Annotated in this window: 56 protein-coding genes (1 of these 56 only partly in view); 26 read left to right on the forward strand and 30 right to left on the reverse strand. The window is 72.7% G+C overall.

Annotated features, from left to right (window positions below; all coding sequences use genetic code 11):
* Positions 1-357: 357 nt before the first annotated feature.
* Positions 358-999 (reverse strand): DNA-3-methyladenine glycosylase, encoded by a 642-nt coding sequence (locus ACGF5T_RS28125; protein ID WP_356607595.1) that lies wholly within the window; start codon positions 997-999, stop codon positions 358-360.
* A gap of 102 nt (positions 1,000-1,101) precedes the next feature.
* Here ACGF5T_RS28125 and ACGF5T_RS28130 point away from each other — a divergent pair, with 102 nt between their 5' ends.
* The 3 genes from ACGF5T_RS28130 to ACGF5T_RS28140 all read left to right on the forward strand — a co-directional run bounded on the left by ACGF5T_RS28130 (position 1,102) and on the right by ACGF5T_RS28140 (position 3,181).
* The gene (locus ACGF5T_RS28130; RefSeq protein WP_356607597.1) at positions 1,102-1,884 is read left to right on the forward strand and encodes a sporulation protein; all 783 of its coding nucleotides are present in this window, start codon (positions 1,102-1,104) and stop codon (positions 1,882-1,884) included.
* 49 nt (positions 1,885-1,933) lie between these two features.
* Positions 1,934-2,473: a YbhB/YbcL family Raf kinase inhibitor-like protein gene (locus tag ACGF5T_RS28135; RefSeq protein ID WP_356607599.1), complete on the forward strand. Its 540-nt coding sequence runs from the start codon at positions 1,934-1,936 to the stop codon at positions 2,471-2,473.
* A 201-nt stretch (positions 2,474-2,674) separates the two neighbouring features.
* Complete coding sequence (locus ACGF5T_RS28140; protein ID WP_356607601.1) at positions 2,675-3,181, forward strand: HNH endonuclease; 507 nt, start codon at positions 2,675-2,677, stop codon at positions 3,179-3,181.
* Between the two features lie 100 nt (positions 3,182-3,281).
* Here ACGF5T_RS28140 and ACGF5T_RS28145 read toward each other — a convergent pair whose 3' ends face one another.
* From ACGF5T_RS28145 to ACGF5T_RS28155, 3 genes are all read right to left on the reverse strand, one after another.
* Positions 3,282-4,229: an SPFH domain-containing protein gene (locus tag ACGF5T_RS28145; protein WP_356607603.1), complete on the reverse strand. Its 948-nt coding sequence runs from the start codon at positions 4,227-4,229 to the stop codon at positions 3,282-3,284.
* A 168-nt stretch (positions 4,230-4,397) separates the two neighbouring features.
* Complete coding sequence (locus ACGF5T_RS28150; protein WP_356607605.1) at positions 4,398-4,829, reverse strand: NfeD family protein; 432 nt, start codon at positions 4,827-4,829, stop codon at positions 4,398-4,400.
* A 54-nt stretch (positions 4,830-4,883) separates the two neighbouring features.
* Positions 4,884-5,681: an ABC transporter ATP-binding protein gene (locus ACGF5T_RS28155; protein ID WP_361016232.1), complete on the reverse strand. Its 798-nt coding sequence runs from the start codon at positions 5,679-5,681 to the stop codon at positions 4,884-4,886.
* Between the two features lie 154 nt (positions 5,682-5,835).
* Here ACGF5T_RS28155 and ACGF5T_RS28160 point away from each other — a divergent pair, with 154 nt between their 5' ends.
* Complete coding sequence (locus ACGF5T_RS28160) at positions 5,836-6,624, forward strand: hypothetical protein (RefSeq protein WP_366766287.1); 789 nt, start codon at positions 5,836-5,838, stop codon at positions 6,622-6,624.
* Between the two features lie 436 nt (positions 6,625-7,060).
* Here ACGF5T_RS28160 and chpE read toward each other — a convergent pair whose 3' ends face one another.
* The 3 genes from chpE to ACGF5T_RS28175 all read right to left on the reverse strand — a co-directional run bounded on the left by chpE (position 7,061) and on the right by ACGF5T_RS28175 (position 9,247).
* Entirely contained in the window at positions 7,061-7,306 is a 246-nt protein-coding gene (gene chpE / locus ACGF5T_RS28165; protein ID WP_366766286.1) for a chaplin ChpE, read from the reverse strand.
* Positions 7,307-7,467: 161 nt separating this feature from the next.
* On the reverse strand, positions 7,468-8,109 hold the full coding sequence (locus ACGF5T_RS28170) for a response regulator transcription factor (protein ID WP_356607613.1): 642 nt from the start codon (positions 8,107-8,109) through the stop codon (positions 7,468-7,470).
* The gene (locus ACGF5T_RS28175; RefSeq protein ID WP_356607615.1) at positions 8,102-9,247 is read right to left on the reverse strand and encodes a GAF domain-containing sensor histidine kinase; all 1,146 of its coding nucleotides are present in this window, start codon (positions 9,245-9,247) and stop codon (positions 8,102-8,104) included. The genes ACGF5T_RS28170 and ACGF5T_RS28175 overlap by 8 nt, the downstream gene beginning before the upstream one ends.
* A gap of 218 nt (positions 9,248-9,465) precedes the next feature.
* Here ACGF5T_RS28175 and ACGF5T_RS28180 point away from each other — a divergent pair, with 218 nt between their 5' ends.
* The 3 genes from ACGF5T_RS28180 (at position 9,466) to ACGF5T_RS28190 (ending at position 12,344) form a co-directional block, all read left to right on the forward strand.
* Entirely contained in the window at positions 9,466-10,164 is a 699-nt protein-coding gene (locus ACGF5T_RS28180) for an SDR family oxidoreductase (protein WP_366766292.1), read from the forward strand.
* On the forward strand, positions 10,161-11,267 hold the full coding sequence (locus tag ACGF5T_RS28185; protein WP_361016228.1) for an S-adenosylmethionine:tRNA ribosyltransferase-isomerase: 1,107 nt from the start codon (positions 10,161-10,163) through the stop codon (positions 11,265-11,267). Before ACGF5T_RS28180 ends, ACGF5T_RS28185 begins: the two co-directional genes overlap by 4 nt.
* A gap of 354 nt (positions 11,268-11,621) precedes the next feature.
* Complete coding sequence (locus ACGF5T_RS28190) at positions 11,622-12,344, forward strand: transglycosylase SLT domain-containing protein (protein ID WP_356607619.1); 723 nt, start codon at positions 11,622-11,624, stop codon at positions 12,342-12,344.
* A gap of 117 nt (positions 12,345-12,461) precedes the next feature.
* On the opposite strand, the gene ACGF5T_RS28195 is transcribed toward ACGF5T_RS28190, so the two are convergent.
* The gene (locus ACGF5T_RS28195; RefSeq protein ID WP_366766285.1) at positions 12,462-15,071 is read right to left on the reverse strand and encodes an FHA domain-containing protein; all 2,610 of its coding nucleotides are present in this window, start codon (positions 15,069-15,071) and stop codon (positions 12,462-12,464) included.
* 253 nt (positions 15,072-15,324) lie between these two features.
* Between ACGF5T_RS28195 and ACGF5T_RS28200 the strand changes: the two genes are divergently transcribed.
* Both ACGF5T_RS28200 and serB read left to right on the forward strand, forming a co-directional pair.
* The gene (locus ACGF5T_RS28200; protein ID WP_366766284.1) at positions 15,325-17,118 is read left to right on the forward strand and encodes a streptophobe family protein; all 1,794 of its coding nucleotides are present in this window, start codon (positions 15,325-15,327) and stop codon (positions 17,116-17,118) included.
* A gap of 171 nt (positions 17,119-17,289) precedes the next feature.
* Positions 17,290-18,534: a phosphoserine phosphatase SerB gene (gene serB, locus ACGF5T_RS28205; RefSeq protein ID WP_356607625.1), complete on the forward strand. Its 1,245-nt coding sequence runs from the start codon at positions 17,290-17,292 to the stop codon at positions 18,532-18,534.
* Positions 18,535-18,686: 152 nt separating this feature from the next.
* Here serB and ACGF5T_RS28210 read toward each other — a convergent pair whose 3' ends face one another.
* The 4 genes from ACGF5T_RS28210 to ACGF5T_RS28225 all read right to left on the reverse strand — a co-directional run bounded on the left by ACGF5T_RS28210 (position 18,687) and on the right by ACGF5T_RS28225 (position 21,515).
* The gene (locus ACGF5T_RS28210) at positions 18,687-19,205 is read right to left on the reverse strand and encodes a histidine phosphatase family protein (protein ID WP_356607627.1); all 519 of its coding nucleotides are present in this window, start codon (positions 19,203-19,205) and stop codon (positions 18,687-18,689) included.
* Between the two features lie 100 nt (positions 19,206-19,305).
* Positions 19,306-19,515, reverse strand: coding sequence for a hypothetical protein (locus ACGF5T_RS28215; RefSeq protein ID WP_366766283.1), 210 nt, complete (start codon positions 19,513-19,515; stop codon positions 19,306-19,308).
* Between the two features lie 191 nt (positions 19,516-19,706).
* Positions 19,707-19,823 (reverse strand): SGM_5486 family transporter-associated protein, encoded by a 117-nt coding sequence (locus ACGF5T_RS28220; RefSeq protein ID WP_037922852.1) that lies wholly within the window; start codon positions 19,821-19,823, stop codon positions 19,707-19,709.
* Positions 19,824-20,123: 300 nt separating this feature from the next.
* Positions 20,124-21,515, reverse strand: a complete 1,392-nt coding sequence (locus ACGF5T_RS28225) for a CynX/NimT family MFS transporter (RefSeq protein ID WP_356607631.1) — start codon at positions 21,513-21,515, stop codon at positions 20,124-20,126.
* 46 nt (positions 21,516-21,561) lie between these two features.
* Between ACGF5T_RS28225 and ACGF5T_RS28230 the strand changes: the two genes are divergently transcribed.
* Positions 21,562-22,254, forward strand: coding sequence for a FadR/GntR family transcriptional regulator (locus ACGF5T_RS28230; RefSeq protein ID WP_356607633.1), 693 nt, complete (start codon positions 21,562-21,564; stop codon positions 22,252-22,254).
* Here the strand turns inward: ACGF5T_RS28230 and ACGF5T_RS28235 are convergent.
* From ACGF5T_RS28235 to fabG, 3 genes are all read right to left on the reverse strand, one after another.
* Positions 22,232-22,597, reverse strand: coding sequence for a hypothetical protein (locus ACGF5T_RS28235; RefSeq protein WP_356607635.1), 366 nt, complete (start codon positions 22,595-22,597; stop codon positions 22,232-22,234). The two genes, ACGF5T_RS28230 and ACGF5T_RS28235, sit on opposite strands and share 23 nt — an antisense overlap.
* 183 nt (positions 22,598-22,780) lie before the next feature.
* Positions 22,781-23,548: an enoyl-ACP reductase FabI gene (fabI, locus tag ACGF5T_RS28240; RefSeq protein ID WP_356607637.1), complete on the reverse strand. Its 768-nt coding sequence runs from the start codon at positions 23,546-23,548 to the stop codon at positions 22,781-22,783.
* Between the two features lie 5 nt (positions 23,549-23,553).
* Complete coding sequence (fabG, locus tag ACGF5T_RS28245) at positions 23,554-24,273, reverse strand: 3-oxoacyl-[acyl-carrier-protein] reductase (RefSeq protein ID WP_356607639.1); 720 nt, start codon at positions 24,271-24,273, stop codon at positions 23,554-23,556.
* A gap of 290 nt (positions 24,274-24,563) precedes the next feature.
* On the opposite strand from fabG, the gene ACGF5T_RS28250 reads away from it, so the two are divergent.
* Genes ACGF5T_RS28250 through tyrS form a run of 3 tightly spaced genes read left to right on the forward strand, consistent with a single transcriptional unit; the run spans position 24,564 to position 28,790 of the window.
* Entirely contained in the window at positions 24,564-26,087 is a 1,524-nt protein-coding gene (locus tag ACGF5T_RS28250) for a TldD/PmbA family protein (RefSeq protein ID WP_356607641.1), read from the forward strand.
* A complete protein-coding gene (locus ACGF5T_RS28255) occupies positions 26,084-27,478 on the forward strand; it encodes a metallopeptidase TldD-related protein (RefSeq protein ID WP_366766282.1) in 1,395 nt (464 codons plus the stop codon). Before ACGF5T_RS28250 ends, ACGF5T_RS28255 begins: the two co-directional genes overlap by 4 nt.
* Positions 27,479-27,521: 43 nt before the next feature.
* Positions 27,522-28,790 carry a tyrosine--tRNA ligase gene (gene tyrS, locus ACGF5T_RS28260; RefSeq protein ID WP_356607645.1) on the forward strand — a complete coding sequence of 423 codons (1,269 nt, stop codon included), beginning with the start codon at positions 27,522-27,524 and terminating at the stop codon, positions 28,788-28,790.
* A 95-nt stretch (positions 28,791-28,885) separates the two neighbouring features.
* Here the strand turns inward: tyrS and ACGF5T_RS28265 are convergent, their stop codons facing one another.
* Positions 28,886-29,167, reverse strand: a complete 282-nt coding sequence (locus ACGF5T_RS28265) for a GlsB/YeaQ/YmgE family stress response membrane protein (protein ID WP_356607647.1) — start codon at positions 29,165-29,167, stop codon at positions 28,886-28,888.
* Between the two features lie 260 nt (positions 29,168-29,427).
* Here ACGF5T_RS28265 and ACGF5T_RS28270 point away from each other — a divergent pair, with 260 nt between their 5' ends.
* Together ACGF5T_RS28270 and ACGF5T_RS28275 are read left to right on the forward strand one after the other, a co-directional pair.
* Entirely contained in the window at positions 29,428-29,826 is a 399-nt protein-coding gene (locus ACGF5T_RS28270) for a DUF3099 domain-containing protein (protein ID WP_361016216.1), read from the forward strand.
* Positions 29,827-30,038: 212 nt separating this feature from the next.
* On the forward strand, positions 30,039-30,266 hold the full coding sequence (locus ACGF5T_RS28275) for a hypothetical protein (protein WP_356607651.1): 228 nt from the start codon (positions 30,039-30,041) through the stop codon (positions 30,264-30,266).
* A 46-nt stretch (positions 30,267-30,312) separates the two neighbouring features.
* Here ACGF5T_RS28275 and moaA read toward each other — a convergent pair whose 3' ends face one another.
* The 3 genes from moaA to ACGF5T_RS28290 all read right to left on the reverse strand — a co-directional run bounded on the left by moaA (position 30,313) and on the right by ACGF5T_RS28290 (position 33,468).
* Positions 30,313-31,302 (reverse strand): GTP 3',8-cyclase MoaA, encoded by a 990-nt coding sequence (moaA, locus tag ACGF5T_RS28280; RefSeq protein ID WP_356607653.1) that lies wholly within the window; start codon positions 31,300-31,302, stop codon positions 30,313-30,315.
* Positions 31,303-31,480: 178 nt separating this feature from the next.
* On the reverse strand, positions 31,481-33,115 hold the full coding sequence (locus tag ACGF5T_RS28285) for a cation acetate symporter (RefSeq protein ID WP_361016213.1): 1,635 nt from the start codon (positions 33,113-33,115) through the stop codon (positions 31,481-31,483).
* Positions 33,112-33,468, reverse strand: a complete 357-nt coding sequence (locus ACGF5T_RS28290; RefSeq protein ID WP_356607657.1) for a DUF485 domain-containing protein — start codon at positions 33,466-33,468, stop codon at positions 33,112-33,114. Before ACGF5T_RS28290 ends, ACGF5T_RS28285 begins: the two co-directional genes overlap by 4 nt.
* Before the next feature lie 263 nt (positions 33,469-33,731).
* Between ACGF5T_RS28290 and ACGF5T_RS28295 the strand changes: the two genes are divergently transcribed.
* The 9 genes from ACGF5T_RS28295 (at position 33,732) to ACGF5T_RS28335 (ending at position 44,637) form a co-directional block, all read left to right on the forward strand.
* Positions 33,732-35,306, forward strand: coding sequence for a S8 family serine peptidase (locus ACGF5T_RS28295; RefSeq protein WP_361016211.1), 1,575 nt, complete (start codon positions 33,732-33,734; stop codon positions 35,304-35,306).
* A gap of 52 nt (positions 35,307-35,358) precedes the next feature.
* Entirely contained in the window at positions 35,359-36,879 is a 1,521-nt protein-coding gene (locus ACGF5T_RS28300; protein ID WP_356607661.1) for a S8 family serine peptidase, read from the forward strand.
* 155 nt (positions 36,880-37,034) lie between these two features.
* The gene (locus ACGF5T_RS28305) at positions 37,035-38,531 is read left to right on the forward strand and encodes a CoA transferase (RefSeq protein WP_392889618.1); all 1,497 of its coding nucleotides are present in this window, start codon (positions 37,035-37,037) and stop codon (positions 38,529-38,531) included.
* A 130-nt stretch (positions 38,532-38,661) separates the two neighbouring features.
* Positions 38,662-39,669 (forward strand): CopD family protein, encoded by a 1,008-nt coding sequence (locus tag ACGF5T_RS28310; RefSeq protein WP_366766279.1) that lies wholly within the window; start codon positions 38,662-38,664, stop codon positions 39,667-39,669.
* A 181-nt stretch (positions 39,670-39,850) separates the two neighbouring features.
* The gene (locus ACGF5T_RS28315; protein ID WP_356607665.1) at positions 39,851-40,837 is read left to right on the forward strand and encodes a DEDDh family exonuclease; all 987 of its coding nucleotides are present in this window, start codon (positions 39,851-39,853) and stop codon (positions 40,835-40,837) included.
* 95 nt (positions 40,838-40,932) lie between these two features.
* Positions 40,933-41,166: a hypothetical protein gene (locus tag ACGF5T_RS28320; RefSeq protein WP_071528763.1), complete on the forward strand. Its 234-nt coding sequence runs from the start codon at positions 40,933-40,935 to the stop codon at positions 41,164-41,166.
* Between the two features lie 68 nt (positions 41,167-41,234).
* Positions 41,235-42,026: an SURF1 family protein gene (locus ACGF5T_RS28325; RefSeq protein ID WP_361016203.1), complete on the forward strand. Its 792-nt coding sequence runs from the start codon at positions 41,235-41,237 to the stop codon at positions 42,024-42,026.
* Between the two features lie 63 nt (positions 42,027-42,089).
* Positions 42,090-43,877: a glycoside hydrolase family 15 protein gene (locus ACGF5T_RS28330; RefSeq protein WP_356607669.1), complete on the forward strand. Its 1,788-nt coding sequence runs from the start codon at positions 42,090-42,092 to the stop codon at positions 43,875-43,877.
* 4 nt (positions 43,878-43,881) lie between these two features.
* Positions 43,882-44,637: an SDR family oxidoreductase gene (locus ACGF5T_RS28335; RefSeq protein ID WP_356607671.1), complete on the forward strand. Its 756-nt coding sequence runs from the start codon at positions 43,882-43,884 to the stop codon at positions 44,635-44,637.
* A 36-nt stretch (positions 44,638-44,673) separates the two neighbouring features.
* Here ACGF5T_RS28335 and amaP read toward each other — a convergent pair whose 3' ends face one another.
* From amaP to ACGF5T_RS28360, 5 genes are read right to left on the reverse strand one after another with little or no spacing between them, the layout of a single operon-like run.
* Positions 44,674-45,261 (reverse strand): alkaline shock response membrane anchor protein AmaP, encoded by a 588-nt coding sequence (amaP, locus tag ACGF5T_RS28340; RefSeq protein ID WP_366766278.1) that lies wholly within the window; start codon positions 45,259-45,261, stop codon positions 44,674-44,676.
* Positions 45,258-45,923, reverse strand: a complete 666-nt coding sequence (locus tag ACGF5T_RS28345) for a DUF6286 domain-containing protein (protein WP_356607675.1) — start codon at positions 45,921-45,923, stop codon at positions 45,258-45,260. Before ACGF5T_RS28345 ends, amaP begins: the two co-directional genes overlap by 4 nt.
* Positions 45,920-46,303, reverse strand: a complete 384-nt coding sequence (locus tag ACGF5T_RS28350; protein WP_356607677.1) for a hypothetical protein — start codon at positions 46,301-46,303, stop codon at positions 45,920-45,922. The genes ACGF5T_RS28345 and ACGF5T_RS28350 overlap by 4 nt, the downstream gene beginning before the upstream one ends.
* Entirely contained in the window at positions 46,300-46,485 is a 186-nt protein-coding gene (locus ACGF5T_RS28355; protein WP_356607679.1) for a hypothetical protein, read from the reverse strand. Before ACGF5T_RS28355 ends, ACGF5T_RS28350 begins: the two co-directional genes overlap by 4 nt.
* 31 nt (positions 46,486-46,516) lie before the next feature.
* Entirely contained in the window at positions 46,517-46,999 is a 483-nt protein-coding gene (locus ACGF5T_RS28360; protein WP_366766277.1) for an Asp23/Gls24 family envelope stress response protein, read from the reverse strand.
* An 88-nt stretch (positions 47,000-47,087) separates the two neighbouring features.
* Here ACGF5T_RS28360 and ACGF5T_RS28365 point away from each other — a divergent pair, with 88 nt between their 5' ends.
* Positions 47,088-47,819, forward strand: a complete 732-nt coding sequence (locus ACGF5T_RS28365) for a nucleopolyhedrovirus P10 family protein (protein ID WP_366766276.1) — start codon at positions 47,088-47,090, stop codon at positions 47,817-47,819.
* A 17-nt stretch (positions 47,820-47,836) separates the two neighbouring features.
* Here ACGF5T_RS28365 and ACGF5T_RS28370 read toward each other — a convergent pair whose 3' ends face one another.
* The 3 genes from ACGF5T_RS28370 to ACGF5T_RS28380 form a co-directional block, all read right to left on the reverse strand.
* Positions 47,837-48,640 (reverse strand): enoyl-CoA hydratase/isomerase family protein, encoded by an 804-nt coding sequence (locus ACGF5T_RS28370; RefSeq protein WP_366766275.1) that lies wholly within the window; start codon positions 48,638-48,640, stop codon positions 47,837-47,839.
* A gap of 159 nt (positions 48,641-48,799) precedes the next feature.
* Positions 48,800-49,021 (reverse strand): helix-turn-helix domain-containing protein, encoded by a 222-nt coding sequence (locus ACGF5T_RS28375; protein WP_053128672.1) that lies wholly within the window; start codon positions 49,019-49,021, stop codon positions 48,800-48,802.
* A gap of 334 nt (positions 49,022-49,355) precedes the next feature.
* The gene (locus tag ACGF5T_RS28380) at positions 49,356-50,954 is read right to left on the reverse strand and encodes an ABC-F family ATP-binding cassette domain-containing protein (RefSeq protein ID WP_356607686.1); all 1,599 of its coding nucleotides are present in this window, start codon (positions 50,952-50,954) and stop codon (positions 49,356-49,358) included.
* 303 nt (positions 50,955-51,257) lie between these two features.
* On the opposite strand from ACGF5T_RS28380, the gene ACGF5T_RS28385 reads away from it, so the two are divergent.
* The gene (locus ACGF5T_RS28385) at positions 51,258-51,671 is read left to right on the forward strand and encodes a VOC family protein (RefSeq protein WP_366766274.1); all 414 of its coding nucleotides are present in this window, start codon (positions 51,258-51,260) and stop codon (positions 51,669-51,671) included.
* A gap of 18 nt (positions 51,672-51,689) precedes the next feature.
* Here ACGF5T_RS28385 and ACGF5T_RS28390 read toward each other — a convergent pair whose 3' ends face one another.
* From ACGF5T_RS28390 to ACGF5T_RS28400, 3 genes are all read right to left on the reverse strand, one after another.
* Complete coding sequence (locus ACGF5T_RS28390; RefSeq protein ID WP_384693330.1) at positions 51,690-53,117, reverse strand: hypothetical protein; 1,428 nt, start codon at positions 53,115-53,117, stop codon at positions 51,690-51,692.
* Between the two features lie 166 nt (positions 53,118-53,283).
* A complete protein-coding gene (locus ACGF5T_RS28395) occupies positions 53,284-54,411 on the reverse strand; it encodes an alpha/beta fold hydrolase (RefSeq protein ID WP_356607690.1) in 1,128 nt (375 codons plus the stop codon).
* A 250-nt stretch (positions 54,412-54,661) separates the two neighbouring features.
* Positions 54,662-55,179, reverse strand: the 3' portion of a protein-coding gene (locus ACGF5T_RS28400) for a class II aldolase/adducin family protein (RefSeq protein ID WP_356607692.1). It continues 154 nt past the right edge of the window; only the last 518 of its 672 coding nucleotides appear in the window; the start codon falls outside the window, past its right edge — the gene reads right to left on this strand; the stop codon is at positions 54,662-54,664.

Consider the following 55,179-nt stretch of genomic DNA (forward strand, 5'->3'; position numbering starts at 1 on the left):
GGAACGGACGCTTCCTTTGTACTCACCCGAGAGACTCTCTCAGGCTTTCCTCCGGGCGCTTCCCTTCGGTCTTGCGTTTCCGACTCTATCAGATCCTTTTCGGTCCGATTCCCTGTCGGCGGGATGTGCCGGGGCTTCCTGGCTTTCGCCTGTCGGCCTTTCGACATTCACTACGCTAGCTGATTTCTCCGCGGTCTCATAATCGAGTCCTGCGAATCGAATTCAGGCATGCAGGCACGCCGAAATCGCCCCCGCTGAGGGGAAATCGTAGGTAGTGGGTGGCCGCTTCCGGCTGCAGGCGATTGCCGTACCCGGGTCAAGCGGCTCGGGCTACATTACGCGGCGGCCCGAGGAGAGTCAACTTCGGCGTCGCCGCGGTACGTGCGCCCGGTACGGGCTCACCGTCGGGTCGTCGGCGACCCAGAACCGCCAGGGGTGGACGCCGCCCTCGCCGGACACTCCGGTGCGCGGGCCGTTGCGTACCTGGTCGCGGGGTACGGGGCTGCCGGTCAGGACGCGCAGGGGGGTGTCCTCGGGCGTGCAGGCGTCCGTGCCGTTCAGCTCGCGGCCGACGTCCAGCGCGGTGGCCAGTCGGGCGGGGCCTTTGGCCAGTTCCTTGTCATTGCGGGCCGAGAGTCGGCGGGTACGGGCCAGCTCGGCGCCCTCGATGATCTCGCCGGCGCGGAGCAGGACCGCACTCGACCTGCCCTCGGGACCGCACACGAGGTTCATGCAGAACCACATGCCGTAGGTGAAGTAGACGTACACGTGTCCAGGGGGGCCGAACATCACGTCGTTGCGGGGTGTGCGGCCGCGGTAGGCGTGGGAGCCGGGGTCGTTCTGACCGTCGTAGGCCTCGACCTCCGTGAGGCGGAGGGCGATCGGGCCGTCCGGGGTGTCGCGGACGAGGATGCGGCCCAGGAGGTCGGGGGCCACGTCGAGGACGGGCCGGTCGAAGAAGTCCCTGGGCAGGGGCGTACGGTCGGGGCTCGCGATCATGCCCTCCGAGCGTAACGCAGGTGAGTGGTGCGGAACCGGCCACGGGCGAATCGCGTTGGTAGGGGTCAAGGGTTCACACGCACAGCCTGGAGAGGGAGAGACATGGCGTTCAAGAAGCTGCTCGCGAGCCTGGGGGCCGGCGGGGCTTCGGTCGAGACCGTGCTCAGCGAGGTCAACGTCGTTCCGGGCGGTGTCGTCCAGGGCGAGGTGCGGATCCAGGGCGGTTCGGTCGACCAGCAGATCGAGGCCCTGTCGGTCGGGCTCCAGGCCAAGGTCGAGGTGGAGAGCGGCGACCAGGAGTACAAGCAGGACATCGAGTTCACGAAGAGCCGGCTCGGCGGCGCCTTCGAGCTGAAGGCGAACGCGGTGCACGCAGTGCAGTTCGGGCTCGAGATCCCGTGGGAGACGCCGATCACGATGATCGACGGGCAGGCCCTGCGCGGGATGAACATCGGGGTCACCACGGAGCTGGAGATCGCTCGCGCGGTGGACTCCGGCGACCTGGACGCGATCAACGTGCACCCGCTGCCGGCGCAGAAGGCGATCCTGGACGCGTTCATCGGGCTGGGCTTCCGCTTCAAGAACGCGGACATGGAGCGCGGCCACATCCGGGGTACCCGGCAGAGCCTGCCGTTCTACCAGGAGATCGAGTTCTTCCCGCCGCAGCAGTACCGGGGGCTCAACCAGGTCGAGCTGAGCTTCGTCGCCGACGCGCAGGCGATGGACGTCGTGCTGGAGATGGACAAGAAGCCGGGGCTGTTCAGCGAGGGCAGCGACACGTTCCGCTCCTTCAAGGTGGGGCTGAACGACTGGCAGGGCACCGACTGGACGGCGTACCTCAACCAGTGGCTGTCCGAGGTCGGCAGCAAGCGGAACTGGTTCTGAGGGTTCTAGGCTCGGACACCACTGCACCGAACGATCAGGAGGTACCGAGGTGACCGAGCTCGAGCGGCGTCCGCTCCCCCATGACTTCCACCCGCCCGTGCCGTCCTTCACTGTCACGAGTGAGGACGTCCAGGAGGGAGCGACGCTCAAGGACGCTCAGGTCCACGCGGCCGGCAACACCTCGCCGCAGCTGCGGTGGGAGGGCTTCCCGGCCGAGACCAAGAGCTTCGCCGTGACCTGCTACGACCCGGACGCCCCGACGGGGAGCGGGTTCTGGCACTGGGTGGTGTTCGACATCCCGGCCTCGGTGACCGAGCTGCCGGTGGGCGCGGGCAGCGGCACGTTCGAGGGGCTGCCGGCAGGTGCCGTACAGGCGCGCAACGACTACGGCAGCAAGGACTTCGGCGGCGCCGCGCCGCCGGCCGGTGACGGGCCGCACCGTTACGTGTTCACGGTGTACGCCGTGGACCAGGAGAAGCTCGGTCCGGACGCGGAGGCCACTCCCGCGTTCGTCGGCTTCAACCTGCGGTTCCACACGATCGCGCGCGCCCAGCTCGTCGGTGAGTACGAGGTGCCCGCCGAGGACTGAGTGTCCCGAGCGTTCATGGAACGTTTGCCCGCCCCTGGTCTTGGAATGGATCAGGGGCGGGCATTTTTGTTGCCGGGGGGTGGTGGGGAAGGCGTCCCCCACGGGAGCGGCAGATATTGCGTTGTCCCATGCGGCGTGCCCGGCCAGAGTTGATCCCAGCCCGCCAGGGGGTGGGCCGGTGCACACGGGAGGTGGGCTGGTATGCGGGACACGCTGGTGCTGAACGCGAGCTTCGAGCCGTTGTCGACGGTGACGTTGAACCGAGCCGTCGTTCTGGTGCTCCAGGACAAGGCCGTCGTCGAGCAGGCCCACCCCTCGCTGCGGATGCGCGGAGCCGCGCTCGACATACCGGCGCCGCGGGTGATCAGGCTCTGCCAGTACGTACGGGTGCCCTTCCGAAGACGTGCGCCGTGGTCCCGGCGGGGTGTCCTGGTCCGGGACCGGCACCGGTGCGCGTACTGCGGCCGGCGGGCGACGACCGTCGACCACGTGGTGCCGCGGTCGCACGGCGGACAGGACTCGTGGCTGAACACGGTCGCCTCGTGCGCGGAGGACAATCACCGCAAGGCGAACCGGACGCCCGAGCAGGCGGGGATGCCGCTGCTGAGGGAGCCGTTCGAGCCGACGCCGGCCGACGCGATGCTGCTGGCGTTGGCTCGGGACGACTTCGAGGCGCTGCCGGACTGGTTGGTGCTGGACGCGGCGTGACGGACCCCGCCGCGGGGGCTTGGGTCTCGTTGCCCAGTGCGGCCGTCCGGGGCTGATCGCGCAGTTTCCCCGCGCCCCTTTCGGGGCGCGGTGTCCGACCTCAGTCGATCGTCGGCTTCTCTCGGCGTTCCTGGGCGGGGACGCTGGGGGTGCCGTTGCCTCCGCCGCCGCCCATGCCGCCGAAGTTGCCCATGGCGCCCGAGAGGCCCTTGAGGGCGTCGCCGATCTCGCTGGGGACGATCCAGAGCTTGTTGGCGTCGCCCTCGGCGATCTTCGGGAGCATCTGGAGGTACTGGTAGGAGAGCAGCTTCTGGTCCGGGTCGCCGGCGTGGATGGCCTCGAAGACCGTACGCACGGCCTGTGCCTCGCCCTCGGCGCGCAGGGCGGCGGCCTTGGCCTCGCCTTCGGCGCGCAGGATCTGGGACTGCTTCTCGCCCTCGGCGCGCAGGATCTCGGACTGCCGGACACCCTCGGCCTGGAGGATCGCGGCGCGCTTGTCGCGGTCGGCGCGCATCTGCTTCTCCATCGAGTCCTGGATGGAGGTGGGCGGTTCGATGGCCTTGAGTTCCACGCGGTTGACGCGGATGCCCCACTTGCCGGTCGCCTCGTCGAGTACGCCGCGCAGGGCCGCGTTGATCTCCTCGCGGGAGGTCAGGGTCCGCTCCAGGTCCATGCCGCCGATGATGTTGCGCAGCGTGGTGACGGTGAGCTGCTCGATGGCCTGGATGTAGCTGGCCACCTCGTAGGTCGCGGCGCGGGCGTCGGTCACCTGGTAGTAGATGACGGTGTCGATGTTGACGACCAGGTTGTCCTGGGTGATGACCGGCTGCGGCGGGAAGGGGACGACCTGTTCGCGCAGGTCGATGCGGTTGCGGATGGTGTCGATGAACGGGACCACGATGTTGAGGCCCGCGTTCAGCGTCCGCGTGTACCGGCCGAAGCGCTCGACGATGGCGGCGCTGGCCTGTGGGATGACCTGGATGGTCTTGATCAGGGCGATGAAGACCAACACCACCAGGATGATCAAGACGATGATGACCGGTTCCATCGCGGTTGCCCGTCCCCTTCTCCGCCGCGGCGCTGTGGCAGATCCTGTTGACCCCGACTGCGGGCCCTGACTACGGCTGATCTTACGGCTGTTGAGGATCTTGCTGGTCGAGTCTGACAGACCGTCGCGTGCCTCGGAGGGTGTTCGGTCCAGTTGTGTCCGGTGAGGTCACATGATGATCGCCGTTGCCCCTTCGATGTCCACGACGTCCACTTCCTCACCCGTCTCGTAGGCGCGGCCGGTGTCGAGTGCACGGGCCGACCAGACCTCTCCGGCGAGCTTGATCCGTCCGCCGGAGCCGTCGACCCGTTCCAGGACGACGGCCTGTCTGCCCTTCAGGGCGTCGACCCCGGTGACGAGTTGGGGCCGTTGGGAGCGGTGCCGGGCGGCGATGGGCCGTACGACGGCGAGGAGGGCGACCGAGACGACGACGAAGACCAGGACCTGGACGACGAGGCCGGCGCCGAACCCGGAGGCGATGGCGGCGGCGACCGCGCCCACGGCGAGCATCCCGAACTCCGGCATCGCGGTCACGACGAGCGGGATTCCGAGCGCTGCCGCGGCGACGAGCCACCACACCCATGCGTCGATGTCGTTCACACGGTCATGTTAGGTCCGCGGAAGGTGCCGGGGACAGGGCGCACGGGGGGCGGCTCAGGACAGGGGGAGCCCCTGCGCGGTCCAGCGGTCGCCGACCTGCCCGACGACGAGCGGGAGTCCGAAGCAGAGGGAGAGGTTGCGCGAGGTGAGTTCGAGCTCCAGCGGACCGGCTGCCAGGACCTGGCCCTGACGGATCATCAGGACGTGGGTGAAGCCGGGGGCGATCTCCTCGACGTGGTGGGTGACCATGATCATCGAGGGGGCGATCGGGTCGCGGGCGAGGCGGCCGAGGCGGCGGACGAGGTCCTCGCGACCGCCGAGGTCGAGACCGGCGGCCGGCTCGTCCAGGAGCAGCAGCTCGGGGTCGGTCATCAGGGCCCGGGCGATCAGGGTGCGCTTGCGCTCGCCCTCGGAGAGGGTGCCGAACCTGCGGTCCAGGTACTCGGTCATGCCGAGGCGGTCGAGGAAGGCGCGGGCGCGCTGCTCGTCGATGTCCTCGTACTCCTCCTGCCAGCCGGCGGTCATGCCGTAGGCGGCGGTCAGCACGGTCTGCAGGACGGTCTGGCGCTTGGGCAGCTTGTCGGCCATGGCGATGCCGGCCATGCCGATGCGGGGGCGCAGTTCGAAGACGTCGGTGCCGGGCTTGCCGAGGGTCTCGCCGAGGATGGAGGCGGTGCCGCTGCTGGGGTAGAGGTAGCTGGACGCGACGTTGAGGAGGGTGGTCTTGCCGGCGCCGTTCGGGCCCAGGATGACCCAGCGCTCGCCCTCCTTGACCGACCAGGAGACCTGGTCCACCAGAGCCCGGCCCTCGCGGACCACGGATACGTCCTGAAGCTCCAGAACATCGCTCATGAGCGCGTTGTCTCCCCTTGCAGTGTGGCCGGTTCCGGCTGTCGCGTACGCCTGTGGGCTCGGGCCGCCGCGCCGGTGGGCGCAGGCCCCTCCAGGAAATCTACGCCACCGGTCGGCCGCACCGTTCCATCGGTCCGGTCCTTAGGGTGGGGGGATGCTCTCGGAACCACGCGCAGGGCGCCTTGCCGCCTGGGGAAATGCCCTTATTGCCGGAATGGTCTCGCCGGACGACGCCGCGGTCGCGATCGTCGGCGACGACGCGGTGCACCGGGTGGAGGATCTGCCGGGTGAAGCGGCGCCGGTGGGTCTCACGCTGGCGCTCGGGCGGTTGCGGTCGCTCGGGGCGACCGGGCTGCGGGTCGCGCTGCCCGCGCCGGGGCATCCGCTGGGGCTGAGCGGGCCGCCGGACTTCAACGCGCGGGCGCTGGAGGCGGAGGAGGCGGTCATCTGCCACGGCGCCGCGCTCGGGCTGGTGCCGGAGGTGTACGAGGCCGGGCCCGAGGGCGATGTGCACGTCGAGGTCGTCTGGCACTGCTTGCCGGTGCGGGAGGCGCCGCCTGCCGACGTGCCGTCGCTCGGGGAGGCGGAGCGGGAACTGGCGGAGGCGCTGCGGGACGCGACGGAGGTGCTGACGCGGTTGGACGTGGCCGGGTCGGGGCCGGTGACCGAGGCGGCCGTGGCGGCGTACCGGGCGCGGGCCGAGCGGGGGCGGGAGGTGCTGGCGCCGGGGTATCCGCCGCGGGCGGTGCGGGTGCTGGAGTTGGCGCAGCGGGTGGGGGCGTTGGTGTCGCTGGCGTGTGAGAACGGCCACGGGGGCGCGGTGAGTGCCTCCGAGATGGCGGCGCGGTGGGAGGCGTTGCGGCCGGTGGAGCGGACGGCTCGGCGGGCGCAGGTCGCGGCGTACAACTCCGTTGTGGAGGAGCGGGAGCGGGGGGTGCGGTGACGTCCCTTGGAAGGTGGGGCGGGGGCGATGGGGTCGCCCGGTGGGGGTGAGCCGGGGGCGCTGGGCGGGGGTGGGTGTGGCGGCCGGGCGTTCGCCGGGTGCCGCTGCGCCCACCCGGGTCGCCCCAGCGGCACGACTGCCCGCGGCTACGCGGCTGCGGCGGAGCTGCCGTCTGCGGCTGCGGCGGTACCGCAGGTGAGGAGGCGGAGCGCCGGACGGAGGCGGGTGTCACGGCCCGGCGTTGCCCCGGGTGCCGCTGCGCCCACCCGGGCCGCCCCAGCGGCACGACTGCCCGCGGCTGCGCGGCTGCGCGGCTGCAGTGGGGCTGCCGTCTGCGGCTGTGGGGGTGAGGGGGGTGGCCGGTGTGGTGGGAAGGCGACCGGCCTCCCGGGTGGGGCCGGGAGGCCGGGGGTCTGGGGCGGCGTGCCGCGTCGGGTCAGTGGTTGAGACCCAGGTTGCCGAAGGCCGGGTTCAGGACACCGATGACGTTGACGCTGTTGCCGACGGCGTTGACCGGGATGTGGATCGGCGCCTGGACGACGTTGCCGGAGGCGACGCCCGGGGAGCCGATGGCCTCGCCGTGGGCGGCGGCGCCCTCGGTGGCGGAGGCCATGCCCGCACCGGCGGCGATCAGCCCGCCGGCCATCATCGTCACGGCCGCTGCCCTCTTCAGGTTCTTCACTACAAGCCCTCCTTGCGATCGCCGCGGCAGTCGCCGCGGCACGCACTGGAGAACGGCCGTGGCGCACGGAGGATGCGCCATGTGGGGGACATTCCCACGACGGTATGAATCTCGGACCGGAGGGGAACCCTCCGGGTTGCCGTCGCGTACGCGCGTACGGATCAGCCGGTCACACCGTGGCGTACGGCCCACAGCGCGGCCTGGGTGCGGTCGGCGAGGTCGAGCTTCATCAGGATGTTCGAGACGTGGGTCTTGACGGTCTTCTCGGAGAGCACGAGCGCGCGGGCGATCTCCCGGTTGGAGCGGCCGTCCGCTATCAGGCTCAGCACCTCCCGCTCCCGCTCGGTGAGGGAGCCCGCCCGGCCCTGGCCCGAGCCGCCCTCCTCCTGGGACAGCAGGGCGCCCGCGACCTCGGGCTGGAGCAGGATGTGACCGGCGTGCACGGAGCGGATGGCGCCCGCCAGGGCGTCGGGGTCGACGTCCTTGTACACGTAGCCCGCCGCTCCGGCCCGCAGGGCGGGGACCACGGTGCGCTGTTCGGTGAAGCTGGTGACGATCAGCACGCGCGCGTGGTTGTCCAGCTCGCGGAGCCTGCGCAGCGCCTCGACGCCGTCCATGCCCGGCATCTTGACGTCCATGAGGATCACGTCGGGCTTCAGCTCCTCGGCGCGGTCGACTCCTTCGGCGCCGTCGGCGGCCTCGCCGACCACCTCGATGTCGTCCTGCACCTCCAGGAAGGTGCGCAGGCCCCGGCGGACCACCTGGTGGTCGTCGACGAGCAGCACCTTGATTGCGTCAGCCACCTGGGACCTCCATCTCGATCGTGGTGCCCTTGCCGGGCGCCGATTCCACGGTCAGCGTGCCCCCGGCGCCGCTCGCCCGGTCCCGCATCGAGACCAGGCCCAGGTGGCGTCCGGCGCGGCGGACCGTGCGCGGGTCGAAGCCGCTGCCGTCGTCGGTGACGCGCAGCACGGTCGCGGCGCCCCGCCGGTGCAGGGTCACGGCGACGTGTTCCGGCGAGGAGTGCCGCAGCGCGTTGTGCAGCGCCTCCTGGGCGACGCGCAGCAGGGCCTCCTCCTGGGCGGCGGGCAGGGCCTTGACCCCGTGGCCGGCGAAGGTGACGCGCGCGGTGTGGGCGCGGTCGAGGACCTGTATCTGGGTGCGGAGGGTGGCGACGAGGCCGTCCTCGTCCAGGGCGGCGGGTCGCAGTTCGACGACGGCGGCGCGCAGCTCCTCGGCGGCTTCCGCGGCGAGCGCGGCGACCTGCTGCAGTTCGCCCTTGGCGCGCGCGGGGTCGCGGTCGACGAGGGTGGCGGCCGCCTGGGCGGTCAGGCGCAGGGAGAACAGTTTCTGGCTGACGGCGTCGTGCAGTTCGTGGGCGAGGCGGGAGCGTTCCTCGGCGATGGTCAGCTCGCGGCTGCGTTCGTACAGGCGGGCGTTGGTGAGGGCGATGGCCGCGTGCTGGGCGAGGATGCCCAGGAGTTCCTCGTCGTCCGCGGTGAAGCCGCAGCCGCCCTCGGGCTTGGGGCAGTTCTTGTTGGCGAGGAAGAGGGCGCCCATGACCTCCTCGCCGTCGCGGATCGGCAGGCCCAGGAAGTCGACCAGGTCGGGGTGGGCGGCGGGCCAGCCCTCGAAGCGGGGGTCCTTGCGGACGTCGCCGAGGCGCTCGGGCCGGGCCTCGCGCAGCATCGAGGCGAGGATGCCGTGCTGGCGGGGCAGGGGGCCGATGGCCTTCCACTGCTCGTCGCTGACGCCGTCGACGACGAACTGGGCGAAGCCTCCGTGGTCGTCGGGGACGCCGAGGGCCGCGTACTGCGCGTCGAGCAGCTCGCGGGCCGAGGCGACGATCGTCTTGAGGACGTCGCGCACCTCGAGGTGCCTGCTCATGGCCAGCAGCGCGGAACTCACCGCGGCGAGGCCGGACCGGGGGCCGTGACTCATGTCCTCACGGTACCGGCGGGGGGTGACACCGGGATCGGCCCTGTGGCCGCCGTCGCCTAGGGCGGTGGGCCTAGGCCGGAGGTCCCGCCCGCCGGTCCTAGGGCGAAGGGCCCCGCACGGTTGCGGCCGGTGCCCGAGGCGGCCGGTGCGGCCCGGTTCCTACGTTGAGGATCACGCCGGACCAACCGGGAGGCGTGGACGACGAGGGGACGTGGATCATGCCGGTCGCGATCATCACGGGGGCTTCGAAGGGGCTGGGCCGGGCGCTCGCCGAGGCCCTGGCGGCCCGGGGCTGGGACCTGGTGCTGGACGCCAGGACGCCGGAGGTGCTCCGGGGGACCGCGGTCGCGCTGGAGGCGTACGGCACGCGCGTGTCGGCGCTGCCGGGGGATGTCACCGACGCCGGACACCGGACCGCTCTGGTGGCGGCGGCCCGGCGGCTCGGCGGGGTGGACCTGCTGGTCAGCAACGCGAGCGCGCTGGGCGCGGAGCCGCTGGTACGGCTGGAGGCGCTGCCGCTGGAGGGGCTGCGGCGGGCCCTGGAGGTGAACGTGGTGGCCGCGCTGGGCCTGGTCCAGGAGGCGCTGCCGTCGCTGCGGGAGGCTCCGGCGGGCGCGGTGCTGACGGTCAGCTCGGACGCGGCGGCGGAGGCGTACGAGACGTGGGGCGGCTACGGGGCGTCCAAGGCGGCCCTGGACCAGTTGGCGGCCGTGCTGGGCGCCGAGGAGCCGGGGCTGCGGGTCTGGGCGGTCGACCCCGGGGACATGGCCACCGACCTGTACGCGGCGGCCGTACCGGACGACGACGATCCGCGGCCCGATCCGGCGCGGGTCGTGCCGGCGCTCCTGCGGCTGCTGGACGAGCGGCCGGCCGGCGGACGGTACGCGGCTCCGGCGCTGCTGGGGGGACGGCGATGACCCTCGCGCTGCGGGTGCCGGAGGAACTGTCGGCCCGGGTGCCCGTGGAGCAGCGGGGGCCGGGGCTCGACCGGGACGCCGTACGGCTGCTGGTGTCGCGCGGCACCGAGGTGTCGCATCACGGCTTCCGGGAGCTGCCCGGGCTGCTGCGGGCCGGGGACCTGCTCGTCGTCAACACGTCCGTGACGCTCGCCGCCGCCGTGGACGGGCACCTCGGGCGCGCGCCCGTGGTGGTGCACTTCTCGACGCGGGGGGACGACGGCCGGTGGGCGGTGGAGCTGCGGGAGCCCGACGGAAGGGGAACCACGCGCGCGCGTGCGGGAGCGCGTGCGGGGAAGGGACGTCGAGCGTCTCCTGCGGCGGGCGGTGCGGGGAGCCGTGCCGGCTCCCCGCGCGGGGCGCAGGTGCGGCTGGCGGGGGGTGCGCGTCTGGTGCTGGAGGAGCCGTTGAGCGCGCGCGGGGAGCGGCTGTGGTGGGCGCGGGTCTCCGGGGCCGAGGTGCCCGAGGTGCTGCGGGAGCACGGGCGGCCCATCCGCTACTCCTACACGGAGCGGGACCAGCCGCTGTCCGTGTACCGGACGGTCTTCGCGCTGCCGTCCGAGGACGGGGCGGGCAGCGCGGAGATGCCGAGCGCGGCGCGGCCCTTCACGGCGCGGCTGGTGGCGGAGCTGGTGAGCCGCGGGGTGCAGTTCGCGCCGGTGACGCTGCACACGGGGGTGGCGTCCGCCGAGGCGCACGAGCCGCCGTACCCGGAGCGGTTCGTGGTGCCGGAGGCGTCGGCGCGGCTGGTCAACGCGGCGAGGGCGGGCGGCGGGCGGGTCGTCGCCGTGGGGACGACGGCCGTACGGGCGGTGGAGTCGGCGGCCGACGCCGACGGGGTCGTACGGGCTCGGGCCGGGTGGACCGATCTGGTCGTGACCCCGGAGCGCGGGGTGCGGGCGGTGGACGGCCTGCTGACGGGGCTGCACGACCCCGAGGCCTCGCATCTCCTGATGCTGGAGGCGGTGGCGGGGCGGGCGGCGATCGACCGGGGGTACGAGGCCGCGATGGAGGGGCGCTACCTGTGGCACGAGTTCGGCGACGTCCATCTCCTCCTGCCGTAGGAGGAGGCCTCCGAGGCCCTCACGCAACGAATTGCTTCAGCAACAAATCGTGAGAACGGCGGGGGTCGCATGTGAGCCCGCGCATAGGGCGCACGTCACGTACGAAGGGGAGTAGGAGAACGACTCGTCCGTTTTGAGCGGGGCAGACGGTCCAATCTGCCCCGTTTTGCCCTTCCCTGATCCACTACCCGGGATCGTACGTCACACCTTTGCCTCCGGATTTTGCGGCCGCTAAGAATTGCTCTCGTCGCTCAGCGCCGTGGGTTGTCGCCCCGCGGTGCTCGTGCCGGAAGCATCCTGTCCCCCACCGGACGAGAGCGACCTCCGCGCTAATCCGAAGAGGTCTATCCCGCCATGCCCAAGAACATCTTCACCCGTGGTCACAGTCGTCCCCTGAACCGCACCCACAAGCTCGCGATCGCCGGTGTCGGCACGCTCGGCGCCGCCGCCGTCGCGCTCACCGCGGTCCCGGCCAGCGGCCAGACGACCACGAGCGAGGCCGCTCCGACGGCCAAGGTGGCGTACAGCACCAAGCAGATCCAGGACGTGCACGCCGGCGTCACCGGCCAGCTCGCCGGTGCCAGCCAGAAGGTCGCCTCCATCGAGGCGAAGAAGGAGGCCGCCGCGGCCGCCGCGAAGGCTACCGCGGCGAAGAAGGCGGCCGCCGAGAAGGCCGCGGCCAAGCGTGCGGCGAAGGAGACCGCCAGCCGGTCCACCCAGCGCACCGAGGTCAAGAAGTCCGTCAAGAAGTCCTACCCGGACAACCTGGACGGCTGGATCCGCGAGGCCCGGGACATCATGAAGAAGCACGGCATCCCCGGCTCCTACGAGGGCATCCACCGGAACATCATCCGGGAGTCCTCCGGCAACCCGAGGGCCATCAACGACTGGGACATCAACGCCATCAACGGCATCCCGTCGAAGGGCCTGCTCCAGGTCATCCCGCCGACCTTCGAGGCCTACCACGTGGCCGGCACCCCGAAGAACATCTGGGACCCGGTCGCCAACATCGTCGCCGCGTGCAACTACGCCGCGGACAAGTACGGCACCATGGACAACGTCGACAGCGCGTACTGAGGTCGGCGCGGACCTCTTCACGACGTCGCCGACGCCGCACCGTACGCCGAAGGGCGGCACCCTCCTGACGGGGTGCCGCCCTTCGGGGCGTTCCGGGGCCGGCGGCCGGCCCCGCGGTCACTTCCGCATGACCTCGGGCTCGTGACGGCGCAGGAAGCGCGCCACGAAGAAGCCGCAGATCACGCCGAGGGCGATCAGCGCGGTCATGTCCATGGCCCAGGCGCCGACGGTGTGCTCCCACAGGGGGTCGGTCTCGGCGCCCTGCTCGGGCGGGCTGATCCTGTTGAAGTCCAGCGTGGCGCCGGCCGCGGCCACCGCCCAGCGCGAGGGCATCAGGTACGAGAACTGGTTGACGCCGACCGCGCCGTTCAGGGCGAAGAGGCAGCCGGTGAAGACGACCTGGATGATCGCGAACATGACCAGCAGCGGCATGGTCTTCTCGGCGGTCTTCACCAGCGCCGAGATGATCAGACCGAACATCATCGAGGTGAAGCCCAGCGCCATGATCGGCAGTGACAGCTCGACCAGGGTCAGGCCGCCGAGGACGAGTCCTTCCTCGGGGATCTCCCGGGTGGCGAAGCCGATGACGCCGACCAGCAGGCCCTGGAGCACGGTGATCATGCCGAGCACGAACACCTTGGACATCAGGTACGCCGAGCGGGACAGGCCGGTCGCGCGCTCCCGCTCGTAGATCACCCGTTCCTTGATCAGCTCGCGGACCGAGTTCGCGGCGCCGGCGAAGCAGGCGCCGACGGCGAGGATCAGGAGCACCGTGGTGGCGGTGCCGTTGGGAATGATCCGGCCGGTCTGCGGGTTGGCCGGGTTGGGCAGCAGGCCCTTGTCGGCGTCGATGAGCAGGCTCACCGCGCCCAGCACCGCCGGCAGGATCACCATCAGGGCGAGGAAGCCCTTGTCGGAGACGATCACCGACACGTAGCGGCGCACCAGCGTGACGAACTGCGACATCCAGCCCTGCGGCTTCGGCGGCTTCATCGCCTGCATGGCCGGCATCTGTACGGCCTGCGGCGCGACGGCGTCGATGTCGGCGGCGTACATCTGGTAGTGCTGCGAGCCCTTCCAGCGGCCCGCCCAGTCGTAGTCGCGGTAGTTCTCGAAGGCGGAGAAGACGTCGGCCCAGGTGTCGTAACCGAAGAAGTTCAGCGCCTCCTCCGGCGGGCCGAAGTAGGCCACCGAGCCGCCCGGTGCCATGACCAGCAGCTTGTCGCAGATCGCCAGCTCGGCCACGGAGTGGGTGACGACGAGGACGGTGCGGCCGTCGTCGGCCAGGCCGCGCAGCAGCTGCATGACATCGCGGTCCATGCCCGGGTCGAGGCCGGAGGTCGGCTCGTCCAGGAAGATCAGGGACGGCTTGGTGAGCAGCTCCAGGGCGACGGAGACGCGCTTGCGCTGGCCGCCGGACAGGGAGGTGACCTTCTTGTCCCGGTGGATGTCCAGCTTCAGCTCGCGCAGCACCTCGTCTATGCGGGCGTCGCGCTCGGCGGCCGTGGTGTCGGCCGGGAAGCGGAGCTTCGCCGCGTACTTGAGGGCCTTCTTGACGGTCAGCTCCTTGTGCAGGATGTCGTCCTGCGGGACCAGACCGATGCGCTGGCGGAGCTCGGCGAACTGCTTGTAGAGGTTCCTGTTGTCGTACAGGACCTCGCCCTGGTTTGCGGGCCGGTAGCCGGTGAGCGCCTTGAGCAGGGTCGACTTGCCGGAGCCGGAGGGGCCGATGACCGCGATCAGCGACTTCTCGGGCACTCCGAAGGAGACGTCCTTGAGGATCTGCTTGCCGCCGTCGACCGTGACGGTCAGGTGGCGGGCGGAGAACGAGACCTCACCGGTGTCGACGAACTCCTCGAGCCGGTCTCCGACGATCCGGAAGGTCGAGTGGCCGACGCCCACGATGTCGGTCGGGCCGAGCAGCTGGGAGCCGCCCTTGGCGATCGGCTGACCGTTGACGTACGTGCCGTTGTGCGAGCCCAGGTCGCGGATCTCCATGCGCCCGTCGGGCGTCGAGTGGAACTCCGCGTGGTTGCGGGAGACCTGCAGGTCGGAGACGACCAGCTCGTTCTCCAGGGCACGGCCGATGCGCATCACGCGGCCGAGCGAGAACTGGTGGAACGTGGTCGGGCTGCGGTCGCCGTGGATCGGCGGCGCCCCCGCCGCGCCGCCGGGTCCCTGCTGCTGGGGGAAGTGCGGCGCGCCCTGCTGCGGCTGCTGCTGCCAGCCGGCCTGCTGCTGCGCCTGCGGCGCGGGCTGGTGGTGCTGCGCCTGATGCTGCGGGGCCTGCTGCTGCGGCGTCTGGTGCTGCGGCTGCTGCGCGGGGGCCTGCTGGGCCCAGCCGGCGCCCGCGCCCTGCGCGGCGTACGGCTGCTGCGGTTGCTGCTGCGACTGCTGCTGCGGCTGCTGGGCGTGCGGCGTGCCGGCCGCGGCCTGGGCGCCGGTCAGGCTGACGCGCGGTCCGTCGGTCGCGTTGCCGAGGTTCAGCACCGAGCCGGCGCCGAGCTCCGTCCGCTGGATCCGCTGACCGTGCACGAAGGTGCCGTTGGTGCTGCCGTGATCCTCGACGACCCAGCCGCGGCCGTCGAAGCTGATCGTGGCGTGCCGCCAGGAGACCCTGGCGTCGTCGAAGACAAGTTCCCCCTGCGGATCGCGCCCTAGCGCGTATGACCGGGACGGATCGAGCGTCCAGGTCCGTCCATTTGATTCCAGTACGAGTTCCGGCACTCCATGCCCCACTGAGTTGTCCCCCGATGTACCCCCGTCGCGGGGAGTCTAGGGATGTCGAACATCGGGGGGAACTATTTCAGGCTCGGCCCCCTGACCGAAAGTCGGGCCTCGTGAAGACTCCGTAGGTGCCCGGCGCCCGTTTCCGCCCAGGGGGTTGAAACCTGCCCGGAGAGTGGTAATCCACGCGAGAGGGACATGCGCGGCTGCTCCGCCGCGTCGCGGATCGGGGGGTCTGCCCATGAGCGCGTCCATGAACGTCGCAGCCGGTGGGTACGGGGCGAGGGTGCCCTGGGGTGACGTCCTGATGTCGGCGATCGCCTCTGTGAGCTGGGCGTTGATCGGGATGGCGGGAACGGCGGCCCTCGGGCTGCGGCTGCTGGGGGCGGACGCCGCGGGCTCGCCGGGGCCGATGACCGCGGCGGTCGTGGCCCTGGGGGCGGGGGGTTCGGTGACGCCGTCCGGGGATGTGTCCGCCTTCGGGCTGAAAGGGGCGGAGGCGCACACGGCCATCGAGATCACGCCACTGGGCGTCGGCCTGGTCGGTGCGCTGTTCCTGTCCCTCTTCTTCCTACGGTCCCTGCGCGCGGCCGGAGTTGTGGTCGCGCCGGGCGAACTCCTCGCGCGTGCGGGTGCGGTGATCGCCCTGTTCGTGGCGATGACGGGCGGACTGGCCTGGGTGGGGCACGGTGTCGTGACGATCGACGGCGGCTCGCTGGGGCTCGACGACCTGTCCGGTGGGGGTGGGGGTGATGGCGGTGGCGGTGGCGGTGGCGTCGAGATCCCCGGGCTCGGGGACATCGGGGACATCGGGGACGTCGGGGATATCGGGGACGTCGAGGGGTGGCTGCCCGATCGGATCGGTGACCTCGTGGACGCCGAGGCCACGGTCGGCTTCGCGGTCGACACGGTGCCGACGCTGCTGGGTGGGTTGGTCTGGTCCACCGGGGTCCTGCTGATCGCGTTGCTGGCCTCGCGCCGCACCCCTCTGCCGCGTGGGTTCGAGGCGGTGCACCGTGTGGTGCGGCCGGCCGTGTCGGCCCTGGTCACGGTCGCGCTGACGGCGGTGGCGGCCGGCTTCGCGGCGGCCGCCTACGCGGCGATCGGCGACGACCATCCGCGGCGGATCGCCGGGGCCGCGCTGCTGGGCGCGCCGAACGGAGTCTGGCTGGGCGTTCCGATCGGCCTGTCCGTGCCGTGGGAGGGGCGGGCCACGGGTGAGCTGGTCCACGTCCTGCCCGACCCGCTGGACGAACTGCTGTCCCGTGGCTCCGGCGAGCCGGTCACACTCGGGCGGCTGGCGGAGCTGGACGGACGGGTGTGGCTGCTGGGTGTGGCGGCGGTGCTGATGATGCTGCTGGCCGGGGTGCTGACGGCGGTACGGACTCCGGTGGCGCCGGACGACGCACGCTCCCCCGGTTTCGTCGCGCGGTGCGCGCTGCGGCTGGGTGTCGCGACCGCGTCGGCCCTGCCGCTGCTGGCCTGGCTGACGGAGGTGACCGTGGACGCCTCGCTGTCGGTGCTCGGCGTCGACGTGCTCGGCGCGGGCGTCGACCTGCGCGGTCACCTCGGCACGGCCCTGCCGCTGGGTGCCCTGTGGGGTGCGGCGGCGGGGGCCGCGGGGGCGCTGCTGGCCGTGGCGACCGGGGTGAGCGGGGCGCACGCGACAGCGTTGGCACGGGGTGCCGGGGTGTTCGGCGTGGGAGGTGCGGCAGGTGTGACAGGTGTGACAGGAGTGTCCAGTGTGGCGGGTGCGCCTGGGCACGGTGGCGGTGCGCCTGGGCACGGTGGCGGTACGCATGGGCACGGTGGCACAGCGCCGGTCCCCGGCGGCGAGGAGCCCCGCGACAGGGGTGAGCGGCCGCCCGGCCATGGCATCTACGACGCCCCCACCGTGGCCGGGGTACCGCCGCCCGAGACGTCCCGGCGTCCTCCGCGGCCCGGAGCACGTCCGGGGGGCCGCGCACAGGCACGCTGGGGCGAGGGCCCGCCTCCCCCACCTCCCCCGCCTCCGGCTCCACCGCGTCGCCCCGGGGGCGGAGGGTGAGGACGACGGCGGAGCCGCCCCGGCGGCCTCGGCCCACCCCGGCCCAACCGGCCCCCGCCGGAGCCCGGCCGCGCCTAAGCCGCCCCGGTGCCGCCCCACGCCGCTCCGCCCTGTCCGTCAGGCGGACCTCGGCGGCGGGAGGCACCGGGTGCCGGATACGGTTGGAGCACCATGAGCGCTTCGCAGACCTCTGACGTTCCCACGCTTCTCGTCAAGATCTTCGGCAAGGACCGACCGGGCATCACGGCCGGCCTGTTCGACACCCTCGCCGCCTACTCCGTCGACGTGGTCGACATCGAGCAGGTCGTCACCCGTGGCCGGATCGTGCTGTGCGCGCTCGTGACCGAGCCGCCCAAGGGGCTGGAGGGTGATCTCCGGGCGACCGTCCACAGCTGGGCGGAGTCGCTGAAGATGCAGGCGGAGATCATCTCCGGCATCGGCGACAACCGGCCGCGCGGCCTCGGCCGGTCCCTGGTCACCGTGCTCGGCCACCCGCTGACCGCGGAGGCGACGGCCGCCATAGCGGCCCGGATCACCGGCACCGGCAGCAACATCGACCGCATCTTCCGGCTGGCGAAGTATCCGGTGACCGCCGTCGAGTTCGCGGTGTCCGGCGTGGAGACCGAGCCGCTGCGCACCGCGCTGGCCACCGAGGCCGCGGCGCTGGGGGTGGATGTCGCCGTCGTCTCGGCGGGGCTGCACCGGCGGGCGCAGCGCCTGGTCGTGATGGACGTGGACTCGACCCTGATCCAGGACGAGGTCATCGAGCTGTTCGCCGCGCACGCCGGCTGTGAGGACGAGGTCGCCGAGGTGACGGCGGCCGCGATGCGCGGTGAGCTGGACTTCGAGCAGTCCCTGCACGCGAGGGTGGCCCTGCTGGCGGGACTGGACGCCTCGGTGGTGGAGAAGGTGCGCGGCGAGGTGCGGCTGACGCCGGGTGCCCGCACCCTGATCCGTACGCTGAAGCGGCTCGGTTATCAGGTGGGGGTCGTCTCCGGCGGGTTCACCCAGGTCACCGACGCGCTGCAGGACCGACTGGGGCTGGACTTCGCCCAGGCCAACACCCTGGAGATCGTCGACGGCAGGCTGACCGGCCGGGTCACCGGCGAGATCGTGGACCGGGCGGGCAAGGCCCGGCTGCTGCGCAGGTTCGCCGCCGAGGCGGGCGTGCCGCTGTCGCAGACCGTGGCGATCGGTGACGGTGCCAACGACCTGGACATGCTCAACGCGGCCGGACTCGGGGTCGCCTTCAACGCCAAGCCGGTGGTGCGCGAGGCGGCGCACACCGCGGTGAACGTGCCCTTCCTGGACACGGTCCTGTATCTGCTGGGCATCACCCGTGAGGAGGTCGAGGCGGCGGACACGCTGGACGAGGACCTCGACGAGAACGTCGGACTGCCGCTCGACCGGATCTGACCCGGCGGAGCACGCGCGTCCCGGCGGGCCGAGCCACCCGGGTCCGTACCCGTACCCGTACCGGGCGACCGACGGCCCCGGTACACGGCACGTGGGGGACCGCGGACCCGGTCTGCCCCAGTGGCCGACCGGGTTCCGTCGGGCGGGGCGGATCAGTCGGTGGGTACCCAGTAGTCGGCCAGGGAGGCGATCCCCGGCTCCACGTCCTTCCAGGAGCCCGTGAAGGTGAGGACGGCGAAGGCCGCGGTCGGGAAGCCCCGGTGGCCCATCCGCTCACGGACGTCGCCCTCGGCCGAGCCGGCCAGGATCTCGGCCAGTCCCTCCATGCCCGGGTTGTGCCCGATCACCAGCACGTTCCTCAGGTCGTCGGGGGTCTCGTTGAGCACGGCGATCAGTTCGCCGGGTGAGGCCTCGTAGACCCGCTCCTCGTAGACGGTTTTCGGCCGGTGCGGGAACTCCTGGACAGCGAGCTTCCAGGTCTCGCGGGTCCGGGTGGAGGTCGAGCACAGGGCCTGGTCGAAGGCGATGCCGGTGTCCGCCAGCCGGCGTCCGGCCTCTGCGGCGTCCTTGCGGCCCCGATCGGCGAGCGGCCGCTCGTGGTCGGTCACCTGTGGCCAGTCGGCTTTCGCATGCCGGAAAAGGACGATCCTGCGGGGTTCTGCGACGCTCATGTCATCCAGCTTCGCATGAAACAGGCCATGGGGCGCTGGGAGTTGACATGCGGATTCACCGCCGGACCGACCCGCGGCGCGCGACCGGCCCCGATCCGCGTCAGCGCGCGGTCAGCTCCCGCAACCGCTCCAGGAGCTGCGCGGTGGCGGGCTCACCGGTGGCCGCCGCGTGTGCGTCCACGGGATTGAGTATGAGCAGGAGCAGCACGACGAAGGCCAGTACGGGCAGGGCCAGGGCCCACCAGGGCAGCCGGATCTCGACGCCGCCCCGGGGCGCCTGGGGAGGCCGGGTCTGGGTAGGGGCCGACATGAGTGCCTCCGCTGGTTCGAGCGTCCCTGGTCCGGGCTCCGCGCCCGCCTGTCCGGGCACCTCTCGAAACTACGGAATCCTCGGCAGCCAACCCATCCGGAAGTCCACCCACTTGACCCTGACCCTCACCCCCTAAGGGATACGGGGGTTAACCCCACCCTTGGGGCCCGGGCGCGGCCCGCGGGCCGGGGTCACGGCGAGGCGATGGTCGCGATGACGCCGATGATCACGAAGATCGCGAGGAAGGCTCCGAAGACGATCAGCATCTTCTTCTGGCCGTGCTGGGGGTTCGGGTCGAGGACTGGCATACGGCAAGTCTCGCATCCGCCGCGGCGGCGGGGGCGGGCGGCCCGGCGGAGCGGCGTCCACGGTCGGCGCGCCAAGCCCTGCGGGCCGGTGCACCGTGCCACCGGCCGGTACGCCGCGTCACAGGCCGGTGCACCGTGCCACCGGCCGGTACGCCGCGTCACAGGCCGGTGCACCGTGCCACCGGCCGGTACGCTGCGTCACCGGGCGGTACGCCGCGTCACCGGGCGGTACGCCGCGTCACCGGCCGGCGGGCGGGGGCGGCGGTGCGGCGGGCGAGGGCGGCGGTGCGGCGGGCGGGGTCAGCGCGCCGCCTCCTCCTCGACCGTACGGTTCCGGCCCGCCAGGACACCCACCACGATCTGCGGCACCATCAGGGCGCTCATCAGCGCGATCGGCAGCCCCCAGCCGCCGCTGTGCTGGTAGAGCACGCCCACCAGCAGCGGACCCGGGATGGAGATCAGGTAGCCGGTGCTCTGCGCGAAGGCGGACAGCTGGGCGACGCCCGCGCCGGTCCTGGCCCGCATCCCGACCATGGTCAGCGCGAGCGGGAAGGCGCAGTTGGAGATGCCGAGGAGCAGGGCCCAGACCCAGGCGCCGCCGGCCGGGGCGAGGTACAGCCCCGCGTACCCGGCGAGTCCGCACACGCCCAGCACGACCACGATGGGTCCCTGCTGGGGCAGGCGCGTGGCGACGCGGGGGATGACGAAGGCGAGCGGCACGCCCATCATCATGATGACGGCGAGCAGCAGCCCGGCGGTGCCCGCGGAGACGCCCGCGTCCCGGAAGATCTGCGCCATCCAGCCCATGGTGATGTAGGCGGCCGTGGCCTGGAGGCCGAAGAAGACGGCGAGCGCCCAGGCCGTACGGCTGCGGGTGATCCGCAGCGGGGGCTGCTCGGCGGACTGCCGCGCCGGCCCGTCCGCCCGCGCGCCCCCGGGCTCCCCCGCGCCCTCCCCGGCCGCGTCGGAAGCCCCGGGCGCAGTCGGGGCCGTCCGCTGCCGCACGAACGGGAGCCACGGCAGGACGGCCGCCGCCCCCAGTACGGCCCACACCGCGAGGCCGGGCTGCCAGTCGCCGCCCAGCGCGCTCGTCACGGGCACGGTCGCCGCGGCCGCGATCGAGGTGCCGAAGGCGAGGGCCATCGAGTACAGGCCGGTCATGGAGCCGACCCGGTCCGGGAAGAAGCGCTTGACGATGACCGGCATCAGGACGTTGCTGACCGCGATGCCCATCAGCGCGAGGGCGGTGCCCGCCAGGAAGCCCGCGGTGCCGCCGGCGTACGGGCGTATCAGCAGGCCGGCGGTGATGGCGACCATGCCCGCGCAGACCACCGCGCCGGGGCCGAAGCGGCGGGCCAGCCGCGGGGCGGTGACGCCGAAGACGGCGAAGCACAGCGGGGGCACGGAGGTGAGCAGTCCCGCCACGCTGCCGCTCATGCCGAGCCCGTCGCGGACCTCCTCCAGGAGCGCGCCCAGGCTCGTGATGGCGGGGCGCAGGTTGAGCGCGGCCAGCACGATGCCCAGGAGGAGCAGGCGGGTCGTCCACGTCGTCCACGGGCGCGTACCGGGCGCTTCGGGCGCCTCGCCGGGCGCCTGGGGGCCCCGTGCCGGCGACTCGCCGAGGGGCGTGGAGCTGCGGGGTTCCGTCCGTGTCTCCGTCCGGGTTTCGTCACTAGCCATGAGGCCCATCATAGAATCATGGGATGATTGGTTGTCCACTCGCGTGCGAAGGTGAGCCATGCCCCTGAGCCATCCCCGCCGTTCGGCGCTGTCCGAGCAGGTCATCGCGGCGCTGCGCCAGCAGATCGCCTCGGGCGAGTGGCCGGTGGGTTCCCGCATCCCGACCGAGCCCGAGCTGGTCGAGCAGCTCGGCGTGGCCCGCAACACGGTCCGTGAGGCGGTCCGCGCGCTGGCCCACAACGGCCTGCTGGACATCCGTCAGGGCTCCGGCACGTACGTCGTGGCGACCAGCGAGCTGGCGGGCGTGATGCAGCGCCGCTTCGCCGACGCCGATCCGCGGCACATCGCCGAGCTGCGTTCCACCCTGGAGTCCGCCGCCGCCCGGCTCGCCGCCGAGCGGCGCACGGAGAAGGACCTCAAGCAGCTCGACGCGCTGCTGGTACGGCGCGAGGAGGCGTGGGAGTCGGGCGACACGGAGGCCTTCGTGACGGCGGACGCGACCTTCCACCTGGCCGTCGTGGCCGCCTCGCACAACGACGTGATGACCGCGATGTACGCGGACCTGGGCGAGGTGATGCGGGACTGGCTGCGGGTGGACGTCGGCAGCGAGCTGACGCCGGAGACGCACATGGACCACACGCGGCTGGTCGAGGCGATCCGCGCGGGGGACGCCGGGACCGCCGGGACGGAAGCGGCCGGCTACCCGTTCGTGTGCCGCCCGGGCCGGGTCAGCTCCCGCGCGCGTGGCTGACCCAGGCCGATCGCACTTCCTTCCAGCACCGTCCGTCCAGGCGTACGGTCTGCGCGGGCCCGGCGCGGACCGCCGAACCGTCGCTGTCCAGGTCCCACCAGTCGGCGCACTCTATGTGCAGGCGCACGTGGTCGGGCTGCGGGTAGGGGTTGTGGCAGTGGGCGGTGACGTCGGAGTCGTCGACGCGGACCCGGCACTCGGCACCGAACGGCTCCGCCGCCGCGTCCGAGGGGCCCTCCGCGTCCCCGGTGGGCACGCGCGCGTAGGACACCGCTTCGTACGGCAGGAACAGCACCCAGGCGAGGGCGACGGTCGCTGAGGCCAGGCGGTGGAGTGGACGCACAGGGGACCTCCTCGGCCGTACGGGGGAGGGACAGCGCGTGGTGAACCCGTACCCCAGCGTGCGCCGCCGCCCGCCCCGCCGCCCGGCCGACTGAGCCGAACGGGTGACGTGCTGCGGGCCCGCACCCCGCGACATGCCGAGGGCCCGCACCCCGGCGGGATGCGGGCCCGGTGGGGCGAGGGGTCAGGCGCCGATGGCGTGCAGGCCGCCGTCGACGTGGACGATCTCGCCCGTGGTCTTCGGGAACCAGTCGCTCAGCAGCGCGACGACACCGCGGCCGGCCGGCTCCGGGTCCTTGAGGTCCCACTCCAGCGGGGAGCGGTTGTCCCACACCGAGGCCAGCTCGCTGAAGCCCGGGATGGACTTCGCGGCCATGGAGCCGAGCGGACCGGCCGAGACCAGGTTGCAGCGGATGTTCTGCTTGCCGAGGTCACGGGCCATGTAGCGGCTGGTGGCCTCCAGCGCGGCCTTGGCCGGGCCCATCCAGTCGTACTGCGGCCAGGCGAACTGCGCGTCGAAGGTGAGGCCGACGACCGAGCCGCCGTTCTGCATCAGCGGCAGGCAGGCCATGGTCAGCGACTTCAGGGAGTACGCCGAGACGTGCATGGCGGTGGCGACCGACTCGAACGGCGTGTTGAGGAAGTTGCCGCCGAGGGCGTCCTGCGGGGCGAAGCCGATGGAGTGGACGACGCCGTCCAGGCCGCCGAGCTCCTCGCCGACGATGTCGGCCAGGCGGCCGAGGTGCTCGTCGTTGGTGACGTCGAGCTCGATGACCTTGGTGGGCTTGGGCAGCTTCTTGGCGATGCGCTCGGTCAGCGTCGGCCGCGGGAACGCGGTGAGGATGACCTCGGCCCCCTGCTCCTGGGCCAGCTTGGCGGTGTGGAAGGCGATGGAGGCCTCCGTCAGCACACCGGTGATCAGGACGCGCTTGCCCTCGAGAATTCCGCTCATGGTGATCAGTGACCCATTCCCAGTCCGCCGTCAACGGGAATGACGGCTCCAGTGATGTACGAGGCGTCGTCCGAGGTGAGGAACCGCACCGTCGCGGCGATCTCCTCCGGCTGCGCGTACCGGCCGAGCGGCACCTGCGACACGATGCCGGCCCGCTGCTCGTCGGTGAGCACCTTGGTCATGTCGGTGTCGACGAAGCCCGGCGCGACGACGTTGAAGGTGATGTTGCGGGACCCCAGCTCGCGGGCGAGGGAGCGGGCGAAGCCGACGAGGGCCGCCTTGGACGCGGCGTAGTTCGCCTGGCCCGCGGAACCGAGGAGGGCGACCACCGAGGAGACCAGGACGACGCGGCCCTTCTTGGCGCGCAGCATGCCGCGGTTGGCGCGCTTGACGACCCGGAAGGTGCCGGTGAGGTTGGTGTCGACGACGGAGGTGAAGTCCTCCTCGGACATGCGCATGAGGAGCTGGTCCTTGGTGACGCCGGCGTTGGCGACCAGCACCTCGACGGGACCGTGCGCGTCCTCGATCTCCTTGTAGGCCCGCTCCACCTGCTCGCTGTCGGTGATGTCGCACTTGACGGCGAGGCAGCCCCGTTCGGTCAGGGCCTCCGGCGGCTCACCCGAGCGGTACGTGATCGCGACCTTGTCACCGGCGTCGGCGAATGCGCGGGCGATGGCGAGGCCGATGCCCCGGTTGCCTCCGGTGACGAGAACCGAGCGGCTCAACGGATCACCCTTTCCATAGCGTTCTGGTACCCGCCCGAGAACACCCGGTCGACGGGCGGCGATGACAGGCGGCTTCCTCGAAAACCTATCGGTCCGCCCCTGTCCGCAGAGAATCGGGCACCCACAGTGGCTCAGGGGGCTGACTGTCGGGTCCCTACAGAAAGGGCGCCGCGGTCGGCGTCCCGCCCGCCGCGAAAGGTGTGGTCCCCGTCCGCCCTCACGCGACATGATGCGGCGCAGTCCCCGGTGTCGCGGCAGACGACCGGTCACGTCGACAGAAAGAGACGCAGGTGCCTCATAGCATCGACGAAGCCTTCACGGCACTCCCCCTACGCGCCCTCGCCGACGCCGCCCTGGCACGCGCGCGTGCCCTCGGCGCCGAGCACGCGGACTTCCGGCTGGAGCGGGTGCGCAGCGCCTCCCGGCGCCTGCGGGACGCCAGGCCCGCCGGGTCCTCGGACACCACCGACCTCGGGTACGCGGTGCGCGTGGTGCACGGCGGTACGTGGGGCTTCGCGTCCGGTGTGGACCTGACGATGGACGCCGCCGCCAAGGTCGCCTCGCAGGCGGTGGCGATGGCGAAGCTGTCCGCGCGGGTGATCCGGGCCGCCGGGTCGGACGAGCGCGTGGAGCTCGCCGACGAGCCCGTGCACGCCGACCGGACGTGGATCTCGTCGTACGGGATCGATCCGTTCACCGTGCCCGACACGGAGAAGGCGGCCCTGCTGGCCGACTGGAGCGCCCGGCTGCTGGCGGCCGACGGGGTGGACCACGTGGACGCCTCGCTGCTCACCGTGCACGAGAACAAGTTCTACGCCGACACCGCCGGGACCGTGACCACCCAGCAGCGGGTGCGGCTGCACCCGGTGCTCACGGCCGTGTCGGTGGACGACTCCAGCGGCGAGTTCGACTCCATGCGCACGCTGGCGCCGCCCGCGGGGCGCGGCTGGGAGTACCTGACCGGCACCGGCTGGGACTGGGACGCCGAGCTGGCCGAGATCCCCGAGCTGCTGGCCCAGAAGATGCGCGCGCCGAGCGTCGAGGCGGGGCTGTACGACCTGGTCGTGGACCCGTCGAACCTGTGGCTGACCATCCACGAGTCGATCGGCCACGCCACCGAGCTGGACCGCGCCCTCGGCTACGAGGCCGCCTACGCCGGCACCTCCTTCGCCACCTTCGACCAGCTCGGGAAGTTGCGCTACGGCTCGGAGCTGATGAACGTCACCGGTGACCGCACCGCCGAGCACGGGCTCGCGACCATCGGGTACGACGACGAGGGCGTCGAGGGACAGTCCTGGGACCTGGTGAAGGACGGCACGCTGGTCGGCTACCAGCTCGACCGGCGGATCGCGAAGCTCACCGGCTTCGAGCGGTCCAACGGGTGCGCCTACGCCGACTCCCCCGCCCATGTGCCGGTGCAGCGCATGGCCAACGTGTCGCTGCGGCCGGATCCCGGAGGGCTGTCGACGGAGGACCTGATCGGTGGCGTGGACCGCGGGATCTACGTCGTCGGCGACCGGTCCTGGTCCATCGACATGCAGCGCTACAACTTCCAGTTCACCGGTCAGCGCTTCTTCCGGATCGAGAACGGGCGGCTCGCCGGTCAGCTGCGGGACGTGGCCTACCAGGCGACGACCACCGACTTCTGGGGGTCCATGGCGGCCGTCGGCGGCCCGCAGACCTACGTCCTGGGCGGTGCCTTCAACTGCGGCAAGGCCCAGCCGGGCCAGGTCGCGGCGGTCTCCCACGGCTGCCCGTCCGCGCTCTTCAAGGGAGTCAACATCCTCAACACCACGCAGGAGGCGGGTCGATGAGCGCGCGCACGAACAAGCCGCACGAGATCGTCGAGCGGGCGCTGGAACTGTCCCGGGCGGACGGCTGTGTCGTCATCGCCGACGAGGAGTCCACGGCCAACCTGCGCTGGGCGGGCAACGCGCTCACCACCAACGGCGTCACGCGCGGGCGCACGCTCACCGTGGTCGCCACCGTCGACGGCCGGGAGGGTTCGGCCACCGGGGTCGTGTCGCGGTCGGCCGTGACGGTGGACGAGCTGGAGCCCCTGGTGCGCGCCGCCGAGGCGGCCGCGCGCGGCGCCGGGCCGGCCGAGGACGCGCAGCCGCTGGTCACGGACGTGCCCGCCTCGCCCGACTTCACCGACGCGCCCGCGGAGACCTCGTCGGCCGTGTTCGCCGACTTCGCGCCGGCCCTCGGGGAGGCGTTCGCCCGCGCGCGCGGGGGCGGCCGGGAGCTGTACGGCTTCGCCAACCACGAGCTGACGTCGACCTACCTGGGCACGTCGACCGGGCTGCGGCTGCGGCACGACCAGCCGAACGGGACGCTGGAGGTCAACGCCAAGTCGCCGGACCGCACCCGGTCGGCGTGGGCGGGGCGTGCCACGCGGGACTTCAAGGACGTCGACCCGGCGGCGCTCGACGCCGACCTGGCCGTACGGCTCGGGTGGGCCGAGCGGCGCGTGGAGCTGCCCGCTGGGCGGTACGAGACGCTGCTGCCGCCGACCGCGGTCGCGGACCTGCTGATCTACCAGTACTGGTCGGCCTCGGGGCGGGACGCGGCCGAGGGGCGCACGGTGTTCTCGAAGCCGGGGGGCGGCACGCGCGTCGGCGATCGGCTGGGCGAGCTGCCGCTGACCCTGCGCAGCGACCCGCACGAGCCCGGGCTGGAGTGCGCCCCCTTCGTGGTCGCCCACTCCTCGGGCGGCGACCAGTCGGTGTTCGACAACGGACTGCCGGCCGGGGCCACCGACTGGATCCGTGCGGGCGAGCTGAACCGGCTGACGACCACCCGGCACAGCGCCGGGCTGACCGGGCTGCCGGTGGCGCCGGGGCTCGGCAACCTCATCCTGGACGGGGGCTCCGAACGCTCCCTGGAGGAGATGGTCGCCGGCACCCGACGCGGCCTGCTGCTCACCTGCCTCTGGTACATCCGCGAGGTCGACCCGGCGACGCTGCTGCTGACCGGGCTGACCCGGGACGGCGTCTACCTCGTGGAGGACGGCGAGGTCGTCGGCGAGGTGAACAACTTCCGGTTCAACGAGTCGCCGGTGTCCCTGCTGGGCCGGGCCACGGAGGCCGGGCGCACGGAGAAGACGCTGCCCAGGGAGTGGGGAGACTGGTTCACCAGGGCGGCGATGCCCGCGCTGCGGGTGCCGGACTTCAATATGAGCTCTGTCAGCCAGGGCGTATAACCTCGTACCCGCACACGAGACCATTCGAGGAGACACGAGAACCGTGACGGACATCGTCGACGAGCTGAAGTGGCGTGGGCTGTTCGCCCAGTCCACCGATGAGGATGCTTTGCGCAAGGCGCTCGCGGACGGTCCCGTCACGTTCTATTGCGGTTTCGACCCGACCGCGCCCTCCCTGCACGTGGGGCACCTGGTGCAGGTGCTCACCGTGCGCCGGCTCCAGCAGGCCGGTCACCGGCCGCTGGCGCTGGTCGGCGGGGCCACCGGCCAGATCGGCGACCCGCGGCCGACCGCGGAGCGCACGCTGAACTCGCCGGAGACCGTCGCGGGCTGGGTGGAGCGGCTGCGCGGCCAGATCGAGCCGTTCCTGTCCTTCGAGGGTGAGAACGCGGCCGTGATGGTCAACAACCTCGACTGGACCGAGGGGCTCTCCGCCATCGAGTTCCTGCGGGACATCGGCAAGCACTTCCGGGTCAACAAGATGCTGACCAAGGACTCCGTCGCCCGGCGTCTGGAGTCCTCCGAGGGCATCAGCTACACGGAGTTCAGCTACCAGCTGCTCCAGGCGATGGACTTCCTCCAGCTCTACCGCAGGTACGGCTGCACGATGCAGCAGGGCGGCAGCGACCAGTGGGGCAACCTCACGGCCGGCCTGGACCTGCTGCACCGGCTGGAGCCGGACGCCACCGCCCACGCCTACGCCACGCCGCTGATGACGAAGGCGGACGGCACCAAGTTCGGCAAGACCGAGGGCGGCGCGGTCTGGCTGGACCCGGAGATGACGACGCCGTACGCGTTCTACCAGTTCTGGCTGAACGTGGACGACCGGGACATCTCGACGTACCTGCGCATCCTGTCCTTCCGTTCCCGCGAGGAGCTGGAGGAGCTGGAGCGGCAGACCGAGGAGCGTCCGCAGGCCCGGGCCGCGCAGCGGGCGCTGGCCGAGGAGCTGACGACGCTGGTGCACGGCGCCGACCAGACGGCCGCCGTGATCGCCGCCTCCAAGGCCCTCTTCGGCCAGGGCGACCTCGCGGAGCTGGACGACCGGACGCTGGCCGCGGCCCTCTCCGAGGTGCCGCACGTCAAGGTCACCGAGCTGGGCCCGGTCGTCGACCTGTTCGCGGAGGTCGGCCTGGTCGCCAGCAAGTCCGCCGCGCGCCGCACGGTGAAGGAGGGCGGCGCCTACGTGAACAACGCCAAGGTCGTCGGCGAGGACGCCGTCCCCGCCGCGGAGGACCTGCTGCACGGACGCTGGCTGGTGCTGCGCCGCGGCAAGAAGAACCTGGCCGCGGTGGAGCTGACGGGCGCCTGAGCCCGTGGGGAGGGGCGGCTCCCGGCGCCACGTGGCTGCCGGGTGCCGCCCTTCGTCGTACGTCCCCGCGGGGGGCGTGCGCCCCGCGCGGACCGTCAGGCCCGTTCGCGCCGCTTGTTGCCCCGGATCGCCATGTAGGCCGCGTCACCGACGGCGACGATGATGATCGCGGCCACCAGCTGGAAGATGTGCCGCCACCAGTCGATGCCCGAGGTCGCGTCCACACCGGCCGCCCGGGCGATCGCGTTGCCGGCGATGGCGCCGAGCATGCCGAAGATGGTGGTCAGCCACAGAGGGCTGTGCTGCTTTCCGGGAATGATCGCCTTGGCGATCAGACCCAGCACGAATCCGACGATGATCGCCCACAACCAGCCCATGACTGCCTCCTCATACGGCTCAACGCGAGCATTAGCGCCAGTCTTCGGTCGTACCGCGATCGGCGCATGCCGGGTACGGCCGAACGGGGGACGCGGCCGCGCGTGCCGTGCGGGCCGTGGGAGCCGGACGGGGGTGCCCCGGTCTCGTGGTCGGCGCAGGTGCGGCGTAACGTGGAGAGTCGTCCGGGACCGGTGTCCCCGAGCGGCCGCGGACGTCAGCGGGGCGGGTTCAGTCCGATGCGGGCGGATGGTGGAACGAGATGCGGAAGCAGAGTGCCGGCGGCAGTGCCGAGGTGTTCCGGATCACCGGGGCCCGGACGGGCCTCCAGGAGGACGTGCGCGGAAGACAGCGCCGCTACATCATCTCGATGTCCGTCCGTACGGTGTCGGTGGTCCTCGCGGCCTGCCTGTGGAACGTGGAGCGGCACGTCGCGATCGTGGCCCTGGTCCTCGGCCTGGTCCTGCCGTACATCGCCGTCGTGATCGCGAACGCGGGGCGCGAGAACGCGCCATCGTTGCCGTCGACGTTCGTGACGGTGCAGACCCCGCCGATGATCATGCCGCCCCGGGACGAGGACGGCCCGGCGGCCTCCGGACCGGAGGACGCCCTGTCCGATCCGGCGTCGGGCCCAGCCGGTGAGTCGCGCCACCGAGCGTGATCGCCGAGCGGGCCTCGGGCGGGGGCGTCGGTTCCGCGCCAGCCTCAAGAAGAGCTCTGATGAATCGTGTTGTTCCGGTGCCGGGCCATGGGTGACCCATGACATACTTCGTGTGCGCTCCGCATCCCCCGTCGGAGCGACGGACCGACGCCGGGCAGCTCCCCCCGTGGCTGCTCGGCGTCGCCTTTTGTGCGTACCTGTGAGACGAAACTGTGAGTGACGAGACCACCCCGATCTGCTCCGCCAAGGGCTGCCGCACCCCCGCCGTGTGGGTGCTCGCGTGGAACAACCCGAAGATCCACACGCCCGAGCGGCGCAAGACGTGGATCGCCTGCGACGAGCACCGGGAGCACCTGTCCCAGTTCCTCGGGGTGCGGGGCTTCCTGAAGGACGTGGTCCCGCTGGCCGAGTGGGAGGCTCCGGCGGACTCCCAGGGGTGACCCGGCAGGCTCCGGCCGACCCCCGGGGACGCCCGCGGCGGCGTGCTCAGCCCCCGATGGCCGACATGGGCCGGTCGGGCTGCACGAACGTCGGGTCGTCGAGGCCCGCGCCGGCCTTCTTCCCCCACATGGCCAGTCGCCAGATGCGGGCGATCTCCTCGTCGGGGGCGTCCGAACGCAGGGCGGCGCGCAGGTCGGTCTCCTCCCGGGCGAAGAGGCAGGTGCGCACCTGGCCGTCGGCGGTCAGGCGGGTGCGGTCGCAGGCCGAGCAGAACGGGCGGGTCACGGAGGCGATGACACCGACGCGGTGCGGGCCGCCGTCCACCAGCCAGCGCTCGGCGGGGGCCGAGCCCCGCTCCTCGGAGCCCTCGGCGGTCAGCTCGAACCGGGTGCGCAGGGAGGCCAGGATGTCACCGGCGGTGACCATGCCGTCGCGCTTCCAGCCGTGCTGGGCGTCCAGCGGCATCTGCTCGATGAACCGCAGCTCGTAGTCGTGCTCGACGGCCCAGGCCAGCAGGTCGGGGGCCTCGTCGGCATTGAGGCCGGGCATCAGGACGCTGTTGACCTTCACCGGGGTGAGTCCGGCGTCCCGGGCGGCCTCCAGCCCCTCCAGGACGTCCTTGTGGCGGTCGCGGCGGGTGAGGGTCTTGAAGACGTCCGGACGCAGGGTGTCCAGCGAGACGTTGACCCGGTCCAGGCCGGCCGCCTTCAGGGCGGTCGCCGTGCGCCTCAGACCGATGCCGTTGGTGGTGAGGGACATCTGGGGGCGCGGCTCCAGGGCGGCGACGCGCTCGACGATGCCGACCAGGCCGGGGCGCAGCAGGGGCTCCCCGCCGGTGAACCGGACCTCCTCGATACCGAGGGAGGTGACGGCGATGTCGATGAGGCGGACGATCTCGTCGTCCGTGAGCAGGTCGGGCTTGGCCAGCCACTGGAGGCCCTCTTCGGGCATGCAGTAGGTGCAGCGCAGGTTGCAGCGGTCGGTGAGCGAGACCCTCAGGTCGGTGGCCACTCGGCCGTAGGTGTCGATGAGCACGTGGGCCCCCTCCCTCGACGCGGATCGGCGGAGCACTTCTCTCCTCCGACACCTGCGAGCCTACGACACCGGTCCGACATCGACAGCGGCCCGATCCCACGACGTGCGGCGCGGCCGCGTCGTAGGGATCTACGAGCGGCCGCGTCGCCGGGTGTCCGGAGTTTCGTCCGTACGGGGCTCAGTGGGCTCCGGTGCCGGTCAGGGACCGGACCTCCAGTTCCGCGTACTTCGCCTCGTCGGGCTTCTCCTTCGACAGGACCGTGCCGAGGAAGCCCATGAGGAAGCCGAACGGGATGGAGATGATGCCCGGGTTCTTCAGCGGGAACCAGGCGAAGTCGACGTCCGGGAACATCGCCTTCGGGTCGCCGGAGACCACGGGCGAGAACAGCACCAGGCCGACGGCGACGATCAGACCGCCGTAGATCGACCACAGCGCGCCCTGGGTGGTGAAGCGCTTCCAGAAGAGGCTGTAGAGGATGGTCGGCAGGTTGGCGGAGGCGGCGACCGCGAAGGCGAGGGCGACCAGGCCGGCCACGTTCAGGTCGCGGGCGAGGGCGCCGAGCGCGATGGAGACGATGCCGATGAAGACGGTCGCCCAGCGGGCGGCCCGCATCTCCTCCTTCTCGGTGGCCTCGCCCCGGCGGATGACGTTGGCGTAGATGTCGTGCGCGAAGGACGAGGACGAGGCGAGGGTGAGGCCGGCGACCACGGCGAGGATGGTCGCGAAGGCCACCGCCGAGATCGTGGCGAGCAGGATCGCGCCCCAGGTCGAGTCGACGCCGCCCACGTGCAGGGCGAGCAGCGGCGCGGCCGTGTTGCCGGACGGGTTGGACTCGGTGATCTCCTTGGGCCCGACGAGCGCGGCGGCGCCGAAGCCGAGCGCGATGGTCATCAGGTAGAAGGCGCCGATGATGCCGATCGCCCAGTTCACGGACTTACGGGCGGCCTTGGCGTTGGGCACGGTGTAGAAGCGGATCAGGATGTGCGGCAGGCCGGCGGTGCCGAGCACCAGGGCGATGCCCAGGGAGATGAAGTCCAGCTTGGTCGTGCCGCTCGCGCCGTACTGGAGGCCGGGCTCCAGGAAGGCGGCGCCGTGGCCGCTCTTCTCGGCGGCGGTGCCGAGCAGGTCGGAGATGTTGAAGTCGAACTTCAGCAGCACCAGGAAGGTGATCAGGAGGGTGCCGCCGATCAGCAGGACGGCCTTGACCATCTGGACCCAGGTGGTGCCCTTCATGCCGCCGATGGAGACGTAGACGATCATCAGGATGCCGACGAGGGCGACGATGAGGATCTTGCCCGCGTCGGAGGTGATGCCGAGCAGCAGCGAGACGAGGACGCCCGCGCCCGCCATCTGGGCCAGCAGGTAGAAGATCGAGACGACGATCGTGGAGGTGCCGGCGGCGGTGCGCACGGGGCGCTGGCGCATGCGGTAGGCGAGGACGTCGCCCATGGTGTAGCGGCCGGAGTTCCTCAGCGGCTCGGCCACCAGGAGCAGGGCGACCAGCCAGGCGACCAGGAAGCCGATGGAGTAGAGGAAGCCGTCGTAGCCGAAGAGGGCGATGGCGCCGGCGATGCCGAGGAAGGACGCGGCGGACATGTAGTCGCCGGAGACGGCGAGCCCGTTCTGGAAGGCGCTGAACTGGCGGCCGCCCGCGTAGAAGTCGGCGGCGTCCTTGGTCTGCCGGCCCGCCCACACGGTGATGCCGAGCGTCGCGAGGACGAAGACCGCGAAGAGGGTGATGATGAGCGGCCGGTGCTCGCTGGCCTCGTTGGCGGCGAGTTCGGCGGCGAAGACGGTCTGTGCGGGGCTCATGCGCCGCCCTCCATCCGGGTCTTGATGGCCTCGGCCTTGGGGTCGAGCTTCGCGGCGGCGTGCCGCGAGTACCACCAGGCGATGAGGAACGTGGTGAGGAACTGGGCGAGGCCGAAGACGAAGGCGACGTTGATGTTGCCGAAGAGTTCGGTGCCCATGAAGCCGCCGGCGTAGTTCGACAGCAGCACGTAGAGCAGGTACCAGGCCACGAAGGCGATGGTCAGCGGGAAGGCGAAGGAGCGGAAGGAGCGGCGCAGTTCGGCGAACTCGGCGCTCTGCTGCACCTCGGAGAACTCCTCGGCGGAGGGAAGTGGGCGTTCCTCTTTCGAGGGGGGCGGTGCGTCGGTGGCCACGGAGTCTCCTCGTACGACGGACATGACGGCTGGACCTCGGTTTCTCGCGGGGGCCTGGACGTGCTCGGGCTCCCTGTCCAACGACACGGTGCGTCGCCGGGACCGGTTCAACACGCGGGGCACTTTCCGAAGTCACCGGCGGTGGGTCATTGCTGGCCAGCGGGTGCGGGAGATAGCTTCGCCCTGCACCACTCCGTCATGTACCTGCCCGAGCACCACCTGTGACTCGGGCCGGTTTCGTTTCAGGATGATGTGGAGACCCCATGGCTCATCTGCCCACGCCGCCCTCCTCGCGGTCCCCGCGTTCCAGACGGCGGCTCGCTCTCGCCGTACCGGTCGTGCTCTCGCTCACCGCGTCGCTCGGTTTCCTGCCGGCGGCCGCCTCGGCCGCCCCGCGCGCGGAGGCCGCCGCCGACGCGGCGCCGGCCGCCCGGGCCGCGGACGCGCCCCGGCTGGCCTACGTCGTCAACACGAGGACGGACCACCGCACGATAGCGTCGGTGAAGCGGGCGATAGCCGAGGCCGACGGCAGTGTCGTGGCCACCTACCAGAAGATCGGCGTGATCGTCGTCCACTCGGCGAACCCGGACTTCGGCGCGGAGATACGCACGGCGCGCGGTGTGCAGTCGGCGGGCGCGACCCGCACGGCGCCGCTGACCGCCGCCGGGAGCACGGACCAGGGCGCCGCCGAGCCGCTCTCCGCGGAGCAGGCCGCGCGGACCGCGAAGGCCTCGAAGGCGGCGGGCGCGAGCGAGCCGCTGGAAGCGGACCAGTGGGACCTGCGCGCGATAGGCGCCGACCAGGCCGCGAAGATCAACCCGGGCAGCTCCAAGGTCACCGTCGCCGTGATCGACACCGGCGTCGACGACACCCACCCCGACCTCGCCCCGAACTTCTCCGCCGCCCAGTCGGCCAACTGCGTCGGCGGCAAGGCGGACACCAGCGAGGGCGCCTGGCGGCCGTACACCGCCGAGGACTACCACGGCACCCATGTGGCCGGTGAGATAGCCGCCGCCCGCAACGGCATCGGTGTCGCCGGTGTCGCGCCGGGCGTGAAGGTGTCGAGCATCAAGGTGAGCGACCCGGACAACGGCCTGTTCTACCCGGAGAACGTGGTGTGCGCGTTCGTGTTCGCCGCCGACCACGGCGTGGAGATCACGAACAACAGCTACTACGTGGACCCCTGGCTCTACAACTGCATGGACGACCCGGACCAGCGCGCGATCGTCGACGCGGTCAACCGGGCCCAGCTCTACGCCCAGCGCAAGGGCACCCTGCACCTCGCCTCGGCCGGCAACTCCAACCACGACCTGGACTCCGACGCGATCGTCGACGACTCCAGCCCGGACGACTCCACGCCGGTGACGCGGACGATCGACCCGCACGAGTGCTTCGACGTGCCGACCCAGCTGCCGGGCATCGTCACGGTCAGCGCGACGGGCGTCGACGAGGACAAGTCGTACTACTCCTCGTACGGCAAGGGCGTCGTCGACGTCGCGGCGCCGGGCGGTGACGGGCGCTACCAGATCCCGGACACGCCGTCGAAGAACGGCCGCATCCTGTCGACCATGCCGAACAACGAGTACGCCTGGCTCCAGGGCACCTCGATGGCCTCGCCGCACGCCGCGGGCGTCGCCGCGCTGCTGAAGTCGAAGTACCGGCACGCCTCCCCGGCCGCGCTCCAGGCGCTGCTGAAGGCCCAGGCGGACAACCCGGGCTGCCCCGCCTCCTACGACCAGGACGGCGACGGCGACCAGGACGCCACCTGCGAGGGCGGCCGGCGGGTCAACGGCTTCTACGGCTTCGGCATCGTGAACGCGCTGCGCGCGGTGAAGTGACCGGCCCCGACCGCTGCTTCAGCCCTTCCGGAACGAACTGGAGACATCGCACATGACAGCGCACCACCCGCGTCACCGCCGCGCCCTGGTGATCCCGGCCGGCCTGGCCGTGGCCGCGTCCCTCGCCGTCCTGCCGGCCGTCCCGGCCGGCGCGGCCGAGGCCGCTCCCCCGGCTCCGGCCGACGCGTCGTCCTCGCTCAGCTACGTCGTCAACGTCGGCCCCGGGCACGGCCCCTCGGCCCAGGTGAAGAAGGCGATAGCCAAGGCCGGCGGCACGATCGTGACGTCGTACGACCGGATCGGCGTCGTCGTCGTCCACTCCGCGAACCCCGACTTCGCCAAGAGCGTGCGCAAGGTGCGCGGCGTGCAGTCGGCCGGGGCCACCCGCACCGCTCCGCTGCCCTCGGCCGCCACCACCGACGTGGGCACCCCGAAGGTGCTCAGCGGCCGGGAGGTCGCCGCCGCGGAGGCCGCCGAGGGCCAGGACCCGCTGGAGGGCCTCCAGTGGGACCTGCCGGCCATCAAGGCGGACCAGGCGCACAAGAAGTCGCTGGGCAGCGAGAAGGTGACCGTCGCGGTGATCGACACCGGCGTGGACGACACCCACCCGGACATCGCCCCGAACTTCGACCGGGACGCCTCGGTCAACTGCGTCTCGGGCAAGCCGGACACCACCGACGGCGCCTGGCGGCCGAGCGCGGCGGAGAGCCCGCACGGCACGCACGTGGCCGGTGAGATCGCCGCCGCCAAGAACGGCGTCGGCATGACCGGCGTGGCGCCCGGGGTGAAGGTCTCGGGCATCAAGGTGTCCAACCCGGACGGCTTCTTCTACACCGAGGCCGTGGTCTGCGGCTTCATGTGGGCGGCCGAGCACGGCGTGGACGTGACCAACAACAGCTACTACACCGACCCGTGGTACTTCAACTGCAAGGACGACCCGGACCAGAAGGCGCTCGTCGAGGCCGTCACCCGGGCCTCGCGGTACGCGGAGAAGAAGGGCGCGGTCAACGTCGCCGCGGCGGGCAACGAGAACTACGACCTCTCCGCCGATGAGATCACCGACCCGTCCTCGCCGAACGACACGACGCCGGGCGACCGGGTGGTGGACCCGTCCGAGTGCCTGGACATCCCGACCCAGCTGCCGGGTGTCGTCACGGTCGCGTCGACCGGTGCGAAGGGCCTGAAGTCGTCCTTCTCCAACCACGGCCTGGGCGTCATCGACATCGCCGCGCCGGGCGGTGACTCGACGGCCTACCAGACCCCGGCGCCGCCCGCCACCAGCGGGCTGATCCTGGGCACGCTGCCCGGCGGCAAGTGGGGCTACATGGCCGGTACGTCGATGGCGTCGCCGCACGTCGCGGGCGTCGCCGCGCTCATCAAGTCGACGCACCCGTACGCCTCCCCGGCGCTCGTCAAGGCCCTGCTGTACGCCCAGGCCGACGCCACGCCGTGCACCAAGCCGTACGACATCGACGGTGACGGCAAGGTCGACGCGGTGTGCGAGGGCTCGAAGAACCGCAACGGCTTCTACGGCTGGGGCATGGCCGACGCGCTGGACGCGGTGAGCTGGTGACCGTCGCCTGAGCGGTGACGACGCGCGCGTGAAGCGGGCCGGGGCAGCATCCCGGCCCGCTTCGTGCGTGGGAGGGAGGGTGGGGGGCGAGGGAATGTGAAAGGCATGGCAGGCATGGCAGGCACGGCGGGCGTGGTGGCAGGCGGACGGGCGGGATGGACGGGGTGATCGTGACGGGAAGCGTCGACATCAGGCACGTGTGGTCCGCGCTCGGGGGTGATCCCGCCCTGGTGAGCGCGGTGTCCCAGGTGGTACGCCCCGGGGTGCTCGACGCGCGGCTTCCGGTGCGGGACCTCGCCCGGGCGTGCGTCGGCGCGTGCGCGCTGGCCGCGGCCGAACTGGCGGCGCGGCGCGCGGGCCGGGCCGAGGTGCCCGGCGTGCGGGTGGACGACGGCGCCGTCGCCGCGGCCTTCACCAGCGAGCGGCACCTGCGGGTCGACGGGCGCGAGCCGGTGGCGTTCGCGCCGCTGTCCCGGCTGTGGCGGACGGCCGACGGGTGGGTGCGCACCCACGCCAACTATCCGCACCACCGGCAACGGCTTCTGGCCGCGCTGGGCGCGCCGGGGGACGTGGACGCCCTGGAGGCGATGCTGGCCGGGCGGTCCGCCACCGAGGTGGAGGAGAGCGTGTACGCGGCCGGCGGGCTGGCCGTCGCGCTGCGCACGCCGGAGCAGTGGGCGGCGTCCGCACAGGCCGCGGCGGTGGCCCGGCGGCCGCTGGTGGAGCGAGGACGGCTGGACGCGTCACCCGCGCGGGTGTTCACGTCGCCGGCCCCCCGGTCCGCCGGCCCGCCGGGCCTCCTCGTCCCTCCGCTGCTGCCCGCCGCGGGGCTGCGCGTCCTCGACCTGACCCGCGTCCTCGCGGGACCGGTCGCCACCCGCACGCTGGCGCTGCTCGGTGCCGACGTGCTGCGCGTGGATCCGCCGGGGATGCCGGAGCTGACGGACCAGCACGCGGACACGGGCTTCGGGAAGCGGTCCGCGACCCTGGACCTGACGCGCCATCAGGAGGAGTTCGAGGAGCTGCTCCGCACGGCCGACGTGGTCGTCACCGGGTACCGGCCGGGCGCGCTGGACCGGTTCGGGCTGTCCCCCGAGGCGTTGGCGGCCCGCCGGCCGGGACTGGTGGTGGCGCGGTTGTCGGCGTGGGGGGAGTACGGGCCGTGGGCCGGCCGGCGCGGCTTCGACAGCCTGGTGCAGGTCGCCACCGGGATCGCCGTGATCGAGGGCGCGGCCGGGCGGCCGGGCGCGCTGCCCGCGCAGGCCCTCGACCACGGCACCGGGTACCTGCTGGCGGCCGGGGTGCTGCGGGCGCTGACCGAGCAGTCGTACGAGGGCGGCGGCCGGTTCGTGCGGGTGACGCTGGCCCGGACCGCGGCCTGGCTGACGGGCGGTCTCCGGCCGGCCGACGGGGACGGCACGGGAGGACCTGACGACGCCGACGGACACGGCGACGCGGGCGGGGCCCGGAAGGCGGGCGGAACCGGCGTGGGGCCGGCGGCGTACCCGGGGCCCGATCCCTGGCTCGCCGAGCGGGACAGCGGGCTGGGGCGGCTGCGCTACGCCCTGCCGCCGGTCTCGTTCAGGGGCGGGCCGACCGACTGGGCGCGGCCACCGGGACCGTGGGGCGCGGACACCGCGCGGTGGACGTGACGCGGCACCCGCCCGCCCCCGGCCCTCCCGAACCGTACGGCCACCGCGTACGTCTTCCGGTGCGAGCACCGGGCCGCCCGGGGACCTCCGGAACTTGCCCGAATCCGGAGGAGCTGGTGAAGATCTCGAGGTGACCTTGATGAGACCCCCGTCCCGGGCCGCCGAGACCGGCCGGCACGCACGGCCCTCCGGCACCGGCCGGACGGCGGCCGTGCTCGTGCTGGTGGTGCTGGGCGCGTCGATACCCGCCCTCGGCCCGGCCCCCGCCCTGCACGGCACCGGGGAGGCGGAGGCTCCCGGGGCCGGCGGCATAGCCCTGCTGCGCACGGTGCTCTTCGCCGCGCTGAGCGTCCCGCTCGGTGAGCTCTTCGTGAACCGGCTGGCCCGTTCACTCCCCGGCGCTCCCCCGCAACGCCCCCGCAGCCTGGCCCCGTACGCCGCCGCCGCCGGTTTCGTCGCCGCGCTGGGCCTGGCGTCGGTCGTGGCCACCGGCAACCTGGTGCCGGGCAGTGCCGCCGACATCGACGTCGGCGGCCTCTACGCGTCCCGTGACGGCAAGCTCGCGCTCCTGGAGGTCAACGCGTTCCTCGCGGCCGGCCTCCTCGCCGGCTCGCGTCGACCGGGGCTCCAGGTCTGGCCGCCGGCCGCGGTGGTCGTCGCGGAGGCGCTGCGCGCGCACCCCACCACCGAGCACGCGCCGCTGGTCGGATCGGGCCTGACCCTCGTCCATCTGACGTGCGCGTCCCTGTGGGTGGGCGGTCTCCTGTACGCGCTGCGGACCCTGCGGATCTGGCGGGGCGCCGAGGCGGGACCGGCGCTGCTGGGTCTCTACGCGCGCGTGGCGGCCGTCCTGCTCGCGGCCATCACGGCGACGGGGGTGTGCAGTTCGCTGCGGCGCATGCCGCCGGGCACGATCGCGGACCAGTTGACGGACACGGCGTACGGGCGGGTCCTGCTCGCCAAGGTGGTCCTCGTGGCCGCCGTCGCCACCCTCGCGCTGTGGGCCAGGGTCCGGTTGAGCCGCGCGCCCGACCCGCTGGACGCCTGCGCCCCCGCGCGCGCGGAGGTCGTCGCGCTGGGCGTGGTGGTCGCGGTGTCAGGGCTTCTGACGGCCCTTCCGGTGCCGATCAGGTGGTGAAGTCGGCGCCCGTGACCGAGCGCGCGCACGAGTGACGCACGGCCGCACGGCGCGTGTGCTCCGTCACACCGTCGCGAACCGCGTTCCGTGGGTCGGAAGTTGACGGAGGGACCGTTTCGCCGGGTGCCGCGGAGCCCCTGCGGGACCTGAGTGTCGGTCGCGGCCCGTATCCTCATGAACCATGCTCGAAGACCGTACGGCCGCAGCGCCGTCCGCCACCGTGTGGCCGGCCGCGTATCCGCAGGGGTACGCGGTCGTCGACGTGGAGACCACCGGCCTGGCCCGCGACGACCGCATCATCTCCGCGGCCGTCTACCGACTGGACGCCCGCGGTGAGGTCGAGGACCACTGGTACACGCTGGTCGACCCCCAGCGCGACCCGGGCCCGGTGTGGATACACGGACTGACGAGCGAGGCGCTGCGGGGGGCGCCGCTCTTCCCGGACGTCGCCGAGGAGTTCGCGGCCCGGCTCGACGGACGGGTGCTGGTCGCGCACAACGCCGTCTTCGACTGGCAGATGATCGCCCGCGAGTACGCGCGCGCGAAGCGCGAGGCCCCGGTGCGTCAGCGGCTGTGCACCATCGCGCTCGCCAAGGCGCTGGACCTGCCGCTGCCCAACCACAAGCTGGAGTCGCTGGCCGCCCACTTCGGCGTCGTGCAGCAGCGCGCGCACCACGCGCTCGACGACGCCCGGGTGCTGGCGGAGGCGTTCCGGCCGAGCCTGCTCGCGGCGGCGGCGGGCGGCGTACGGCTGCCGCTGCTGGAGTGCCGGCCGCTGACCGAGTGGTCGGACCGGCCCGCGCCCAGGATCGGACAGCAGGCCGGTTACGGCGGCTACCGGCAGAGCAGTTGGCGCCCCTCCCGCAAAAGGCCCGCATGCCCCTATCCCAACCCGGGCCGGTACGAAGAGGGCAAAAGGCTCAAGCAGGGCATGCGGGTCGCCTTCTCGGGTGACACCTCCGTGGAGCGGGACCTGCTGGAGGACCGCGCGACGGAGGCCGGACTGCACGTCGCCGGCAGCCTGTCCCGGCTGACCAGCCTGCTGGTCACCAACGACCCGGACTCGGGCACCTCCAAGGTGGTCAAGGCCCGCCAGTACGGCACGCCGGTGGTGGACGAGGCGGCGTTCGGGCAGCTGCTCGCCGACGTGGAGCCCGCGGACGCCTGAGGTCTCGCGCGCACGCGACGTACGGACGGGTGATTCCGGGCGACTCGCCCGGCGCCCGCTCGCCCGCGTCGCGGCGACGGCTCACCCTGTGGCCCATGGCGACATGTGAAGTCTGCGGCAACAACTACGGAATGACCTTCGAGGTCCACGCCCAGGGAGCGGTGCACGTCTTCGACTGCTTCTCCTGCGCGATCCACCGGATGGCCCCCATCTGCGAGCACTGCCGGGTGCAGATCATCGGCCAGGGCGTCGAGGTCGAGGGGCACTGGTACTGCGGCGCCCACTGCGCCCGCGCCGAGGGAAGGGCGGGGATCGTCGACAAGGTCTAGCCGGCCGGCGGCGGCCCGAGACCGTACCCGCCGCATCGCACCCCACGACCGAGTTGTACCGTCGTGGGGTGTACCGCTTCCTGTTGTCCCGCCAGTGGGTGATCCTCACGCTGGTCGCCGTGCTGCTCATCCCCACGATGATCTGGCTGGGTTTCTGGCAGATGGGCCGCTACGAGGAGCGCACCGCCCGGAACGACCTGGTCGCGCGGGCCCTCGACGCGGCCCCCGTGCCCGCCCGGTCGCTGACCGCTCCCGGTAAGCAGATCACCACGGACGAGCGGTACCGCACCGTCACCGCGAAGGGCCGCTTCGACACCGACCACGAGGTCGTCGTCCGGCGCCGCACCGACTCCGACGACAACATCGGCTACCACGTGCTGACCCCGTTCACGCTGAACGACGGCGAGGTCCTCCTGGTCAACCGGGGCTGGATCCCCGCGGACAGCGCGAGCCAGACCGAGTTCCCCGAGGTCCCGGCCCCGCCCCGGGGAGAGATCACCGTCACCGGGCGGCTGATGCCAGACGAGACGACCGAGGCCAGCGGCATCAAGGACCTCGCGGGCCTGCCGGACCGGCAGATCATGCTCATCAACAGCGAGCAGCAGGCGGAGCGCCTGGGCGCCCCGGTGCTCGGCGGGTACGTCGTCCTCCTCGAACCGGCCCCGGAGGGCGACACCCCGGAGCGGATCGGCAGGCCCGGCAACGAGGACGCCGCGCTGAACTTCGCGTACGCGATCCAGTGGTGGCTGTTCGCCGCGGCCGTCCCGGTCGGCTGGTGGTTCCTGGTCCGGCGCGAGCAGCGCGACCGGGCGAGCGCCGAGGACGAGGAACCGGCGCGGGCCGAGCCGGCGGCGGTGTAGCGGCCCGCCGAGAGGGCACCGGCGGAGCCGATTGCTCCGCCCCTGGTCGGGAAGACGGCAACCGTGCACCCCACCATCGAGGACTACGCGCTCATCGGCGACCAGCAGACCGCTGCCCTCATCGGCACGGACGGCTCCGTGGACTGGCTGTGCCTGCCCCGTTTCGACTCCGCGGCATGCTTCGCCAAACTCCTCGGCGACGAGGACAACGGCCATTGGCGCATCGCCCCCAAGGGCGCCGAACGCTGCACGCGGCGCGCCTACCGGCCGGACACCCTGGTCCTGGACACCGAGTGGGAGACCGAGAGCGGCTCGGTACGGGTCACCGACTTCATGCCCCAGCGCGACCGCGCCCCGGACCTGGTGCGCGTCGTGGAGGGGCTGAGCGGCGAGGTCACCCTGCACAGCGTGCTGCGGCTGCGCTTCGACTACGGCTCGGTCGTCCCGTGGGTGCGCAGGTCCGACGGGCACCGGGTGGCCGTCGCCGGACCGGACTCGGCGTGGCTGCGCAGCGAGCCGGAGGTGCGCAGTTGGGGCGAGGACTTCGGGACGCACGCCGAGTTCACCGTCGCCGCGGGCGAGAAGGTCGCCTTCGTCCTCACCTGGCACCCCTCGCACGAGCCCCGTCCGCCGCTGATCGACCCGTTCGTCGCTCTGGAGCACAGCGTCGAGGACTGGCGGGCCTGGGCCGCGCACTGCCGCTACGACGGGCCGTACCGGGACGCCGTCGTGCGCTCCCTGATCACCCTGAAGGCGCTGACCTACAAGCCCACCGGCGGGATCGTCGCGGCGCCGACCACCTCGCTGCCCGAGGAACCGGGCGGGGTGCGCAACTGGGACTACCGGTTCTGCTGGCTGCGCGACTCCACCCTCACCCTGGGCGCCCTGCTGTCGGCCGGCTATCTGGAGGAGGCCGAGGCCTGGCGCGACTGGCTGCTGCGCGCCGTCGCGGGCAACCCCGCCGACCTGCAGATCATGTACGGCCTCGCGGGCGAGCGGCGGCTGCCCGAGTTCGAGCTGCCGTGGCTGCCGGGCTTCGCCGGGTCCGCCCCGGTACGCATAGGCAACGACGCGGTCAACCAGCTCCAGCTCGACGTGTACGGCGAGGTCATGGACTCGCTGTCGCTGGCCCGACTGTCGGGCATGCACCCCCAGCCGCAGATGTGGGAGCTGCAGTGCGCCCTGATGGACTTCCTCGCCACGGCCTGGCGGGAACCCGACGAGGGGCTGTGGGAGGTGCGCGGCGGGCGCCGCCAGTTCGTGCACTCGAAGGTGATGACGTGGGTGGCCCTGGACCGGGCGGTGCGCACCCTGGAGGACCATCCCGAGCTGGGCGGGGGCGACCTGGAGGGCTGGCGGGCGCTGCGCGACGAGGTGCACCGGGAGGTGTGCGAGAAGGGCTACGACCCCGAGCGCAACACCTTCACCCAGTTCTACGGCTCCACGGAACTGGACGCGGCGCTGCTGCTCATCCCCCGGGTGGGCTTCCTCCCCCCGGACGACCCGCGGGTCGTCGGCACGGTCGACGCGATCGGCGCCGAGCTGACCCGGGACGGCCTGGTGCGCCGCTACAGCACCGAGGGGGACCCCGTCGACGGACTGCCGGGCGGTGAGGGGACCTTCCTGGTGTGCTCGTTCTGGTACGCGGACGCCCTGCACGCGACCGGCCGGACGAAGGAGGCCCGGAAGCTGTTCGAGCGGCTGGTGGGGCTCGTCAACGACGTCGGGCTGCTGGCCGAGGAGTACGACCCGGTCTCCGGCCACCAGCTCGGCAACTTCCCGCAGGCGTTCAGCCACATCGGCCTGGTGAACACGGCCCTCGCCCTGTTCGGGGACGAGGAGGCAGGATAGAGCCATGGATCTTGGACTGAAGGACCGGGTGTACGTCGTCACGGGAGCGACCCGGGGGCTGGGCAACGCCTCCGCGCGCGAGCTGGTCGCGGACGGGGCGAAGGTGGTCGTCACGGGGCGGGACGAGGAGGGCGTCGCGCTGGCCGCCGAGGCGCTGGGCGCGGGCGCCGTCGGGGTGGCCGCCGACAACGCCGACCCCGGGGCCGCGGAACGGCTGATCGCGACGGCCCGTGAGCGCTTCGGCCGGTTCGACGGCGTACTGATCAGTGTGGGCGGCCCGCCGCCCGGGTTCGTCGCCGACAACACGGACGACCAGTGGCAGACGGCGTTCGAATCGGTGTTCCTCGGCGCGGTCCGGCTGGCCCGCACGGCGGCGGCCGAGCTGGAGCCGGGCGGCGTCATCGGGTTCGTGCTCTCGGGCTCGGTGCACGAGCCGATCCCGGGCCTGACCATCTCCAACGGGCTGCGGCCGGGTCTGGCCGGCTTCGCCAAGTCCCTCGCCGACGAGCTGGGCCCGCGCGGCATCCGGGTCGTCGGGCTGCTGCCGGGCCGGATCGACACCGACCGGGTGCGCGAGCTGGACGGCCTGTCCGCCGACCCGGAGGCGACCAGGGCGGCGTCCGAGTCCCGCGTGCCGCTGCGCCGCTACGGCGCCCCCGAGGAGTTCGGCCGCGCGGCCGCGTTCCTCCTCTCCCCCGCGGCCTCCTACGTGACGGGCGTGATGCTGCCGGTGGACGGCGGCGTACGGCACGGCTTCTAGGGCCGCTTCGGGCGGGCGCCGGGCGGAGCGCGTGGTTCAGTTGACCCGTTCCGCCCGGTGCCTGACGCCCTGGAGGTGGACCTCCGACGGGAGGGCCCGGAGGCTCGCCGAGGTACGGGCGTGGCTCAGGGCGCGGGTCGTGAGGTCGTCCAGCGCGGTGCCGGGGTCCACGTGGGGTGCCAGCAGCAGCCGGACCCGGGTCGCCGGGGCGTCGCGGCGGCCGACGAGCCTGACCTTGGCCCGTTCGACCCCTTCCATCCGGCCCGCCTCCTCGGCGAGGGCGGCCTCCAGGGCCCGGCCCCGCAGTACGGCGCCCTCGCCGTCGCCGGTGTCGACGAGGACCTCGCCGAGCCGGCGGCGGCGCAGCACGGCCACCAGCCACCACAGGGCGAGCAGCAGCAGGACGGCCAGCACGGCGATGACGACCGGCCACCACCAGCCGGCGTCCCGCCACCGGGTCCGCTCGGCGGTGCTGAGCAGCACGTCGTGCGGCCCCTCGTGCAGCCACCAGGAGGGCGCGGTGGCGCCCAGGCCGATGGCGAGGACCGAGCCGCCGAGGGCGACCAGGACCAGACCCACCAGGCCCAGCAGGACACGGTCGACAGTCCGCAGCACCGCCCTCACCCCTTCCGTCCGGGTCGCGCCACCCGTACCGACACGGCGGGCCGCCGGGCCAGTCCCAGCCCGTCCACCGCGTCGTCGAGCACGCCGTCCAGTTCGGTCCGTACGTCGTCCAGTTCCCGGAAGTGCGACAGCGCCCGCACGCGGGCCTTGTGGCGGCGCACCCGCACCCGCGCCGACTGCACGCCGGCGACCTCCATGGCCCGGTCCCGCAGCACCGTGGCGGCGGCGTCCCGGTGGAGCCCCGCTCGTACGTCCGGATGGGTGCGCCGCATCGGCAGCACCTCGCGCCGTCCGGGGGTGAGGGCCAGCAGGAGCAGCCACAGCCCCAGCGCCGCGGCGACTCCCGCGCCGACCAGCACCCAGGTGTCGTCCAGGGGGCGGTCGGCGAGCTGGCGGGCCAGGTCGCGGCGCCATCCGAGGGCGGACCGGCCGGTGCGCACGGCGACGACGTCGTAGAGGAAGGCGCCCGCGGCGATCAGGAGCAGCAGCGCGACGATGCCCGCGGGAATCCTGCGGGCGGACCAGAAGCGGCCGCGTGGTCCGCTCCCGGCGTCCGACGCGGACCGGGGCGGGGTTTTGTCGGGGAGTGTCTCCGATTCCGTGCCGGGCTCCGCGACCGGCATGCGCCGGGTGCTGCCGTCCGTGCCCTGGGGCTCGCTCATCGTGTCCTCGCCTGTCCCTCGCCGTACTCCGCCGCCAGGTGCAGCCTCTCCACCTGGACGGCGACCTCCGGCACCGACATGCCCACCAGGGCGCGCACCCGCTGGACGACCTGGTGACGCACCCGCCGGCAGCGGGCGCCGACGTCGCAGGGGTAGTCGAGTTCGAGGTGGACCCGGACGTGGGCGGTGTCGTGGTGGACCACGACGGTGGCGTGCGGGCGCTCCGCCTCGGGGTGCAGCGGGCCGACGGCCTCGCGCGCCGCCTGCGCGGCGACCTTGGCGACGACCCGGTCGGCGATCCGTGTGGCGCCGCGCCGGCCCGGCTCCACGACCGCCGGGGGGTCGAGGAGCTCACCGGCTCCCTCACTCACGCCGGTCACCGCCGGCGGTCGTCGCGGGTGCGGAAGAAGTCACCGAGTTCCACGTCCCCCTCCAGAAGGCGGCCGACGACGAAACCGACGGCCCCCAGGGCCGCCACCAGCACGAAGGCACCGAATCCGCCGAAGTAGCCGGCGAAGCCCAGTGCCATGCCGGCGATCATGCCGACCATGGCCATGTTCATGGTGCGCTCCCCTCAGTCCGCTCGGTCCGCGTCACTTGATCCGGGGCTCCGGCTCCTCGTCCTCCTCGTCGGGCAGCTTCACGTCGCTCACCGCGATGTTGACCTCGACGACCTCGAGGCCGGTCATCCGCTCCACCGCCGCCACCACGTTCTCTCGCACATCCCGGGCCACGTCCGAGATCGACACGCCGTACTCGACGACGATCTCGAGATCGAGGGCGGTCTGCTTCTCGCCGACCTCGGCCTTGACGCCGCGCGACACCCCCGACTTCGTCCCGCCGGGCACCCGGTCGCGCACGGCGCCGAAGGTACGGGACATCCCGCTGCCCATCGCATGCACTCCGGCGACGTCGCGTGCCGCCATCCCGGTGATCTTCTCCACCACGCCGTCGGCGATGGTGGTCCGTCCCCGCGCTCCGGGGTCTCCGCCGCCGCGCCGCGTCGTCTGGCCCCTGACCGTCCCGGCGGGGTCCGTCGCCCCCTGTGCGGTGCTGCCGCTGTCGATGTCACTCATAGCCGTACGTCCCTTTCGGTCGTAGTCCTGAAACCCACCGTAGGCGGGGTTGCGGCCCCGCGCGCCGTGGATGCGGCAGGCTGGAGGAATGACGACGGCGGACCGATGGACGCACACGGTGCGGGAGCAGTTGGGGCTCGGCAGGCTGCTGCCCCTGGGCGGCCGGGAGGACGGTGCCTGGATCGCCGAGCGGGCGGCACGCGAGGTCCTGCTGACCGCGGCCCGTCGGGTGGCGGGCGTACGGCCGGGCACGCTGCGGATCGCGGCGGCCGACCCCGGGGAGTCCGCGGAAGCGGCGGTACCGGCACCGCCGAGCGCGCTGCCGCCCGGACCGCTGCGGGTGACGGCCGACTTCGCGGCGACCGTCGGCTCCGCGAAGTCGGCCGAACCGCTGCCGGCGACGGCCGCGCGGCTGCGCGCCGCGCTGGCGGCAGCGGCGCGGGAGCTGGGTCTCGCGGTGACGGACGTGGACCTGCGGGCGACGGCCCTGCTGGACGCGGACGCGGAGCCGGAGCCGACGCAGGAGCCCGGGCCGCGGCCCCGCGCCGCCGTGGGCCGGGGGGACGGTGACGAGGGCCGTGCGGCCGACGCCGCGCTGGGGGTCCCGGGCGTGACCCGGCTGACCGCCACCCTGGGCCGTCCGGTCGACGTCACCGAGCTGCCGTCGGCGGGGGCACTGCCGCGCCGGCACGTCCGGGTGGAACTGACGGTGGGCGCGGGCCACCGGGCCGTGGAGGTCGCCCGGCAGGTCCGCACGGCGGTGTCGGACGCCCTGTCCGACCGTCCGTCGGTGGCGGTACTGGTGACGGCGGTGGACTGAGGGCGTCCGCGCCCGGGTTACTCCCCGAGGCCGGCCAGGTCGCGCAGCCGACGGGCCTGGGCGGCGCGTTCGGCGGCGCGCTGGGACTCGTAGTCCCGGTGCTGGGCGCCCTGGAGCAGCGCCTTCGTCTCGATCACCGCGTCGCGCGGCGCGGCGAGCACCGCCGACACCAGGTCGCGTACGGCGCCGTCGAGTTGGTCGGCGGGCACGGCGAGGTTGGCCAGCCCGGCGTCGACCGCCTCCTCGGCCGCGACGAAGCGGCCGGTCACGCAGATCTCCAGCGCCCGGGCATAGCCGACCAGGGACACCAGGGGGTGCGTGCCGGTCAGGTCCGGGACGAGACCGAGGCTGGTCTCGCGCATGGCGAACTGCACGTCCTGAGCGACGACCCGCAGATCGCAGGCGAGGGCCAGCTGGAAGCCCGCCCCGATGGCGTGCCCCTGCACGGCGGCGACCGACAGGATGTCGCTGCGCCGCCACCAGGTGAACGCCTCCTGGTACTCGGTGATGGTCGCGTCCAGCTCGGCGTCGCCGCCCCGTGCGAGGTCGATGAACGACGGTTCGCCGTCGAAGCCCTCGGGCGTGAACGCCTGCCGGTCGAGCCCGGCCGAGAAGGACTTGCCCTCGGCCCGCAGCACCACGACACGGACGGAGCCCGGCAGCAGCCGGCCCGCTTCGGCCAGCGCCCGCCACAGGGCGGGGCTCTGCGCGTTGCGCTTGGCCGGGTTGGTGAGCGTCACCGTGGCGATCGCGTCGTCGACGGTGAGCCGCACGCCGTCCCGGTCGAGTACGGGACCGAGGTCGTGGGCGGGCGAAGCCATGGGGCGCCTCCGAAAGATGCGGTCGTCGTCCCCACCGTGCGGCGGCCCTGGGGCCGTGCGGACGGCAGAGCTAAGTGACTGCACAGTAACCACCCGGACGGTCTGCCGACCGGCCGGGTGGCCACCTTCACTTTCGGAGTCGAGGGGCCGCCCGGGGAATCAGGCCGTTGTGGCCTTTTTGCCCCGGGTAGCCCCGCCACGCCCTCGCAGCGTGACACCCGACTCACTGAGCATGCGGTGCACAAAGCCATACGAGCGGCCGGTTTCCTCGGCCAACGCCCGGATGCTCGCACCGGCGTCGTACTTCTTCTTCAGGTCTGCCGCGAGCTTGTCGCGCGCGGCGCCGGTCACCCGGCTGCCCTTCTTCAGAGTCTCGGCCACCCGTGCCTCCTCATGGGAAGTGCGCTCTGGTCTCCTCATGATCACCCCTAGCGGCCCGCATGGCCACCCATTCGGCAAGGTCGATGAGACAGGGATGTGACGACAGGAGCGGGCCCGCACATACGGAACACGGGATTCCGGAGCATCGCGTCCGCGTGCCCGCACGCACTTTTCCGCGAACTTCCAGGTCAGAACGGTGAAACGGCCGGACCCCCGGGGATGGGGGTCCGGCCGCGAAATCCGTGTATGACACACCTCGTGATGAGGAGATCTCACACAGATGGTGGATCACGGATCGGCCGAATGATCCATACGCAGTGGATCATTCATTCGATCAAGCCAGGGCGACGAGATCCGCGTAGTCGGCGCCCCAGAGGTCCTCGACGCCGTCCGGGAGCAGGATGATCCGCTCCGGCTGGAGGGCCTCGACGGCGCCCTCGTCGTGGGTGACCAGGACGACGGCGCCCTTGTAGGTGCGCAGCGCGCCGAGGATCTCCTCGCGGCTGGCCGGGTCGAGGTTGTTGGTCGGCTCGTCGAGCAGCAGCACGTTGGCCGAGGAGACCACGAGGGTGGCCAGTGCGAGGCGGGTCTTCTCGCCGCCGGAGAGCACCCCGGCCGGCTTGTCGACGTCGTCGCCGGAGAACAGGAAGGAACCCAGCGTCTTGCGGACCTCGACGAGGTCGAGGTCGGGGTTGGCCGAGCGCATGTTCTCCAGGACGGTGCGCTCCGGGTCGAGGGTCTCGTGCTCCTGCGCGTAGTAGCCGAGCTTGAGGCCGTGGCCCTCGACGACCTCGCCGGTGTCGGGCTTCTCGACGCCGCCGAGGAGCCGGAGCAGGGTCGTCTTGCCCGCGCCGTTGAGGCCGAGGATGACGACGCGGGAGCCCTTGTCGATGGCCAGGTCGACGTCGGTGAAGATCTCCAGCGAGCCGTACGACTTGGACAGGCCCTCGGCGGTCAGCGGGGTCTTGCCGCAGGGCGCGGGCTCGGGGAAGCGGAGCTTGGCGACCTTGTCGGACCTCCGCTCGGCCTCCAGACCGGCCAGCAGCTTGTCGGCCCGGCGGGCCATGTTCTGCGCGGCGACGGTCTTGGTGGCCTTGGCGCGCATCTTGTCGGCCTGGGAGTGCAGCGCGGACGCCTTCTTCTCCGCGTTCTGACGCTCGCGCTTGCGGCGCTTCTCGTCGGCCTCGCGCTGCTGCTGGTAGAGCTTCCAGCCCATGTTGTAGACGTCGATCTGGGAGCGGTTGGCGTCCAGGTAGAACACCTTGTTGACGACCGTCTCGACCAGGTCGACGTCGTGGGAGATCACGATGAAGCCGCCGCGGTAGGTCTTCAGGTAGTCGCGCAGCCAGACGATCGAGTCGGCGTCGAGGTGGTTGGTCGGCTCGTCGAGGAGCAGGGTGTCCGCGTCCGAGAACAGGATCCGGGCCAGCTCGATGCGGCGGCGCTGACCGCCGGAGAGCGTGTGCAGGGGCTGGCCGAGCACGCGGTCGGGCAGGTTGAGCGCGGCGGCGATGGTGGCGGCCTCGGCCTCGGCGGAGTAACCGCCCTTGGTGAGGAACTCCGTCTCCTGGCGCTCGTACTGCTTGAGCGCCTTCTCGCGGGTGGCGCCCTGGCCGTTGGCGATGCGCTGCTCGTTGTCGCGCATCTTGCGGATCAGGGTGTCGAGGCCGCGCGCGGACAGGATGCGGTCGCGGGCCAGTACGTCGAGGTCGCCGGTGCGCGGGTCCTGGGGCAGGTAGCCGACCTCGCCGGAGCGGGTGACGGCACCGGCGGCGGGCTGGCCCTCGCCGGCGAGGACCTTGGTGAGGGTGGTCTTGCCGGCGCCGTTGCGCCCGACCAGTCCGATGCGGTCGCCCTTGGCGATGCGGAAGGTGGCGCTCTCGATGAGGACGCGGGCACCGGCGCGCAGCTCGATGCCGGAGGCGGAGATCACGGTCAGACTCCTGGGCGGGTGGGTGGCGGGGTGGGCGGCTGGAGGACGTTCCCGCCGTCTAATGCGCGAGGAGAATGGCCATGGGGCCAGTCTAACGGGGCCGTGCAACCACTTTTCCCGGATTCCGGTGTCGGTGGGGTCCCCTGTTCGGGGTCCCGGTGTTCGACGGCACGGGTCCGGGGCGCTGTCGGTGGGCGGTGCGAGACTGGGCGACAGGGCCGGATCGCGGGCTTCTCCGGGTGGTCGGAGCGGGTCTTCGCGGCGTCCGGCCCGCAGGCACCGACGCACAAGGGAGTGATCGGCATGGCAGGCATCGACGGCGGCAGCCCGAGCGTGTATCCGACGCTGCTGTACGCGGACGCCAAGGCGGCCCTGCGGCAGCTCACCGGGGCCTTCGGGTTCATCGAGCTGGCCGTGTACGAGGGCGAGGACGGCACGGTGGCGCACGCCGAGCTGGCCCAGGGCAACGGCGCGATCATGCTCGGCTCCAAGGGCACGGGCAGCCGCTTCGACGAGGCGATGGAGAACGCCGGCACGACGGGGGTCTACGTCGTGGTGGAGGACGTCGACGCCCATCACCGGCGGGCCGTGGAGCACGGCGCGGAGATCCTGATGCCCCCCACGGACCAGGACTACGGGTCGCGGGACTACATGGCCCGGGACCTGGAGGGCAACGTCTGGAGCTTCGGTACGTACGCGCCGGAGGTGCCCGGGTAGGCACCGCCGCCGCTCGGGTCAGCTGCCGCCGGTGTGCACCTGGAAGGCCGCTCTGCGCACGGCCTTGGCCAGGGCGGGGTCGGGGTGCGCGGCGGCGAGGGCGACCAGGACCTGCACGGTGCGGGGGTGGCCGACGGCCCGGACCTCGTCGAGGAGGGCGGGGACGGTGGGTTGCACGGCGGACTCCAGGTGCCTGACGAGCAGCGGGGCCTCACCGTGGTCGGCGACGGCGGCCGCGGTGTCCACCCAGAGCCACGTCGCCTCGTGGCGGGTGAGGACCTCGTGGGCGTCCTCGGGGTCGATCCCGTCGTGCTCGGCCAGCCACAGCAGGGCGTACGGGCGCAGCGTCGGCTCGTCGACGACGGCGCGGACGTCGGGCTCGGCGGGGGCGCCGACGACGCGCAGCGCCTCGAAGGCGAGGCCGCGCAGCAGGGCGTCGTCGCCGCGGGCGGCACCGAGCAGCTCGGTGACGGCGCTGCCGACGGGGCGGGCGGCGAGCCAGGCGCGGTACTCGGCGCGGGCGGCGTTAGGGCGGAGCTGGGCGCAGCCGCGGAGCATGTCCTCGGCCGCCTGCTCGATGTGCCCGGCGGGGCTCTGCGCGGCGACGCAGATCTGCTCCAGCTTGACCCAGACCGCCCAGTTGCCGAGCGGCGTGAGGGTGGCGTGTCCGTCGCCGCAGGTGAGGGCGCCGACGGAGGCGAGGGCGCGCAGGGCCCAGTCGAGGAGGGGGGCGAGCGGGGTGCCGGGACCGGTCTCCGGGGCCGGCGCGGCGGCGGGGGTCTGCGGGATGCCCGGCTCCAGGCGGGGGCCGTAGGGCACCTCGCAGCGTTCGGTGCGCAGTTCGGTGACGCGCTGCTCCAGCAGGTCCAGGAGCTGCGCCACCGGGACGGGACCCGCGGACAGCTGGAGGAAGGAGAGCACCTGGGGCATCGCGGAGACGACCTCGGCCACGGCGGCGGGCTCCTGCCCGGCGGGCTCGGGGTGGGCCAGCGACCAGGCGTCGAAGAGGGCGACCCAGCCGCGCAGCACGGCGCTGTCGTCACGGTTCCAGGCGCGCAGCCGCCAGCCGGGGCGGGCGCTGCCGCCGTGCACCTCGACCAGTCCGGCGAGCCGGGCGGTGTCCCAGTCGGCGCGGACCTGGGCCACGGTCAGGCCCAGCTCCCGGGCCGCCTGGTCGGCGGTCGCGTCGGAGAGGGTGGCCTTGCCGTCGGCGGTCGCGCTGCCGCGGCCGGGGCCGAGGGCGCTGTCGGCCCAGCGGGCGACACGGGCCGCGTCCGCCAGGCCGGAGCGTGCCATTCTGGCCAGTTCCGACCGGACCGGTGTGCCCTCCGGGGGGCGCGGCGCGGCGCGGCGCGGACGCCGCTGGTTCATCGCTGGTGGGGCGGCGGCCAGGGGTCGCGGGCGGACGAGTCGGAGCCTGGAGTCGCGCGGGATACGGGACGTCACGGGTGCAGTCTTCCGGTTGACGGTCCGAAAACCCAAACGGAATGCCCCGTCGGGCTCCGGGGACGGCGCAGGTGCGAGGTCTGAAGCGGGTCACCGCAGGGAACAGGCCAGTGGTACGCCGCTAAACGGAACCTGAGCGGCGAGCGGTGGGACACCGGCGCCGGGGTCATACCAGCGGGGTCATGAAACGGCGCAGGGTCTCCTCGTAGCGGTCGGGGTCGGCGTTCCACATGGCGCCGTGCGGGGCGTCCTCGACGGTGTGGAGGGCGACCAGTCGCGGGTGGGTGTCGGCGAGGCGGCGGGAGAGCCGCCAGGGGGCCACCTCGTCGTCGGGGCCGTGGAAGATCAGGGTCGGGACCGCCGGGCGGTACAGGCCGGCGGTACCGGCGTCGTGGTCGGCGCGGAGTCCGGCGCGGCCCTGGGCGGCGCGGACGGCGAGCGGCAGGAGCGCGCCCGGGGTCCGGCGGGCGGCGGCCAGGGCGCGCAGCGTGGTCTCCCAGCTGAGGACCGGCGAGTCCAGGACGAGGCCCGCGATGCGGTCGCGCACGCCGGAGAGCGCGGCGGTGCGCAGGGCCATGGTGGCGCCGGTGGACCAGCCGAGCAGCACGACCTGGCGGGCGCCGTGGTCGAGGGCGTAGCGGACGGCCGCGTCCACGTCCCGCCACTCGGTCTCCCCGAAGTGGTGCAGGCCGTCCGGCGAGGAGGGGGCGCCGACGTCGCCGCGGTAGGCGAGGGCGAGCACCGGGACCTGCCGCCGGCTCAGGGGGGCCATCAGGTTCATGGCGTGTTCGCGGGTGGCGGCCAGTCCGTGGACGGCGATGATCCACGTCGGGCGGGAGCCGGGCAGGAACCAGGCCGGCAGGGGGCCGAGTTCGCCGGGGACCTCGACGTCGGCGTGTTCGAGGTCGAGGGCGGTGCCCGGGTTGCCGACGTGGAGGTTCGGCGTGAACCAGGCGCGGTCGCCGGCCGCGAGGGTGCCGTGCGTGACCCGTTCGAGGCGGCGGACGACGGTGTCGGCGCCGTGTTCGACGGCGCCGAGGACCGGTCCGACCACCGCGTGGGAACCGTCGCCGGCGAGGCCGTACCGGCCGGGGCGCAGCGCGGCGAGGTCCCGGGTGAGGGTGATCTGCCCGGCGGCGGTGCCGTGCACGGTGAGCCGGGGTTCGGTGGGCAGGGGCTTGCCCGGCGGCGCCTTGAGCGCGGCGTCGCTGGCGAGCCGTCCGGCGGCGACGCTCGCCGCCCCTGCGGCCAGGGCTGCGGTGACGGCAGCGGCCGTCGCGGGGAGGATGCGCACGTTTCCCAGTTTCCCGAGGGACCGCGGAGTAAGCCACCGGGACGGCGGCGGGCGGTGTCGTCCGGGGCGGCCGGGCGCCGGGGCCGTGGTGCTGGTGGGTGCGCGGTGCGGACGGGACGCGCGCATCCGCCGGACCCAGCGACGACCTTGGGGCCGTTCGTGTCTCGTGCCCCCCTCTGCCGTCCTCTCCCGCCTTCTCCCGCCTTCTCCCGTCGCGGCCCGCCGTCGGGGTGACCGCCGAGCAGGGCCGTCAGGTCCGCCGGCCGTACCCCCGGAGCCGCTCCGTCACCTCGGCGAGCTGCTCCTCGGTCAGCAGGGACGGGGAGCGGCCCGGCACCGCGGAGGCCGTCAGCCACAGGCGGCACATCCACTCCAGCTGGGCGGTGCGGTCGTAGGCCTGGTCCAGGGAGGCGCCGTGGGTGAGCGTGCCGTGGTTCTGCAGGAGGCAGCCGGTGCGGCCGGTGAGGGCGTCGAGCGCGGCGCGGGCCAGTTCGTCGGTGCCGTAGGTCGCGTAGCGGGCGACCCGGACCGGGCCGCCCAGCGCGGCGGCCATGTAGTGCACCGGCGGGAGTTCGGGCACGAGCAGCGAGACCGCCGTCGCGTGCACGGCGTGGGTGTGGACGACGGCCCGGGCGTCGGTGGCGCGGTACACGGCGAGGTGCAGGGGCAGTTCGCTGGTGGGGACCAGCGTCCCGAGCACCTGTCGGCCGTCGAGGTCCACGCCGGTCGCGTCGGCCGGCGCCAGACGGTCGTACGGCACCCCCGAAG

Source organism: Streptomyces sp. NPDC047853, from assembly GCF_043204535.1.
GTDB lineage: Bacteria > Actinomycetota > Actinomycetes > Streptomycetales > Streptomycetaceae > Streptomyces.

Coding starts and splice junctions, on each gene's coding strand:
- ACGF5T_RS28210 (WP_356607627.1), bottom strand. CDS start 19,205: ATGAGCGTCGCAGAACCCCGCAGGATCGTCCTTTTCCGGCATGCGAAA.
- ACGF5T_RS28255 (WP_366766282.1), top strand. CDS start 26,084: ATGAGCGCGCGCACGAACAAGCCGCACGAGATCGTCGAGCGGGCGCTG.
- ACGF5T_RS28230 (WP_356607633.1), top strand. CDS start 21,562: ATGCCCCTGAGCCATCCCCGCCGTTCGGCGCTGTCCGAGCAGGTCATC.
- ACGF5T_RS28130 (WP_356607597.1), top strand. CDS start 1,102: ATGGCGTTCAAGAAGCTGCTCGCGAGCCTGGGGGCCGGCGGGGCTTCG.
- ACGF5T_RS28300 (WP_356607661.1), top strand. CDS start 35,359: ATGACAGCGCACCACCCGCGTCACCGCCGCGCCCTGGTGATCCCGGCC.
- ACGF5T_RS28160 (WP_366766287.1), top strand. CDS start 5,836: ATGCTCTCGGAACCACGCGCAGGGCGCCTTGCCGCCTGGGGAAATGCC.
- ACGF5T_RS28265 (WP_356607647.1), bottom strand. CDS start 29,167: ATGGGCTGGTTGTGGGCGATCATCGTCGGATTCGTGCTGGGTCTGATC.
- ACGF5T_RS28145 (WP_356607603.1), bottom strand. CDS start 4,229: ATGGAACCGGTCATCATCGTCTTGATCATCCTGGTGGTGTTGGTCTTC.
- ACGF5T_RS28370 (WP_366766275.1), bottom strand. CDS start 48,640: ATGGCTTCGCCCGCCCACGACCTCGGTCCCGTACTCGACCGGGACGGC.
- ACGF5T_RS28200 (WP_366766284.1), top strand. CDS start 15,325: ATGAACGTCGCAGCCGGTGGGTACGGGGCGAGGGTGCCCTGGGGTGAC.
- ACGF5T_RS28355 (WP_356607679.1), bottom strand. CDS start 46,485: ATGAACATGGCCATGGTCGGCATGATCGCCGGCATGGCACTGGGCTTC.
- ACGF5T_RS28175 (WP_356607615.1), bottom strand. CDS start 9,247: ATGAGTCACGGCCCCCGGTCCGGCCTCGCCGCGGTGAGTTCCGCGCTG.
- fabI (WP_356607637.1), bottom strand. CDS start 23,548: ATGAGCGGAATTCTCGAGGGCAAGCGCGTCCTGATCACCGGTGTGCTG.
- ACGF5T_RS28185 (WP_361016228.1), top strand. CDS start 10,161: ATGACCCTCGCGCTGCGGGTGCCGGAGGAACTGTCGGCCCGGGTGCCC.
- ACGF5T_RS28155 (WP_361016232.1), bottom strand. CDS start 5,681: ATGAGCGATGTTCTGGAGCTTCAGGACGTATCCGTGGTCCGCGAGGGC.
- serB (WP_356607625.1), top strand. CDS start 17,290: ATGAGCGCTTCGCAGACCTCTGACGTTCCCACGCTTCTCGTCAAGATC.
- ACGF5T_RS28140 (WP_356607601.1), top strand. CDS start 2,675: ATGCGGGACACGCTGGTGCTGAACGCGAGCTTCGAGCCGTTGTCGACG.
- ACGF5T_RS28320 (WP_071528763.1), top strand. CDS start 40,933: ATGGCGACATGTGAAGTCTGCGGCAACAACTACGGAATGACCTTCGAG.
- ACGF5T_RS28215 (WP_366766283.1), bottom strand. CDS start 19,515: ATGTCGGCCCCTACCCAGACCCGGCCTCCCCAGGCGCCCCGGGGCGGC.
- ACGF5T_RS28360 (WP_366766277.1), bottom strand. CDS start 46,999: ATGAGTGACATCGACAGCGGCAGCACCGCACAGGGGGCGACGGACCCC.
- ACGF5T_RS28315 (WP_356607665.1), top strand. CDS start 39,851: ATGCTCGAAGACCGTACGGCCGCAGCGCCGTCCGCCACCGTGTGGCCG.
- ACGF5T_RS28180 (WP_366766292.1), top strand. CDS start 9,466: ATGCCGGTCGCGATCATCACGGGGGCTTCGAAGGGGCTGGGCCGGGCG.
- ACGF5T_RS28295 (WP_361016211.1), top strand. CDS start 33,732: ATGGCTCATCTGCCCACGCCGCCCTCCTCGCGGTCCCCGCGTTCCAGA.
- ACGF5T_RS28125 (WP_356607595.1), bottom strand. CDS start 999: ATGATCGCGAGCCCCGACCGTACGCCCCTGCCCAGGGACTTCTTCGAC.
- ACGF5T_RS28190 (WP_356607619.1), top strand. CDS start 11,622: ATGCCCAAGAACATCTTCACCCGTGGTCACAGTCGTCCCCTGAACCGC.
- ACGF5T_RS28335 (WP_356607671.1), top strand. CDS start 43,882: ATGGATCTTGGACTGAAGGACCGGGTGTACGTCGTCACGGGAGCGACC.
- ACGF5T_RS28365 (WP_366766276.1), top strand. CDS start 47,088: ATGACGACGGCGGACCGATGGACGCACACGGTGCGGGAGCAGTTGGGG.
- ACGF5T_RS28270 (WP_361016216.1), top strand. CDS start 29,428: ATGCGGAAGCAGAGTGCCGGCGGCAGTGCCGAGGTGTTCCGGATCACC.
- ACGF5T_RS28345 (WP_356607675.1), bottom strand. CDS start 45,923: ATGAGCGAGCCCCAGGGCACGGACGGCAGCACCCGGCGCATGCCGGTC.
- ACGF5T_RS28305 (WP_392889618.1), top strand. CDS start 37,035: ATGGACGGGGTGATCGTGACGGGAAGCGTCGACATCAGGCACGTGTGG.
- ACGF5T_RS28285 (WP_361016213.1), bottom strand. CDS start 33,115: ATGAGCCCCGCACAGACCGTCTTCGCCGCCGAACTCGCCGCCAACGAG.
- ACGF5T_RS28225 (WP_356607631.1), bottom strand. CDS start 21,515: ATGATGGGCCTCATGGCTAGTGACGAAACCCGGACGGAGACACGGACG.
- ACGF5T_RS28220 (WP_037922852.1), bottom strand. CDS start 19,823: ATGCCAGTCCTCGACCCGAACCCCCAGCACGGCCAGAAGAAGATGCTG.
- ACGF5T_RS28385 (WP_366766274.1), top strand. CDS start 51,258: ATGGCAGGCATCGACGGCGGCAGCCCGAGCGTGTATCCGACGCTGCTG.